This window comes from Arthrobacter sp. H5, assembly GCF_000520595.1.
Classification (GTDB): Bacteria; Actinomycetota; Actinomycetes; order Actinomycetales; family Micrococcaceae; genus Arthrobacter_D.
Genome location: NZ_KI915000.1, coordinates 1,863 through 50,997, shown reverse-complemented (window position 1 = coordinate 50,997; position 49,135 = coordinate 1,863). Strand labels below are relative to the sequence as shown.

At 62.9% G+C, this 49,135-nt stretch carries 47 protein-coding genes, 4 pseudogenes and 1 riboswitch; of the genes and pseudogenes, 25 read left to right on the top strand and 26 right to left on the bottom strand.

Annotated features, from left to right (window positions below; genetic code table 11):
* Positions 1-182 precede the first annotated feature (182 nt).
* The gene (locus tag Y708_RS0112835; protein WP_028280251.1) at positions 183-1,256 is read right to left on the bottom strand and encodes a lipid II:glycine glycyltransferase FemX; all 1,074 of its coding nucleotides are present in this window, start codon (positions 1,254-1,256) and stop codon (positions 183-185) included.
* Between the two features lie 130 nt (positions 1,257-1,386).
* Here Y708_RS0112835 and Y708_RS0112830 point away from each other — a divergent pair, with 130 nt between their 5' ends.
* Together Y708_RS0112830 and Y708_RS0112825 are read left to right on the top strand one after the other, a co-directional pair.
* On the top strand, positions 1,387-2,391 hold the full coding sequence (locus tag Y708_RS0112830) for an aldo/keto reductase family protein (protein ID WP_028280250.1): 1,005 nt from the start codon (positions 1,387-1,389) through the stop codon (positions 2,389-2,391).
* Positions 2,388-3,245: an NAD-dependent epimerase/dehydratase family protein gene (locus Y708_RS0112825; RefSeq protein WP_028280249.1), complete on the top strand. Its 858-nt coding sequence runs from the start codon at positions 2,388-2,390 to the stop codon at positions 3,243-3,245. The genes Y708_RS0112830 and Y708_RS0112825 overlap by 4 nt, the downstream gene beginning before the upstream one ends.
* Before the next feature lie 19 nt (positions 3,246-3,264).
* Here Y708_RS0112825 and Y708_RS0112820 read toward each other — a convergent pair whose 3' ends face one another.
* A complete protein-coding gene (locus tag Y708_RS0112820; protein WP_035776239.1) occupies positions 3,265-4,059 on the bottom strand; it encodes a tryptophan-rich sensory protein in 795 nt (264 codons plus the stop codon).
* 97 nt (positions 4,060-4,156) lie between these two features.
* On the opposite strand from Y708_RS0112820, the gene Y708_RS0112815 reads away from it, so the two are divergent.
* On the top strand, positions 4,157-4,558 hold the full coding sequence (locus Y708_RS0112815) for a hypothetical protein (protein WP_028280247.1): 402 nt from the start codon (positions 4,157-4,159) through the stop codon (positions 4,556-4,558).
* A gap of 29 nt (positions 4,559-4,587) precedes the next feature.
* On the opposite strand, the gene Y708_RS0112810 is transcribed toward Y708_RS0112815, so the two are convergent.
* Entirely contained in the window at positions 4,588-6,171 is a 1,584-nt protein-coding gene (locus Y708_RS0112810; RefSeq protein ID WP_028280246.1) for a DHA2 family efflux MFS transporter permease subunit, read from the bottom strand.
* 187 nt (positions 6,172-6,358) lie between these two features.
* Here Y708_RS0112810 and Y708_RS0112805 point away from each other — a divergent pair, with 187 nt between their 5' ends.
* The 9 genes and pseudogenes from Y708_RS0112805 to Y708_RS0112765 all read left to right on the top strand — a co-directional run bounded on the left by Y708_RS0112805 (position 6,359) and on the right by Y708_RS0112765 (position 11,641).
* Positions 6,359-6,703 carry a hypothetical protein gene (locus Y708_RS0112805; protein ID WP_028280245.1) on the top strand — a complete coding sequence of 115 codons (345 nt, stop codon included), beginning with the start codon at positions 6,359-6,361 and terminating at the stop codon, positions 6,701-6,703.
* A gap of 194 nt (positions 6,704-6,897) precedes the next feature.
* On the top strand, positions 6,898-7,620 hold the full coding sequence (locus tag Y708_RS24850) for a hypothetical protein (protein WP_051478971.1): 723 nt from the start codon (positions 6,898-6,900) through the stop codon (positions 7,618-7,620).
* Positions 7,621-7,628: 8 nt separating this feature from the next.
* Positions 7,629-8,024, top strand: coding sequence for a winged helix-turn-helix transcriptional regulator (locus Y708_RS24845; RefSeq protein ID WP_081746771.1), 396 nt, complete (start codon positions 7,629-7,631; stop codon positions 8,022-8,024).
* Positions 8,002-9,128, top strand: a pseudogene (locus tag Y708_RS24840) (MFS transporter). Before Y708_RS24845 ends, Y708_RS24840 begins: the two are co-directional and overlap by 23 nt.
* A gap of 81 nt (positions 9,129-9,209) precedes the next feature.
* Entirely contained in the window at positions 9,210-9,638 is a 429-nt protein-coding gene (locus Y708_RS0112785) for a hypothetical protein (protein WP_155853848.1), read from the top strand.
* 5 nt (positions 9,639-9,643) lie between these two features.
* A complete protein-coding gene (locus Y708_RS0112780; protein ID WP_155853847.1) occupies positions 9,644-10,261 on the top strand; it encodes a hypothetical protein in 618 nt (205 codons plus the stop codon).
* A gap of 90 nt (positions 10,262-10,351) precedes the next feature.
* Positions 10,352-10,651 carry a hypothetical protein gene (locus tag Y708_RS0112775; RefSeq protein WP_155853846.1) on the top strand — a complete coding sequence of 100 codons (300 nt, stop codon included), beginning with the start codon at positions 10,352-10,354 and terminating at the stop codon, positions 10,649-10,651.
* Positions 10,652-10,712: 61 nt separating this feature from the next.
* Positions 10,713-11,039: a VOC family protein gene (locus tag Y708_RS24835; RefSeq protein ID WP_051478968.1), complete on the top strand. Its 327-nt coding sequence runs from the start codon at positions 10,713-10,715 to the stop codon at positions 11,037-11,039.
* Positions 11,003-11,641, top strand: coding sequence for a response regulator (locus Y708_RS0112765; protein ID WP_028280241.1), 639 nt, complete (start codon positions 11,003-11,005; stop codon positions 11,639-11,641). Before Y708_RS24835 ends, Y708_RS0112765 begins: the two co-directional genes overlap by 37 nt.
* A gap of 430 nt (positions 11,642-12,071) precedes the next feature.
* On the opposite strand, the gene Y708_RS0112760 is transcribed toward Y708_RS0112765, so the two are convergent.
* The 6 genes from Y708_RS0112760 to Y708_RS24820 all read right to left on the bottom strand — a co-directional run bounded on the left by Y708_RS0112760 (position 12,072) and on the right by Y708_RS24820 (position 19,658).
* A complete protein-coding gene (locus Y708_RS0112760) occupies positions 12,072-12,317 on the bottom strand; it encodes a hypothetical protein (RefSeq protein WP_035776237.1) in 246 nt (81 codons plus the stop codon).
* Positions 12,318-12,395: 78 nt separating this feature from the next.
* Positions 12,396-13,085, bottom strand: coding sequence for a hypothetical protein (locus tag Y708_RS24830; RefSeq protein WP_035776236.1), 690 nt, complete (start codon positions 13,083-13,085; stop codon positions 12,396-12,398).
* 690 nt (positions 13,086-13,775) lie between these two features.
* Positions 13,776-14,417 (bottom strand): dimerization/docking domain-containing protein, encoded by a 642-nt coding sequence (locus tag Y708_RS24825; protein WP_051478967.1) that lies wholly within the window; start codon positions 14,415-14,417, stop codon positions 13,776-13,778.
* A gap of 159 nt (positions 14,418-14,576) precedes the next feature.
* Complete coding sequence (locus Y708_RS0112745) at positions 14,577-17,309, bottom strand: winged helix-turn-helix domain-containing protein (protein WP_028280239.1); 2,733 nt, start codon at positions 17,307-17,309, stop codon at positions 14,577-14,579.
* A 63-nt stretch (positions 17,310-17,372) separates the two neighbouring features.
* The gene (locus Y708_RS0112740; RefSeq protein WP_253905804.1) at positions 17,373-18,125 is read right to left on the bottom strand and encodes a DUF2306 domain-containing protein; all 753 of its coding nucleotides are present in this window, start codon (positions 18,123-18,125) and stop codon (positions 17,373-17,375) included.
* A 474-nt stretch (positions 18,126-18,599) separates the two neighbouring features.
* Positions 18,600-19,658, bottom strand: coding sequence for an NAD(P)-dependent alcohol dehydrogenase (locus Y708_RS24820; RefSeq protein ID WP_253905803.1), 1,059 nt, complete (start codon positions 19,656-19,658; stop codon positions 18,600-18,602).
* Between the two features lie 193 nt (positions 19,659-19,851).
* On the opposite strand from Y708_RS24820, the gene Y708_RS0112730 reads away from it, so the two are divergent.
* Positions 19,852-20,577, top strand: coding sequence for a TetR/AcrR family transcriptional regulator (locus Y708_RS0112730; RefSeq protein WP_028280237.1), 726 nt, complete (start codon positions 19,852-19,854; stop codon positions 20,575-20,577).
* A 311-nt stretch (positions 20,578-20,888) separates the two neighbouring features.
* On the opposite strand, the pseudogene Y708_RS24815 reads toward Y708_RS0112730, so the two are convergent.
* Positions 20,889-21,201 (bottom strand): annotated as a pseudogene (locus Y708_RS24815) (metal-sensitive transcriptional regulator).
* Between the two features lie 544 nt (positions 21,202-21,745).
* On the opposite strand from Y708_RS24815, the gene Y708_RS24810 reads away from it, so the two are divergent.
* The 3 genes from Y708_RS24810 to Y708_RS0112705 all read left to right on the top strand — a co-directional run bounded on the left by Y708_RS24810 (position 21,746) and on the right by Y708_RS0112705 (position 24,665).
* Positions 21,746-22,582 carry a hypothetical protein gene (locus tag Y708_RS24810; protein WP_051478966.1) on the top strand — a complete coding sequence of 279 codons (837 nt, stop codon included), beginning with the start codon at positions 21,746-21,748 and terminating at the stop codon, positions 22,580-22,582.
* A gap of 172 nt (positions 22,583-22,754) precedes the next feature.
* Positions 22,755-23,294, top strand: coding sequence for a carboxymuconolactone decarboxylase family protein (locus Y708_RS0112710; RefSeq protein ID WP_028280236.1), 540 nt, complete (start codon positions 22,755-22,757; stop codon positions 23,292-23,294).
* A gap of 54 nt (positions 23,295-23,348) precedes the next feature.
* Positions 23,349-24,665, top strand: coding sequence for an MFS transporter (locus tag Y708_RS0112705; RefSeq protein WP_028280235.1), 1,317 nt, complete (start codon positions 23,349-23,351; stop codon positions 24,663-24,665).
* A gap of 463 nt (positions 24,666-25,128) precedes the next feature.
* On the opposite strand, the gene Y708_RS29205 is transcribed toward Y708_RS0112705, so the two are convergent.
* Positions 25,129-25,290, bottom strand: a complete 162-nt coding sequence (locus Y708_RS29205; RefSeq protein WP_155853845.1) for a hypothetical protein — start codon at positions 25,288-25,290, stop codon at positions 25,129-25,131.
* Between the two features lie 12 nt (positions 25,291-25,302).
* Between Y708_RS29205 and Y708_RS24805 the strand changes: the two genes are divergently transcribed.
* Complete coding sequence (locus Y708_RS24805; RefSeq protein WP_035776233.1) at positions 25,303-25,530, top strand: hypothetical protein; 228 nt, start codon at positions 25,303-25,305, stop codon at positions 25,528-25,530.
* Positions 25,531-25,719: 189 nt separating this feature from the next.
* Here the strand turns inward: Y708_RS24805 and Y708_RS0112690 are convergent, their stop codons facing one another.
* The 4 genes from Y708_RS0112690 to Y708_RS0112675 all read right to left on the bottom strand — a co-directional run bounded on the left by Y708_RS0112690 (position 25,720) and on the right by Y708_RS0112675 (position 29,670).
* The gene (locus Y708_RS0112690; RefSeq protein ID WP_028280232.1) at positions 25,720-25,995 is read right to left on the bottom strand and encodes a hypothetical protein; all 276 of its coding nucleotides are present in this window, start codon (positions 25,993-25,995) and stop codon (positions 25,720-25,722) included.
* Between the two features lie 57 nt (positions 25,996-26,052).
* Positions 26,053-28,368, bottom strand: coding sequence for a heavy metal translocating P-type ATPase (locus Y708_RS0112685; RefSeq protein WP_028280231.1), 2,316 nt, complete (start codon positions 28,366-28,368; stop codon positions 26,053-26,055).
* A gap of 67 nt (positions 28,369-28,435) precedes the next feature.
* A complete protein-coding gene (locus tag Y708_RS0112680) occupies positions 28,436-29,461 on the bottom strand; it encodes a hypothetical protein (RefSeq protein WP_028280230.1) in 1,026 nt (341 codons plus the stop codon).
* Positions 29,458-29,670, bottom strand: coding sequence for a heavy-metal-associated domain-containing protein (locus tag Y708_RS0112675; RefSeq protein WP_028280229.1), 213 nt, complete (start codon positions 29,668-29,670; stop codon positions 29,458-29,460). Before Y708_RS0112675 ends, Y708_RS0112680 begins: the two co-directional genes overlap by 4 nt.
* 100 nt (positions 29,671-29,770) lie before the next feature.
* Here Y708_RS0112675 and Y708_RS0112670 point away from each other — a divergent pair, with 100 nt between their 5' ends.
* Entirely contained in the window at positions 29,771-30,856 is a 1,086-nt protein-coding gene (locus tag Y708_RS0112670) for an FAD-dependent oxidoreductase (RefSeq protein ID WP_028280228.1), read from the top strand.
* A gap of 238 nt (positions 30,857-31,094) precedes the next feature.
* On the opposite strand, the gene Y708_RS0112665 is transcribed toward Y708_RS0112670, so the two are convergent.
* The 9 genes from Y708_RS0112665 to Y708_RS0112625 are packed head-to-tail and all read right to left on the bottom strand — an operon-like array spanning position 31,095 to position 39,823.
* Positions 31,095-32,564 (bottom strand): NADH-quinone oxidoreductase subunit N, encoded by a 1,470-nt coding sequence (locus Y708_RS0112665; protein ID WP_028280227.1) that lies wholly within the window; start codon positions 32,562-32,564, stop codon positions 31,095-31,097.
* Complete coding sequence (locus tag Y708_RS0112660; RefSeq protein WP_081746767.1) at positions 32,561-34,192, bottom strand: complex I subunit 4 family protein; 1,632 nt, start codon at positions 34,190-34,192, stop codon at positions 32,561-32,563. The genes Y708_RS0112665 and Y708_RS0112660 overlap by 4 nt, the downstream gene beginning before the upstream one ends.
* Positions 34,193-34,194: 2 nt before the next feature.
* Entirely contained in the window at positions 34,195-36,057 is a 1,863-nt protein-coding gene (locus Y708_RS0112655) for a proton-conducting transporter transmembrane domain-containing protein (protein ID WP_028280225.1), read from the bottom strand.
* The gene (locus Y708_RS0112650; protein WP_028280224.1) at positions 36,054-36,359 is read right to left on the bottom strand and encodes an NADH-quinone oxidoreductase subunit NuoK; all 306 of its coding nucleotides are present in this window, start codon (positions 36,357-36,359) and stop codon (positions 36,054-36,056) included. Before Y708_RS0112650 ends, Y708_RS0112655 begins: the two co-directional genes overlap by 4 nt.
* A gap of 8 nt (positions 36,360-36,367) precedes the next feature.
* On the bottom strand, positions 36,368-36,940 hold the full coding sequence (locus Y708_RS0112645) for an NADH-quinone oxidoreductase subunit J (RefSeq protein WP_253905802.1): 573 nt from the start codon (positions 36,938-36,940) through the stop codon (positions 36,368-36,370).
* A gap of 34 nt (positions 36,941-36,974) precedes the next feature.
* Positions 36,975-37,937, bottom strand: a complete 963-nt coding sequence (locus Y708_RS0112640) for an NADH-quinone oxidoreductase subunit H (RefSeq protein WP_028280222.1) — start codon at positions 37,935-37,937, stop codon at positions 36,975-36,977.
* On the bottom strand, positions 37,930-39,258 hold the full coding sequence (locus Y708_RS0112635) for a hypothetical protein (protein ID WP_155853844.1): 1,329 nt from the start codon (positions 39,256-39,258) through the stop codon (positions 37,930-37,932). Before Y708_RS0112635 ends, Y708_RS0112640 begins: the two co-directional genes overlap by 8 nt.
* A gap of 23 nt (positions 39,259-39,281) precedes the next feature.
* The gene (locus Y708_RS0112630; protein ID WP_028280220.1) at positions 39,282-39,623 is read right to left on the bottom strand and encodes an NADH-quinone oxidoreductase subunit A; all 342 of its coding nucleotides are present in this window, start codon (positions 39,621-39,623) and stop codon (positions 39,282-39,284) included.
* 59 nt (positions 39,624-39,682) lie between these two features.
* Positions 39,683-39,823, bottom strand: coding sequence for a YHS domain-containing protein (locus Y708_RS0112625; protein WP_343212972.1), 141 nt, complete (start codon positions 39,821-39,823; stop codon positions 39,683-39,685).
* A gap of 297 nt (positions 39,824-40,120) precedes the next feature.
* Here Y708_RS0112625 and Y708_RS0112620 point away from each other — a divergent pair, with 297 nt between their 5' ends.
* On the top strand, positions 40,121-40,453 hold the full coding sequence (locus Y708_RS0112620) for a metal-sensitive transcriptional regulator (RefSeq protein WP_051478965.1): 333 nt from the start codon (positions 40,121-40,123) through the stop codon (positions 40,451-40,453).
* 206 nt (positions 40,454-40,659) lie between these two features.
* Here Y708_RS0112620 and Y708_RS0112615 read toward each other — a convergent pair.
* Positions 40,660-41,096, bottom strand: a pseudogene (locus tag Y708_RS0112615) (heavy metal translocating P-type ATPase); the annotation flags it as partial.
* Positions 41,097-41,686: 590 nt separating this feature from the next.
* On the opposite strand from Y708_RS0112615, the gene Y708_RS0112610 reads away from it, so the two are divergent.
* From Y708_RS0112610 to Y708_RS0112585, 5 genes are all read left to right on the top strand, one after another.
* A complete protein-coding gene (locus tag Y708_RS0112610; RefSeq protein ID WP_028280216.1) occupies positions 41,687-41,908 on the top strand; it encodes a hypothetical protein in 222 nt (73 codons plus the stop codon).
* 59 nt (positions 41,909-41,967) lie between these two features.
* The gene (locus tag Y708_RS0112605; RefSeq protein WP_028280215.1) at positions 41,968-42,273 is read left to right on the top strand and encodes a hypothetical protein; all 306 of its coding nucleotides are present in this window, start codon (positions 41,968-41,970) and stop codon (positions 42,271-42,273) included.
* A 1,667-nt stretch (positions 42,274-43,940) separates the two neighbouring features.
* A complete protein-coding gene (locus tag Y708_RS0112595) occupies positions 43,941-45,386 on the top strand; it encodes an MFS transporter (RefSeq protein WP_028280213.1) in 1,446 nt (481 codons plus the stop codon).
* Positions 45,387-45,436: 50 nt separating this feature from the next.
* The gene (locus Y708_RS0112590; protein ID WP_028280212.1) at positions 45,437-45,934 is read left to right on the top strand and encodes a universal stress protein; all 498 of its coding nucleotides are present in this window, start codon (positions 45,437-45,439) and stop codon (positions 45,932-45,934) included.
* Positions 45,935-46,552: 618 nt separating this feature from the next.
* Complete coding sequence (locus Y708_RS0112585) at positions 46,553-47,080, top strand: hypothetical protein (protein WP_028280211.1); 528 nt, start codon at positions 46,553-46,555, stop codon at positions 47,078-47,080.
* A gap of 171 nt (positions 47,081-47,251) precedes the next feature.
* Here the strand turns inward: Y708_RS0112585 and Y708_RS30205 are convergent.
* A pseudogene (locus tag Y708_RS30205) lies at positions 47,252-47,607 on the bottom strand (metal-sensitive transcriptional regulator).
* A gap of 334 nt (positions 47,608-47,941) precedes the next feature.
* Positions 47,942-48,190, top strand: a riboswitch (cyclic di-AMP (ydaO/yuaA leader).
* Positions 48,191-48,194: 4 nt separating this feature from the next.
* On the opposite strand from Y708_RS30205, the gene Y708_RS0112580 reads away from it, so the two are divergent.
* Complete coding sequence (locus Y708_RS0112580) at positions 48,195-49,064, top strand: LysM peptidoglycan-binding domain-containing protein (protein ID WP_028280210.1); 870 nt, start codon at positions 48,195-48,197, stop codon at positions 49,062-49,064.
* The last annotated feature ends 71 nt before the right edge of the window (positions 49,065-49,135 follow it).

Below are 49,135 nucleotides of genomic sequence, written 5' to 3'. Positions count from 1 at the left end.
TATCCGGCTGGGACTTGGCAATCTTTGACTTGGCTCTGTCCGGGGTTGCGCTACCCTTCACCACCGGCAGCTGGCCAGCCATCGGTGACGGGTTGGTGTCCGGGCTCCGGCCATTGCCCGGGCCGGTTTTGTCTGGCACAGCTTCACCCCTTACATTGCTCTATTGGGCCTTCCGACCCTGGTCAGTAGAACGGCTGGCGATGCCGCCGCCAGTAAATCTGCCGGGCTACCCGCTCCCCCGCAATGTTCCACGCACGATACTTCAACGGACTGACCACCAGGTCATAGCAGCCCACAAAGTCCGTCACTGTCTTGGTGAAGCTCGTCTTGAACAACCCCAGACCGTGATGCTGGTGGGAGGTGTCTTTGAGCTGGTCGCTGGGCGGTGTGCCACATAAATCGTACTCCGCGATTCCGCACTCATCCTTGAGGTCGTTGATCGCGGTCCACTGCAGCAGATGGGAGTCCCCGTACTGCTTGCGCCCCGGTTTGGAGCCGCCGTCCTTGTACGTGCCCTTGCGCCCGTAGTTGATGACAAAAGCGCCCACCGACGGCTCGCCGTCCTCATGAACAAAGTAGAGCCGCCCCTGCCCCGCGTTGACGAAGTTGTTCCAGAAACGCTGGTAGTACTCGTAGGAGCGGAGCCGCGCGGCCGAGCGATCCTCGATGTGGGCCATCAACCTGTACATGGCGCGGAAGTTGTCATCGGTGGGTTCTGCCCGATGAACTTCGACGCCTTCGCGGATGGCCCGGCGGACCGCATTACGGCCCCGCGAATGGAGGTTGCGCAGCAGCTGGTTGGATTCGGGTGTGGTGTCCAGTACCGCCGTGTGGTCATTGGGTTGGAGATTGAAGGTTTTCACCAATCCGGCGTCCGTGAACTGACGGCGGACGTCATGGCTATCGATAATGTCGGGCTCGACCTTCACTGCGAAAACCGGACGGCCGGTGCGCTGAATCAGCTCCCGGCAGGCTTCGAGAACCTGGGGCACATGCGCTGGTTCAGCGACATCCGGCCCTTTGATGAGATACCAGAGGCTTCCCAGTAACGGTAGCTTCTTCTCGATGGCCAGGTTATACGTGGAGTAGTCATCGGATTCGAAGACCAGGAATACCGGATGCCACCCGTGGTGTGATTTCACTTCGGCGAAGGATGCCGATTGAAGAATATTTCCGCCGTTGGGATTGGCAGTCACCAGGTCATCCCAGTTTGCCTGCTCCTCCGCCGTGGCAAAGCGCGCGGTGAACTTACCCAAATTTCCTCGGATTCCTCAGGTTGTTTTCTGGTGGCTGGTCTCATTCAGTCTAGCTGTTTCGACCATAGAGTTTCCTCCCGCCAGGCGGGCTCCACTATGCCCCCGTGTGTGGCGGGCATAGCATCGAAGTATGGAATTCAGATATCTCGGAAACAGCGGACTCAAAATCTCGGAGCTCACCTACGGCAACTGGCTTACGCATGGTTCACAGGTGGAGAACGACGTCGCCACCCAATGCGTGCGCGCAGCGCTCGACGCCGGGATCAGCACCTTTGACACCGCAGACGCCTACGCAAACACTGCCGCGGAGACAGTGCTCGGCGAAGCGCTGAAAGGCGAGCGGCGGCAATCGCTGGAGATCTTCACCAAGGTGTACTGGCCCACCGGCCCCAAGGGCCACAATGACACCGGGCTTTCCCGCAAACACATCATGGAGTCCATCGACGGCTCCCTGGAACGGCTGCAGACCGACTACGTGGACCTCTACCAAGCACACCGCTACGACGTCGAAATGCCGCTGGAAGAGACCATGCAGGCCTTCGCCGACGTGGTCCGTGCGGGCAAAGCGCTCTACATCGGCGTCAGCGAATGGACCGCGGAACAGCTCCGCGACGGCCACGCCCTCGCCAAGGACCTCGGCTTCCAGCTGATCTCCAACCAACCGCAGTACTCCATGCTCTGGCGGGTCATCGAAGACAAGGTGGTCCCGGTGTCCGAGGAACTGGGCGTCTCCCAGATTGTCTGGTCGCCCATCGCGCAGGGAGTCCTCACCGGAAAATATGCTCCGGGCCAGGCCCCGCCGGCCGGCACCCGCGCCACGGATGAGAAGGGCGGCGCCAACATGATCAAACGCTGGATGTCCGACGACGTTCTGACCGGGGTGCAAAAACTCCAGCCAATCGCGGACGGATTGGACCTCACCATGGCCCAACTCGCCATCGCCTGGACGCTGCAGAACCCCAACGTCGCCTCCGCCATCATCGGAGCCTCCCGCCCCGACCAGGTGAAGTCCAACGTCGCTGCAGCCGGCGTGAAACTCGACGCCGACATCATGAAACAGATCGACGACGCCATCGGCACCCTCGCCGAACGCGACCCTGCCAAGACCGTTTCCCCCGAAGAGAGGCCAGCATGAGACTTGCAGTTACTGGAGCCAGCGGAAAGCTGGGTAGAAGCGTTGTCACCGGGCTGACGGAAGCCGGACACGATGTGCTGGCGCTCGATCAGTACGGCGAGCGCACTCCCGGGTTCCTGAAGATCGATCTGACCGACTACGGGCACGTGGCGGATGCGCTGCAGGGGGTGGATGACAGGCACTCGGGGTTTGACGCCGTCGTACATCTTGCCGCCATTCCCGCGCCCGGGCTCCAGCCCGATGCCGCCACTTTCCACAACAACATGCTCTCCACCTACAACGTGTTCCAGGCCTGCAGACGCGCGGGGATCAAACGGATTGTCTACGCGTCCAGCGAGACGGTGCTGGGCCTGCCATTCGACGAGGATCCTCCCTACATTCCGGTGGACGAGAACTATGACGCGCGGCCGGAAAGCACCTACTCACTGGTCAAGCATCTGGAAGAGCAGATGGCCATCCAACTCACGCGGTGGGACCAGACGCTGAGCATCACGGCGCTGCGGTTCTCCAACGTCATGGATCCGGATGATTACGAGGCGTTCCCGTCCTTCGATGACGATCCAATGAAGCGCAAGTGGAACCTGTGGGGCTACATCGACGGCCGCGACGGTGCCCAATCGGTGCTGCGTGCCCTGGAAAATGCGGCGCCCGGCTTTGATCGGTTCATCATTGCCGCCGCGGACACAGTGATGAGCCGCTCCAGCGCGTCACTTGCAGCGGAAGTGTTTCCCGGCGTCGAACTCGTCAAGGACGTGGGCGAGCATGAAACGCTCCTGTCCATCGATAAGGCGCGTGAGATTCTCGGTTTCGATCCCCAGCACAGTTGGCGGGACCATGTGAACGACGCCGGATAGGCGGCCCACGCGCGCAGGCTTACGGGTGCGCGGGCCGGGATAGCGTGCGGACACGGATAACGACGGCGGCAATCACCACCACTGCAGCAGCGGTGAGGGCGGCAGCCGCCGTCGTCGTTGATTCAAGTGGGCCGGCGAAGCGGCCCACCGCAATCCAGGCCAGCCCCCAGGCCACGGCGGCGGCGAACGCCAAACGACCGCGCCCCACCTTGGCCAGGCGGACGCCAACGGCCGCGACAATAAAGAGGACCGCTGTGGCCCACGCGTCCGGGTTGATCCCGAAGCCGTCGAATCCTGCCGCCGTCAGCGCCGCCGTAATGTTGGCGCACACCGCCACACAGACCCAGCCCAGGTAGAGGCCAAGCGTTCCGTCGACTGCGACTGCCTCGGGCCAGGTGCTGGCAGTGTCCCGGGTGTACCGGCGGAAGGCGACGGCAAGGACAACGAGCAGCAGCACGATGATGCCGACACTGAGATTCAGCAGTCCGGCCTGAATGCTGAGGATCCAGGCGGCGTTGAGGAGCATCGACGCGGCAACCAGCCAGCCGAGCGCACGCTGGCGTGGGCTGGTTCTTTGGGACGGCCGCCACTGCCAGATGGTGAAAGCCACGAGTCCCGCGTAGACCACGGTCCAGATGGAGAAGGCCGCACCGGCAGGGGCCAGCCGCGTGGCGCTGGCACTCAGCGCTCCCCCGGCGGCCTCCGCAATCGGGGTACCGCCGAAGACGCCCACTCCGATCATGGAGCCGACGATGCACACCACCACGCTGACGGTGACAGTGATTTGCCTGAGGAGATCTGTCCGGGTTCTCATGGATCCATTCAACCTGTCCTGGTTAGCCGGGGCTACCCCCGTATACAGTTGATCAGTAAGCTTACTTTCATGCGGAACACCATCGAGAGGAAAGATCATGACTGAAAATCTTCCCGACGAAGAACTAAACCCGGTTGGCGACGGAGTGGAGACCGACGCGCTGGACCCGGTTTCCGACGGGCAGCCGGACAGCTACCCGCAAGCTGCTGAGACCAACCCGGACCAGTGGCGGCAGGATCCGCTACTGCAGGACGAGCCCGGAGCCGGCAGTGAACCTGACCCGGAAAGCGACCAGGCCGTCCGTGACCGTTCCGAGGAAGACCGGTACAACGACGGCGAGGAACAGATTCCGCCCGACGAACCGACGATGGGCGAAGCTGCCTCCGACGTGGACTTCGGCGACCCGATGGATGATACCGAAGCGGACGCGAGCGACGACGAAGCAAACTTCGGCGGCTCACCACTCAGCCAGTTTGAACCGGATGATCTGGACCGCTGATCGCCCACCGGTGATCGACCAAACTCGCTCTAGCGAGTGCGCGGAGATCCGCCACCCTCCGCCGCATACGCCTCATGCGCCGCCCCCGTACCGATGGGCGGTCCGTCCACGGCGCAGTGCCGGAGGCTGGCCTCGCCCCGGGCCCGGTGCGCCGCGCCTTCCGGGACCGCTTCGCCTTCCGGCACGCCGCCGTCGTCGTCCGTTGTGAGGTTGACGTTTCGGATGGTGAGCGCGGCCAGGAGCGCCCCGGCAACGAGCGCGACGACGGCAATCAGCACAGCGGTCCTGAACCCTTCCGCAAAAGCCCCGGGGTTGGTATATACCTCGCCGGTGAGACCCGCAGCGGCCGGGATAACGGCGATGGCGATCAGCGCGGCGGCGCGTGCCACGGCGTTGTTGACTCCGGAGGCCAGGCCCGCATGTTCGTCGTCGACGGTGGCCAGGGCGGTCGCGGTCAGCGGCGCCACCAGCAGCGAAAGTCCAAGCCCCAGGACGATCACCCCGGGGAGCACGTCAAACACATAGGACGCGTCCTCGCCGATCCGGAGCATTAAGGCAAGTCCCACAGCGCAGATCGCCGGCCCCACGCTCATGGGAATGCGCGGCCCGATCCGGGCGGCGAGCGCCCCTGCGCGGGCTGATAAAAGCAGCATCAGGATGGTCACCGGGAGCAACGCCGTCCCCGATGCGATCGGGGTGAAGCCCGACACCACTTGCAGATGCACCACCAAGAGGAACAGGATTACGCCAAAGGCACCGTAGATCACAAACGTCACCGCGTTGGTCGCGCTGAACTGTGCCGAGCGGAAGATGCCGAGCGGAAGCATGGGATTCCGGCTTCGCCGCTCCACCACCACAAACGCGACGCTCGCGGCAATCCCGATAGCGGCTGTCACCAGCACGGGCCAGGACGCCAGGCCCATCGCCGGCGCTTCGATCAACGCATATGTGACACCGGCGAGCGCAACAGCACCCAACACGGCTCCGGGGATGTCCAGCCGTCCGCTGTTGGCGCGGCCGCGGGACTCCGGCACATGGCGGTGTGAAATGACGACGACGGCAAGCGCCAACGGCACGTTGATCAGGAACACCCAGCGCCAGGAGGCAAACTGAACCAGCCACCCGCCCAGGAATGGTCCAATCGCGGTGGCCACTCCCCCGAGTCCGGACCAGGCGCCGATGGCCCGGGCACGGTCATCGGGCATAAAGGAGGCCTGGATCATGGCAAGACTGCCCGGCGTCAGCAGCGCTCCGCCGACTCCTTGGAGAGTCCGCGCGGCGATCAGCACCTCGGCGTTTGGCGCGATGCCGCACAGCAATGAGGCCACGGCAAACCAGATGACGCCAATGACGAAGATCCGCCGGCGGCCAAACCGGTCACCCAGCGAGCCGCCCAACAGAATGAAGGATGCCAGGGTCAGAGTGTAGGAGGTGACAGTCCACTGGAGGGTGGCAAAGTCGGCGCCAAGATCCGCCCCGATGGCGGGAAGGGCAACATTGACCACAGTCGCGTCAATGCCCGCTAACCCGGAACCCAGGATTGAAGCAAGCAGGATCCAGCGTCCCGCCGCGGACGAAAACCGTATGCCCGTAGCTGTTGCACCGCTGTCCATCTGGACCTCTTCGGTTGTGCCGATGTGATAAGCGAAACACCGCGCGTACGCCGGCTATTCCACCCGGGCACCTGCGGCCCCAATCCGCAGGTTTGTTGCCTACTCGCAAGGTTCGCGGATAAGCGCCCGCGTACGTTGCGCCAAGGCAACGAACCTGCGGTTTACAAGCGGCACGTAGAATGGCAGAGTGAAATCCCGTTCAGCACTTTTCATGCTCCTGCCCATCGCTGCCCTTCTTGTCGGGTGCAGTCAGATCGAGGATACGGCCGGGCAGGTCGTTGAAGACACCGTCTCCGAGGTGACGAGCGCCGCCGCCAGTGAAGTGCAGGCCCAGATCTGCACCCTGGTCGAGGACGGACTGGCCGGCCTTGAGGACAAGGAGCTCTTGGGCAGCCTGGTATCCGCCGCCGAAACAGCTGGCGTCACAACGGAGATCACCGAGCCGCTCGCCCGGATCGCCGAAGCGGGCGATGAGGTTCCCTCCGAGTCCGTGAACGACCTCCAAGAAGCCTGCGAAGCGCCGTCGTCGTAAGCCTTATCCGGGTGAGCCGTAGGCTGGTAGATTTGTTGCCGGCGCTGTTCCGCGCCTGACCTCTTTGCCGGCGCTCACGCCGCCGGCCGCGCGGGGTAAAGGGAGCCACTATGTTCTCGGAGCGCCGGATCATAGCCCTCCCGGCGGGGCCGTATCAGCGTGGGTGATGCGGCGGATCCGCCGTAGGAGCAGCAATGACCAGGCAGAAATCCCTCAAAGAGCACGTTCGCGCCCGTATGGAGAAAACCGGCGAGAGCTACACTGCCGCCCGGCGGCAGGTTGTACCCGGCGAAAGCAAGCGGCCCGCAACCGCACTGCCGGAAAAGCCGACGATTTCCTCGGCGTCGCTGGCCCAGGCAACCGGACAGGATTGGGCTGCATGGTTTGCGGTCCTCGACGCCTGGGAAGCGCACACCCATAAGCATGCAGAGATTGCCCGGTGGCTCGTACAGGACCGCGGCGTGGATGGCTGGTGGGCGCAGGGCATCACTGTGGAATATGAGCGCTGCACCGGTCAGCGCGCGCTCGGGCAGCGGATGACCGGAGAATTCGAATCCAACGCGAGTAAGTCTGTCCCGGTTTCCCGTGAACGGCTGATCGCGGCCTTCACCGATCCTGCAGCGCGTGAGCGATGGCTGCCCGGAGATCTCCTCCAGCTCAATGACCAAAAGGCTGAAAGCAGCTCCATCAGCGGGCGCTATCTTGGCGGGGACGGCGGCCGTATTGCCCTGTACTTCACCGCCAAAGATGAGAGCCGCTCGCAGGTTGCGTTGAGACATCTCGGGGTCGCGGACGCGGAGGCTCATGCGCGGTTGACGGAGTTCTGGCACGAGCGCCTGGGCGTTCTGCGGGAGCTGCTGGCGGGAGCTGCTGGCGGGAGCATAAAGAAGCTAGCTTTCTTCAAGAGAGTTAGCTAGTTTCCCCTATGCCCTTCCGTTCAGATGGGTCCCAAAAGAACTGTCCCATCGCCCGCGGCCTCGACGTGCTCGGCGACCCGTGGAGCATGATGATCATGCGCGAAGTATTTTTCGGCAACTTCCGCTTCGAGGGGATGTTGCAGCGTCTGGGCGCGGCGGCCAGTGTGCTGAGCAAACGCCTGGGCAGACTGGTGGATGACGGGCTTCTGATCAAGACCCCGTACGACGGCAGCCGCCGGCGTTGGGAGTATCGCCTCACCGACAAGGGCGAAGATCTGCTGCCGGTGCTGAACGCCGTTGTGCAGTGGTCCGAGAAGCACATGAGCGCGCCGAACGAGCGAGCCCACATGTCCGTCCTCCAACCGCCGTCGGGCGCTCAGCGTGAAAGCCGAGCGGGCGCTTAAGACACCGCACGGCGCCAAAGCCCACCGGGTTCACCCGGCATGGATCGTGGCAGCCGTCGCCTTCCTGGCACTTGTTGGGTCGGCCGGTTTCCGGGCCGCTCCAGGAGTGCTGATGGTGCCGCTTGAGGAGGAGTTTGGCTGGTCACGCAGCATTCTGTCCCTGGCCGTGAGCATCAATCTAGTGTTCTTCGGCCTGGCCGCGCCGTTCGCGGCAGCGCTTATGGACCGCTTCGGGATCCGGCGGGTGACCTCCATCGCCCTATTGGTAATCGGTGCTGGAAGCGGGCTGACGGTCTTCGTCGTGAAACCGTGGCAGATTGTGCTGACCTGGGGCGTGCTCATTGGGTTAGGCACCGGATCGATCGCTCTGGTGTTTGCAGCGACCATCGCCAACACCTGGTTCGTTAAACGCCGCGGCCTGGTGGTTGGCATCCTCACCGACGGCAGCGCCGCAGGGCAACTTGTCTTCCTGCCACTCATCGCCGTGATGGTGGAGAGCAGCAGTTGGCGCGGCGCCTCCCTGCTGATCGCAGCCGGCGCGATCGCCGTCGTACCCCTGGTGCTGAGGTGGATCCGCAACTCGCCGCGCGAAGTGGGTGTGCACGCCTACGGTGCGGATCCGGCGTCGTACCTGGATGAGCCGGACGTTCTGGGCGTTGGCGGCCGGCTTTGCAATCTGCGGTGCCACCACCAACGGGCTGATCGGCACCCATTTCATCCCGTCCGCGCATGACCATGGGATGCCCATGGCGACGGCGGCTGGCCTCCTTATGGTGGTGGACCTGTTCGACATTGCGGGCACCATCGCGTCGGGGTGGCTGACTGACCGGTTCAACCCGAAAATCCGCGATCTGCCGGGATGTCTTCGGTGCGGACGGCGGCATCGTTTTTGGTTGGGTGTTCGCGGCTCACCAGATCGGGGCTGCAATTGCTGCGTTTGCCGCGGTTTTCATACGCGATTCGACCGGCAGTTACACGTATGCGTGGCTCGGTGCGGCGGCGCTGTGCACCGTCGCAGCAGTGCTCAGCCTGGTTATCCGCAAGCAGAAAGTGCGGCCTCCGGAAGCCCGCGTGGATGCTTTGGATACGTCTCCATTTTCGTAGCGGTTAAACCCTGAATTCCGTTTCGGTTTCGATCCGGAACTGGCATATCTAAAAGTGCTCCAGAGCAGTACCTTTAGAGCTATGAGAGGCGGCCCAGTCCCTGTCACCTCCGAACGGCCAACCCGGTCGGCCAGAGCGGCGTGCGCACGGTGGGTTGCCATTGAGAACGAGTTCGGATTGCTCACGGGTGGAGAGGTGGATGTGCTCCTCCGTTCCAGCAGTCCTCCCGCGGGATGCCTCGCGGCAGAGCGGCGCATCCTCGGGGTGGCAACGAAGGCGGGCCGTGTCCTTTACCCGGGTTTCCAGTTCGACCGGCAGGTTGGAGTTGTGCATCCGGTCATCGCCGAAGTGGCACAGTTAGGCCTGGAAGCCGGGTGGAAAGACCGTCATCTACTCCAATGGCTTTGTGTACCCAACGGATACCTTGCCGGTGAGCGCCCCGTGGATATCCTGGACAACCGGGAACGCCTGCTCGCCGCGGCCCATACCGACCTTGAAGCGCTCTGGTGACCGGCGTGAATCGAATCATCCGAGCCGTTGTGATGACGACGGCGGCACTCTCCCTTGCGGCGTGCGGTACCGAAGCAGGTGGCAACGCGACACCCAGCGAGCCGCCGTTTGACCCTCCCGCCGAAGGGGAGCTGATTGGGCAGGGAACAGTGCTTCAAAAGGAGAATCTGCCCGCGAAACTATGTCTGGGCATGATCCAGGAGTCCTACCCGCCCAGTTGCAGCGGACCGGAAATAGTGGGTTGGGACTGGGCTTCTGTAGAGCAGTCGGAGACAGCTTCGGGCGTGACGTGGGGCTCTTATGCGGTGCAGGGCACGTGGGACGGCACCGAATTCACGCTCACCCAGAATCCCATTCCACTATCTCTATACGATCCACCGGCGGATCAGCCCGATCCTCGACTGGACGGGAGTAATCCCGGCGCAGGCAGTGAAGATGAATTACTAGCCATCCAGACAGAAATACTGGACCCGACAAATGGGGAGGTGCTCATATCTTCGATCACCAACGGTTATGTGCTGCTGGTGGTATTCCACGACGACGGCACCCTCCAGGAGTATTTCGACCGGCAATATGGTGCGGACATGATCGCCGTGCAGTCGGCCCTGCGGCCGGTGGGGTAGTTCGCGAGCAGGCAGGACAGGAACCTGGCGGTCGACCGCGTGGAGACCTTCGCACAGCAAAATGTCGGAGGCCGCCGCTACCTTGATGGCATGAACACTTCAACATATTCACAGCAGGAAGTCCGGCACCCCGAGCGCGGGCGCCGGTACAGCATAGTAGAACTTCGTTCACTGGCCGACGGCGGGGATGCCTGGGCCATCAGCCGCGTGGACGATTGGGAAATGAACTTCTCGGACGAGTATGCAGGTTCCCTGGCTGAGCGCTGCACGGATCCTGCGTGCGATGGCCACGGCGAGCCGGTGGACCTCTGCTGCGACGAGGCAGGGAACCTCCGGGACGCTGACCACGGAGGCTGGGGGCATGAACTCCGGCACGCCGAAGCCGCCTGATCCCAACGTCGGGTAAGCCGTTCGCGGCCCCCCACCCAACCTCCCGGGCTATCGTGGCGCCATGCCCAGCCAACTAGCTGTTATCGCCGTTGACGCAGTCCGGCCACGAGTGGTGGCCGATTTCTGGTGCGCTGTCCTCGGTTGGCATGTTGTCGATGAGGACGGCGACGTCATCAGCATCGCGCCACCGGATGCAACCCGGCCCTCCATCGATGTGGTCGCCATTCCCGAGGGCAAGACGCTCAAGAACCGACTGCATTTCGACCTGCGGGCTGACTGCGTATCCACTACCGAGGAGCTTGAGCGACTGCTCGCACTCGGCGCGCGGCGCGGGAACGTGGGCCAGGGCTCATCGCCGACGACCAGACCATTATCCGGACAGGACTGACCACCATCCTCAACGCCCAAGTCGGCATTGAGGTTATTGCCCAAGCCGCCGATGGCCACGAGGCCGTGGTGCTCGCCCGCCGGCTGCGTCCAGACGTATGCCTGTTCGACATTCGGATGCCACTGATGGACGGTGTCGAGGCGACCCGCCAGCTCGCCGGACCCGGCGTCGAGGATCCGCTGGCCGTCGTCGTCATCACTACCTTCGACACCAACGAATACATCAGCGGCGCCCTCAGAGCCGGTGCCAAAGGCTTCCTGCTCAAGGACGCCGGACCAGAGCTGTTGGTCCAGGCCATCCACGCCGCCGCCGAGGGAGACGCCCTCATCGCCCCCAGGATCACAGCCCGCCTACTCGCCGGCTTCGCCGACTCCGCCTCCCCTTCGGAGCGGACCCAACCAATCACCGCACTGACCGACCGGGAGGAAGAAGTTGCAGCCGCCGTCGCACGGGGCGGGACCAACGCCGAAATCGCCGTCGAACTTCACATCAGCCTCAGCACCGTCAAGTTCCACCTCGCCAGCCTGATGAACAAGGTCGGTGTCCGCAACCGGGTAGAAATCGTCATCTGGGCCTACGAAACAAAGCGGGTGCGGCCCTAAAACGGCTTCTGGCCAGCAATCTTGCATCTATTGATGTCGACATCGTACCCGTCGGTTCCCGCCTGTTCCCGTTCAAAGCGTGTCGTAAACGTGGCTCATGGCTATAACACACGCGGCGATGTTTCATGTCGCGGCCGCTCGCCACTTTGCCGGGAGAGAGATGGACATCGCTCCTTTCCCGCTACTTCCGCTGGGTCCCACTCCCGAACGGTTGCCTGGCAACTCCGTCGTGGGCATACGTCGTCCGGTCACCACATACGCGGACGGAAGCGTATTGACCCGCAAGCTCGGCATCGCTTTTCAGCGATATTTCGTGCCTCTGGAGATTCAGGGTGAAGGATGGACGGGCAAAGTGGTCGAGGGCAAGGGCATCGTTCAAAATTGCGCATTAGCATTTCAGGGCAGAATCACATCCGCGATGCAGCGTTCCTTACTCCGTTCTCTCACCGTCGATGGCAATAACCGAGATCAATGTCATCCCCAGGTCGCCCACTTTTCTGAGCAGCCCATGTAACCCCGCCTGATCGCTAACCTGACCACACAACATCGTTGTTCCATCACTCTCCCGGGTCAGCGACAGACCTTCGAACCATTCGGTCCAGCAATCATCCAGGTGTCCCTGGATTCGGATCTTGTATCTTCCCGCGTCGTGGTGTTCGACAGGCGTCTCGTTCATCGCGATTCCGTATGCCTGACAGTTGCGATGGGCAAGCCGGGCGCGGACTGCCAATTCATGGAGGTTGTCCTTCCCGGCTCAGACCGCTGGGGTTGGGTCGAGTTGCGGGCTTTGCATACCGGTCAGACGCTCCGCTGCACTCTTTCGCTGTTCAGCCCAGAGCGAGAAGCCCAGCCAGATCAGAGCCAATCCGACCGGTACGGCGGCATAACGGGCGGCGGCATGCGGCAGGAAAGGAACCAACAGGGTCGACGCCGCTCCGAGGGCCAACAAGATAGCGCCCCAACGGGAGAGGACGCCGGCACGAAAAATGGCAATACCGAACAACACAGCGCCAACAAGGTAGAGCGCGAATGACACCAAACCCACAGCTCCGAGGGTTCCCAGGTTGGTCTCGCCAGCGGAGCCGTTGAAGACCCCCAGGACAGTGTCAACAAACTGCGGCGCCTCAGATGCCAACGGCGGCAGGACGAGGGCTTCAACGAAGCTCCAAACAGTCACCAGCACGAACTCGAAACCGAACAGAAGATACCCGATCAGTCCAAGTAGACCTGTTTCCTTCACTTGACGGAGGTAGATTCCGGTCACTCCGACAAGTGCAAAGATGGACATGATCATGGTCAGGTAAGCGACGATCGCCCAGGCGCTGCTGGTGACGGTGGCAACATTCTCCGGTGGATGAATCGGTTGAATGACTATGAAGAGCAGCCCGGCCACGACGGCGGACAAACCGGCCGCTCGGGTCAGGGTGGAAGTTGTAAGATTCATTATCGTTTTTTCCTTGCATCTGGGTTGCCCCACGGCGTGCGCAGAAGGACACCCATAATCTACGGAGCGGCATGGTGACACGTCATCACCATTCGTGGTGATTGATGTGGTGACTGACAAGCGTCTCCTTGTGGGAGTTGCTTTGACCCGCCCACCGAGACATGGTCGGATAGTGATTATCGCCGAACGGGTGCGGACATGAACGTTTTCGAAACTCCCGGCCGGCTCGCGTCCTGGGCAGGGGGTCTGGCCCGGGTCGAACGAATCCGCCGAATGGATCAAGTCCTCACACATCCTGCCCGGCAACAAGGACCTAAAAACCGCTCTCGGCACCGCCGCGATTCCGCTTCCCGCAGCAAAACACCTACCTTGCCGTCAAATACCGGCGCATCGCAGCGGCGACATGCCCACGCTTTCCGCAGGTTTCCAGTCGAGAGCTTCGGCAGCCATACGCCGCGACGCTCGCATGTAGCTCTGTGTGCCTGACGTTCGAGGGTCAGATTACCGGCTAACGTATCGTCCGGGTCAGATCAAAGACACCAGTGCCTGGGAACGCGATTCGTTGCGCTACCTACCTCTACTCAACCGTGGAGCCGGCGTGGGGTATTTGGCTCCGAGACGGTCGAGCAGGGGTGGATCAGCGGGGCTTCGCGGCTATTGCGCAAGGCGATGGGGCTTGCTGAGACTGTCCTAGCCTGCAATTGTCCCTGCTGCCACTCCCTGAAGTGAAGACCCGTGGGCGGTTTCGCGGGGGACGTTTTGAAGCAGCCAGGTGGCAAGCCAGATGATTGCTACGGCAAGGCCGATGAGGCCCAGCTGCAGGACAGTTTCCGGAAACACAGCACGCAGCGCGATGGGAATCGTGCTCGCGGTGTAGAGGACTACCGCGGCCTTGGGTACCCCCGAGGTGCGCCACAGCGCGGACATGAAGACGACGGTGCCGATGAGGAACAACATGGAGACTGCTGTCAGTGCGATACCGAGCGGGCCGCCTCGCAGTGCTGTGATCACAGCCGGATCAACGTAGGGAAAGACAAGGTTGAGGACAAATTCGACGCCGACGAGGCCGGCCAGCGACGTTACCGAGAGCACAGCGCCTGAGGCTCCCAGCACGCCGGCTTTTCGGGAGATCACCATATAGATTCCGATTACCAGGCCAATAGCGGCGAGTTGGGCCACAGGTGCGGCAAGCTGGGTCAAAGGCGACGTGGGGATGATTCCCGCCCGTTTGGCGGCGTTCACCACCAGTATGGCCGCCGAGAGAAATCCGGCAATGGCAAAGATCCTAACGAGTACTGCAGGCAGAAATTTTGGGGTTCCTATTGAACGCATCTGTGGCTCTTGTCTCTTGGGTAGGGCTCGAAAATGCGGGTGCTGTGACCAGCATCGTGACCCGCGGCTGGTGCCGGGAACAACTGGAATCTACGGAAGAGTGTGGTGACGCGTCACCACCATGCGTGGTGATTTAGGTGGTGATAAACAGTCTTCTCGCTAGAGCAGGCCCTGTTCTTCTGCACGGCGGACGGCCGCGGGACGGCTGTTTACCTCGAGCTTTGCGAAGATGTGCTTGGTGTGGGTGCGCAGCGTGTTGATGGAGACGAACAGCCTGCGGGCGATCTCCGGGCCGCCCAACTCAGTCCTGAGGAGCCTGAGCACCTGTAGTTCGCGTTCGCTCAACGGGTCAGTAATCGACTGCGGCCCGCGGGTGTCCCCTGCAACCACCACGAAGGCGCGACGGAGTCGACGAATGTAGTCCGGGACGATTCCCTGTTGCGCGGCATCGTCCAGGAGCGCCGCCATGGGTTCGCCTTCATCCGCAAAAACGTGGACGTAGCCCTCCGGCTCGGCCTGGGTCAAAGCACGTCTCAACGGCACCAGAGCCATCTGCACGTCTCCCTGCACATGGTGAGCGAGAGCCTGCAATATCAGGATTTCGTTGACGCTCCCGATACGTCCCCCTGCCTCCCCTGCTTCCAGCAGACGGCCCAGCAGCCCCAAAGCCCCGCGAATCACGCTTTCCTCCGGGCGGGCCCTGTACTCGGCGATAAGAATCCTGGCCAGTGTGATGTGTTCAAACTCGCGCAGGTAGGTGAGCGGGTCCGTCGAGGACAAGCTCTGCTCCTCCGCCCACTTCAGGGCGTCGGCGAACCTCCCCTGCGCGGCCCAAAACCGTGCCTTCAATGCCCCAATCGGACGCACATCCGGCAGGAAACCCCGCAGATACAGACGCTGCGCCTCGCCGAGCAAGTCAAGCGCAGCGTCGAGCTCTCCCTCCGTCTGCCTGATTCGAGCCATGGAGACGAACCACCGGTACCGGTTTTCCGGCAGCGAAGCTTGGTCCCCCAGCGCTTCACTTTTCTGCAGGTGCTTTGTCGCGGCTTCCAGTTCATGACGCTCGCGGTGCAACTCACTCATGCCCACATGCAGATCGGCCGTCGCCTGCGGGACCGGCTCACCCTGCGCTTCCGCAAACTGCAGGGCATCCTCGTACGCCCGTAGTGCCTCGTGCAGGCGACCCTGTGTGATCAGCAGGTCTGCCCGCACAATCGTCGTACCGAGCACATCAGCCGTGTTGCCGGCCATCCGCAGACTGGTGCTGACCTCCGCAAAGCTCCGCAGGGCAGCCTCAAGGTCCCCGTACGCCCACGACGCCAGCCCAAGGAACCCGGCCGCCGAGGCACGCCCAAGGTGATCATTCGGTTGCGCAAGCTCGAGTGCGCGTTGTGCGTGTTCCGCGGTGCCAGCCACATCGCCCACTGCCTGGGCCAGGGAGGCACGGTAAACAGCTATTGTCACCGGCAGCGTCCGCAGTTCTTCTGCGTTAACGACAGAGATTTCGGCCCCTGGCGCAACCCTTAGCCCGCCCGCTCCGGTCAAGGCGGCAAGCCCCTGCTCGGCGTCCCGCAGCCGGACCGCGACCGCGTCGAGGTCACCGGAGACGAGCATCATATGCGCGCAGAAGACGCTGAGCACGGGCTTGCGGCGGACAACGTCGTCCGGGAGGGTCTTCAGCCAGCCCAGCAACATCGCATCCTGTCTGCGGCGCCGCATGTCTGGCAGGGCGGTTTCGATGAGGATCGCCGCCCGCTCGAAGTCCTCGGCGGCAAGCGCGTGCCGCACCGAGTCCTCCGGCAGATTATTCCTCTCGTACCATTGGCTGGCGAGTCCGTGCAGGCCCGGTATGTGATCGCGTCCTTCCTTCAGGAACCGTGCCCGGAGGACGTCCGCGAAGAGGTGATGGTAGCGATACCACTGACGCCGGTCATCCATCGGAACGACGAACAAATTGCCACGTTCCAGTGCCTCCAGGATCATACTGGCGTCTTCCTGCCCGGTGACTGCTTCGCATAGAGAACCACTGAGCCGATCAAGAATGGCGGTTTGAAACAAGAACCTGCGGACATGCTCAGGCTGGTGCAGCAGCACCTCCTCGACCAGATAATCGATCACGAAACGGTGGCTGCCGGTAAACGCGTGGATGAAACCGGCGACATCGGTGCTGTCCCGCATGGACAGCGCGGCCAACTGCAGGCCGGCAATCCAGCCCTCGGTTCGGGACTCCAGGGCTGCAATGTCTCCGGCCGAGAGCCTCAGGTTCATCACCTGATTGAGGAACACGGCAGCTTCATCAAGGCTGAAGCGAAGGTCAGCGGCACGCAATTCAGTCAGCTCGCCTCTGGCCCGCAACCGGGCCAGCGGAATAAGCGGATCCGAGCGGCTGGCTATCGCCAGATGCAGGTTCGACGGAAGATGGTCAAGCAGAAAGTTGAGGGCGTCACGGATCGGAGCGGCTTCAACCAGGTGGAAGTCATCAAGCACCATGATGATGTGGTGCGGCGACTGAGCCACTTCGTTGATGACGGCTGTAAGCGTCGGTTCGGCCGGCTGCGGCTGAGACGACTGTTGGTTTGGATCGTCCAAACCGATACCGGCGTCGACATTCTGTAAGGCGGCGACCAGATACGTCAGGAAGCGGGACGGGTCGTTATCACGTTCGTCTAGGGACAGCCAACCGACTTGAACCTTCGGTTTACGTCGCTGACACGATGCGATCCACTCGCTGAGCATCGTGGTCTTTCCAAAACCGGCCGGAGCCGAAATGAGGATCAGCTTGCTGCCGGAGCGAAGACCCTCGTTCAACCGTTCAATGAGCCGCGGGCGGACTACGGCCCGGGGCCGGGATGGCGGGATGAAGAGTTTCGTAACCAGCACCGGTGTCGCCATTACCCCATCATATGGAAGGCTAGTGTGGGTGATCTCTGGAGCGCCGTCCGAGAACCGCGCCCGTCATCGCGCAACATCTGGTTTTGGTTCAACGGGTCGGCCGGCAGGTCGGGAGATCCGCCGTGACGCCCGTGCCCGTCGGTGGATGAAGTATTCGGCTACGACCAGGCTGATCACCCATGATGCGCCTATCAGCAGTGCGCGGGTCAGCTCATCCGCCGGGCCAACCAGAAGGACCCAGGGAATCGTCACCACAACAATCGTTCCCTGGGCTATGCCGATGGCGTAGGCACGGGACATCCATGCACTGTGCCGGACAAAGTCCCGTCGGCGGACTGCGAGGAATCCCAGGATGAGGCTTACCACCATGGCCGTTCCAAAGACCAGCCGAAAAACGAGAAGAAGAAACCCGTCCAGGGGCGGCAGGTCGTAGAAAACCGCCATCCACAAACCGGACAGGGCAGCAAGGAGACCCGTTGGCACGAGAATACGTCCCGCAACACGATGCCAGCTGACCCTGCCGCGCTTGCTGCGGCGAAGCGAAGGAACGAACTGGAACGCCCCAAGCAGCAAGTACACGGTGACAGTGGGAATGTGAATCAGCACGGGAATCGGCGAGTCAAAGAACCGGGCGTTATCCGGTGTGATCTCACCTCCCGTTAATTCGGTCAGGCGCACTGACCCGGCGACCACCGGGACGAGGCTGAGGAAGAGCAAGGAGGCGACAACGAGCCACGAGGCCCAAGGTCTTTGACCGGACGGACGACGGGTGGTTTCAGGCATCCCGTCGGACACGGTCTTTCTGATGAAGCTCATTGGAATTCCTTTGTTCGATAGGCTGGCCCGGCGGTACGGGGGTTAGCCACAGGGCAGAGGAGCTGGCTCACCTGCTGGCCGGCCCTTGCTGTTTGGGGCGCGCCCACGGAGGTCAACGGGGATGGATTTCGGTGGGCCGACGGGTCCCGCTCGTCGGCATTCGCTCTGCCTGTGCATGCAGTCCAGCGAATAGGGCCAGGAAATTTTGTGAACGCTGTCGAGACACGAGTCTCGCCTCATTGCAATCGGACAGCGTCGCAGCTCTGCGCTGATAAGGCGGCCGTACCTCCACGAACGGAGGACACGCGGCGCCACCTTTGACGCCGACTAATGCCCATCATCCTCCTCAAGGTCGAGGAACGGCAATGGCCCACGCATCCACCCGGTCAACGATTTCACCACGGATTAGAAGTTCTCCGCAGTTTCTGAAGAGGGTGGTCCGGAGCGCCCTTAGTACAGTGATCCACGGTCCCGTCAAGGGGATGGGGTGTACGGATGGGCGCTGACCGTCGCCAAGTCCGGACCAGGTGAGCCGGCCGCGATCTGCACAACGACGTTGCCCGTCTTGCGTCCCGTCTCGACGTAGCGATGCGCTTCGACTATGTCAGAGAGACGATAGGTACGGTCTGTGACCGCCTTGTACCGGCCCGATTCTGCAAGGCTGACGAGGAACGCCAGGTCTTCAGCCGTGTACTTAATGTTGCCCGCAGTGACCAGTTTTCCGCTTTTTCGGCTGCGGCCGGCCGCCCGGACTATTTCCTTGAGGTCAGCGATGACCAGCAACAGTGTCCCGCCCGGGTTGATCAACGCTTCGACGCGCTCGAAGGGCGCATTGCCCACGCAGTCGATGATGACGTCGTAGGTCCTGCCCTCGGTGGTGAAGTCCTGCTCGGCGTAGTCGATCACCCGGTCTGCACCCAGTGAGCTGACCAGTTCCCTGTTGGCGCTGCTGCACACGCCGGTGACATGCGCACCCATGTGTTGTGCAAGCTGTGTCGCCGCTGTTCCCACCGCACCGGAGGCTCCGTTGACCAGGATGGTGCCACCCGGCTTCAGGGCGGCACGGTTCAGGAAGCCGAGCGCTGTGAGTCCACCGAAGACAAGTGTCACCGCCTCCTCGAAAGACATGTTGCGGGGTTTGACAGTGATCGCACCTTTCTGCGGCACGCACACATACCCGGCGTGACCGCCGAACTTGGCGCCGAGCATCGCGATTACCTCATCTCCGGGCTTGAATGTTGTGACATTCGCGCCGACAGCCTCGACAACGCCGGCGACATCCATCCCGAGAATCGGGTTGTGCGGCCTGAAGATGCCGAGCCCAAAGGCGGCGAGGATCCCCAATCCTTTGGGTACGTTGCGGCTGCGGGCGCGGTAGTCGGCGGCACTCACTGTGCTCGCGTGCACTTTCACGAGCACATGGTCGCGGCCTGGTGATGGTTTGGGTAGCTCCACGAGCGAAACCACCTCCGGGGAGCCGAAATGCCGGTATGCGGCAACTTTCATGATGTTCTTCTTCTCCGATTGGTTCATTCGAAGTCCTCTGTCTGTTGGGTCAATGATGTGTCCGGATCGGCGGAATGGGGTCGGCCATTCAGCTCAATGACCGTCGATTCGCTGGCTGGTGTACGACGTACACCTGAATGGTCCTCAAAGAGTAGGTGTACGTTGTACACTTGTCAAGGGCTGGCAGATTCGAAACGGTTGTCAAGGAAGGATGATGCTGATGACTGAGCGCGTTGAGGCTAAGCGCCGGGCTCCACTTAGCCGCGATCGGGTGCTGGGCGCCGCCGTTGAGCTGGCAGACAACGCCGGAATAGAGTCACTGAGCATGCGCAGTCTCTCCGGGGAACTGGGCGTCGTGCCGATGGCGCTCTACAAGCATGTGTCCAGCAAGGAGGAGTTGCTGGACGGGATGGTGGACGTGGTCATCGGTGAGATCGACACCCAGATCCGCGGAATCGACTGGAAGAACGCGGTCCGGCAGAGGATCCTCTCCGCCCGGCAGGTCCTGCTTCGTCACCCTTGGGCGCGTCAGGTGATTGAGTCTCGAACCAACAAGTCACCGGTGGTGCTGGGGTACATGGACTCGATGATCGGAATATTCCGGGCCGGCGGGTTCACCGTCGATCTGACCCATCACGTGATGCATGCCGTGGGCAGCCGCATGTGGGGGTTCACCCAGGAGGTGTTCGACGACTCGCAAACCGAATCGCAGAGTGTTGATCCGGAATTGCAGGCTGCCATGTTCAGCGAGATGGCGGAAAAATACCCGCACATCGTGGAGATGGCCATGGCCGCTTCCCACCAGGGGGAGTCCGTTGTCGGTCAAGGCTGCGACGATCAGTTCGAGTTCGAGTTCGCGCTGGATCTCCTCCTGGATGGATTCGAAAGGCTCCACCAGCGGCAGTGGACATCGACCGGCCGATCCCGACGGGGCGGCAGTATTTAACTGCTCGTACGCGATGGCATGCTTCCGCGCCACAGGATTCGCTCAATGTGCTCCGAAGCCAGCAAGAGCGCAGGCAGGGCTTAGCTCCTCATTCATACCTCAGCGCCCCCACCGGTCCGACACTGGCATCTGATGCTGACTGTCAGACAGAAAATCAGGAGCTGTTGGCGCTTTTTGGGGATGCCAATTGCGCCGTGACGGCGGACACCCGGCGGAGCGAGGCGTTCGACCTGAGCTGTAGCGGACTTTGTCCGCGCTACCGGGCGCGCGAACAGGGCTGACCAGGACTGGACTGATCTAACACCCACTGGTCAGGAGCGCATGAAACGCGCGATTGCTTCGGATGCTTCCTGCATCGTGGCTTCGGCGGCCCCGGGGGTTGAGCTGAGCGGCGTCCAGCACACAGTGCTTCATGTGGTCATCTTGCAGTCCCAGCGCTACCCCGCGAAGCGCGGCAGTGAGGGCTGAAATCTGGGTGAGGATGTCGATGCAGTACTGCTCCTCATCGACCATTCGCGCAACGCCTCGAGCCTGGCCCTCGATCCGCTTCAGGCGCGCCGGGTAGCGGTCCTTGTCCGTGATGTAGCCGTCGGTCGTGTGGCAGTCCGCGTCAGAGGTTTCCATTTACTGAGGCGGTCATGAGTGTCCTTCTAGCGTCATTGAGGTTTGTACTTCCCCGGCGAAGAGGAAACGTGGTCTGGCACCGAGTAGAGTGCGGCGCGGGCCGCGCATCTCAGGAGACACCCGGCCACCCACCGCAGTGTTGCCGTCACCGGAGCTTCTTGGTGTGGGAGCCTATCGCCATGCAGGCGGGAAGCCGTAGGTGGGATTGTCCAGCGGCCGGAATTGGGAGATGCGCTGCTCACATCGTGCTACTACTCGGGATGCCCGCTTCTTGCGATCGGCCCCGCTATTCCCCAGCAAACCGCCTTCGCGGGTACCCCCTGAGGGGCAGCGCTTATGATTCAAATTCAATCCGACAACCCCGTCATAGCCCGGCAGAGGCAAGAGCGCCGCTACGGTGACGGAATACCCCATGGGGGTATATGGTTCTAGTGGTGGACAGACACTACAAGGGTGCTGATCTAAGGAACGAACAGGAACTTACCGCCTACATCCTGGCGGACTGGTCCTTCAACCAGAGTTGACAACGAAAGATGGGAACGACATGACGAACGAACTCGATCACACAAACCACGACGGCCAGGGGGGCGGCACCGATCACGGCGAGAACAGCTCCCAGGGGCACAGTGCCGGGCACGATGCCGGGCATGGCAGCACCCAGCCTGGCGGAGTGCTCGTTTCCGAGCATGGCTACACTCTCAGGCTGGACTCCCCGATCCTGGGCAGCGGACTGCAGACTGTGAGCTTCAGGATCATCGGACCCGATGGGCAGCCGGTCACTGAGCACCAGGATTCGCATGAGAAGGAACTGCACCTGATCGCCGTCCGTCGCGACATGGCCCACTTCCAGCACGTACATCCGGTGAGAGCCGCTTCCGGAACCTGGAGCATCGACCTGAACCTGAACCCCGGTGTCTGGCGGATCTTCGCCGACTTCCACCCAGTCGGGCACGGTCAGCCGATGACCCTGGGTATCGATGCCTTCGTCGGCGGCACGTATGAGCCGCAGCAGCTGCCCGCCGCGGACCGGACGGTGCAGCTAAGCACTTACACCGTGACGCTTGAGGGCGAGCTCGTGGCGAACGAGGCCACCGAGCTGACCTTTACCGTCAGCAGGAACGGCCAACCCGTAACCGACCTCCAGCCCTATCTGGGAGCTTTCGGTCATCTGGTGGCGCTGCGGGGAGGCGATCTCGCCTACCTCCACGTACACCCGGAAGGCGGCCCGGGCGACGGGCATACGAAGCCGGGACCGAAGGTCTCGTTCTTCGCTGTCGCCCCATCGGCCGGTACCTACCGCCTCCACCTGGACTTCCAGCACGAGGACACCGTCCGGACAGTACAGTTCACTGTCCACGCGACTGCGCCAACTACATCCTGATGTAACCACGACCCGACGGGCGCACCGCACGACCTAGAAAACCGGCGCGCCCGACAGGCATCGACCGGACCGGATACCCCGGGCCGCCGCCGTCGGCCGATGTCCCTCCGCCTCACAACAGGTTCAAGACAGCTTCGTCACCTTGCACATCCCGCCAAAGGATCAGATCATCATGCCTCGCCTCGCTCGACTTACTCCCCAGACAGCAACAGGTGCCTCCCGCGACCTTCTGACCGACCTGGTATCCCGACACGGCCAGATCGGCGACATGGTCGCAACCATGGCGCACTCCCCCGCCGTCCTGACCGGTTACCTGCAGCTCAGCCGTGCCATGAAGCGGGCCAAGCTCAGCCGGAAGGTCAGCGAACTGATCTCGATCGCCGTCCAAACCCGGCAAGGGTGTGGCCTGTGCCTGGAATCGCACATCAGTGCCGCTTTCGCGCTCGGGATCGACGACGCGGAAATCGATCGCGCCCGGGCCGGAACGTCGGCGGACCCTGGTGTCGCGGCGATGATCGCCCTGGGGCTCCAGGTTTATCGGGAACCGACGTCCATCACAGACGAGCAGATCCTCGCCCTGTACGACCACGGCTACAGCGACCGCGAGATCACCGACGTCGTCGGCGTCGTGTCATTGAACATCCTCACGGGAGCATTCAACCTCGTTGCCGGCCTGACCCCGCACCGCCCCTCCTCCGGCCGCAGGCCCTAAACCCCGGTTCGGCTGCGGATACCAGCCGAACCACGCATGGAAAGGAACAGGACTATGCGCTTGTTCGCCATCCGCGACTATCGCCACCTCTTCAGCGCCCAAGTGATCGCCCTCTTCGGGGCCGGCCTGGCGACCGTCGCCCTCGCATTACTCGCGTACGACCTCGCGGGCCCCAACGCCGGCGCCGTTCTCGGCACCGCCCTAACCATCAAGATGGTCCTCTACGTGGTCATCGCCCCACTCGCAGCGGCCTACGCGGACAGGATTCCCCGTCGGGCGTTCCTGGTGACCCTGGACGTCGTACGAGCAGGTGTGGTCCTGGGACTGCCGTTCGGCACCGAAATCTGGCAGATCTACGTCCTCATCGCCTTGCTGCAGGCATCATCGGCCGCTTTCACCCCGACATTCCAGGCCGTGATTCCCGACATTGTGACTGATAAGAACGCGTACACGCGCGCCCTCTCGGCCTCCCAGGTTGCCTACACCATGGAAAGCCTTCTGAGCCCGGTGCTCGCAGCGCTCGCCCTGAGCTTCATGACCTTCAACTGGCTGTTCACCGGGACCTCGGTCGGGTTCATCGTCTCGGCTGGGCTGGTGCTCTCCACCCGCATCCCCAACGCACGTCTCAGCGCCCACACCAAAGCGTGGGACCGGGCCGCCGCAGGGATCAGGACCTTCGTCCGGACGCCAAGGCTACGCGGCATCATGGCACTGAACCTGGTTGTGGCCGCGGCAGGATCCATCGTGATCGTGAACACGGTCAACTATGTGCGCGACGAACTCGGCGGCTCACAAACGGACGTCAGCTGGATGCTCGCCGCCTCTGGCGGCGGGACGCTGTTGACGGCACTCATCCTTCCGCGCGTCCTGGATCGCGTCGCCGAACGTACTGTCATGGTTACCGGCGCAGTAGTGCTCGTTGCCGGGACGGCAGGAGCCGTGGTTCTCACGGCGACTGGCGCGGCGACGTATCTCGGTACCGCGTTGGTCTGGGCAGTGATCGGCGGCGGTATGGCCTTGATCGTCACACCTACGGGCAGGGTCCTACGCGCCTCGGTCGAACCGAACCGCATACCCGAAGTCTTCGCCGCCCAGTTCTCGCTCTCCCACCTCGCGTGGCTCCTGACATATCCCATCGCGGGCTGGATCGGTACGAGCGTGGGCTTCACGACCACCTGGTTCATCCTGGCAGTGCTCGCCGTCCTGGGTGCCGTCACCGCCGTCGCACTCTGGCCACGCACCGACACCGGCGAAGGCGAAGCTGCGGCACGCCGCGACCGTGTGAGTCCCGAACCGCTGGACCTTGCGGTGACAGAGGCAGCCCAAGGAACCCTTGCCGCTTGCCAATGCTCCTCCACACGCACGGCGTAAACACCTCGTGCAGTGAGCTCAGCTCTCTGCACGAGAGCAAACCCACGATGCCAGGGACCCAGGCCCTTGGCATCGTGGGTTTAAACGCACTTTCGGTCCGGCCTCCATGACGCTCATCACAGGCGGCAGAGCACCCCCGAGCCACGTAAGGCCCGTCTGGAGCGGGGTGAAGCCGAGGACCTGCTGCAGGTAGTGGCTGAGCAAGTTGAACATGCTCATGGTGCCAAAGCCCGGGAGGGACATCCCCGATGTACGCTCCGCCGCGGCTGCGATTTTTGAGGATGTGCGGCGGCATCATCGGATGCTTTACGCTCGTCTGGACGATCAGGAACAGCGCCAGCGCGATCAACGCGAAGGTTAGGAGCAAGACGGTTCCCACGTCCCCCATCCATGTTCACCGCTGCGGGTGCCGGCGTAGACAAGAGCCGCCATTTCACCGGTTGCCAGTGATGCGCCGGTGATGTCAATGCGTCCCCTGATCCGGTTCGACCTGAACGTGGGTTCTCGTTCCCAGCAGCGCGAGGATCGCGATCGGGACATTGATGAAGAACGCCGAGTTCCATCCCAGTGTGCCGGTGAGTAGCCCGCCGAGCAGGAACCCGACTGTGGATGATGATTGCGGCATCGGGCGAACCCCGTGACCAGGGCACTGAGGGTGAAGACCACGATGCCGACGGAGGATGCGCGATCGGCGGTAGAGGTCACCGAGGCGTCCACCGAAGAGCGGGAGCGCGCCGAACATGAGGGTGGAGGCGCTCACTACCCAGGGCAGGGTGGCCTGACTGATCTTGAGGTCGGACTGGATGGTGGGAAGAGCGAAGTTGGTGATGGCCTCGTTGAGCACGACGCGGAGTTGCGTTTTTAATCGTGCGCAACGGGATCAGAACGGCGATGACGTCTGCACGGCATCTGCTTTCTCGCTCAGTGGGGCTGCCTTACGCATTATTACTTCTGGGTTCCGAACCCCTTGGCTTTTTCGGCCGTCACTGGACAGCAAGGGATGCGGTGGCCACTATGGTCACCGCCTCCCTTGCCGTCCTGCTGGTGCGCAGGGTTAGCTGGCGTGGGCGTACTCGGCGGGTTCGGCGTCGAAGGCCGGGCCGCAGCCAGCGCAGCAGAGCCAGAACCGCTCTCCGTCGTAGTCGCGGAAGAGACCCTTGGCCTCAGCCTCGGCCTTCACCACGGGCGTGCCGACCATAACGGGGCAGTAGGCGATGGCGTTCTCGCCCTGCTGGGGGCGGGTACCCAGGTGCAGGTCCTGGGCCTGGGTTTCCGTGCTGGGCGTGGTGCTGGGCTTGGGGCTGCAGCAGCTTCCGGTGCTCTGTTCCATGGTGAATGTGTCCTCTCGTAATGATGCTGTGTAGGGGTTGTGCTTTGGTCTTGCGGGTTAGGCGGAGACCTGCTGCGGCACGCTGGAGCGCTTCGCGGCTGGTGACGGGGTTACCGCCTTGCTGGTGAAGGAGCGAAGGCGGAGACTGTTGCCGACGACGAAGACGCTGGAGAACGCCATGGCGGCACCGGCGAGCATCGGGTTGAGCAGGCCCAGGGCGGCCAGCGGGATCGCCGCCACGTTGTAGGCGAATGCCCAGAACAGGTTGGTCTTGATCGTTCCGAGTGTCTTGCGTGCGAGCCGGATGGCGTCTGCGGCGCCTCGGAGGTCGCCACGGACCAGGGTGAGGTCCGCGGCTTCGATTGCCACGTCGGTACCGGTGCCCATGGCGAGCCCAAGGTCGGCCTGTGCCAGTGCTGCGGCATCGTTCACGCCGTCGCCAACCATGGCCACGACCTTGCCTTGAGCCTGCAGGTCCGTGATGACCCGGACCTTGTCCTGAGGCAGGACTTCGGCGATCACCTCGGTGATACCAACTTCGGCTGCGACCTGCTTGGCGACCACCTTGTTGTCACCAGTGAGCAGGATCGGGGTCAGACCGAGGGCCCGGAACTGTTCGATGGCCTGCGCGCTGGTTTCCTTGATGGCGTCGGCGACGGTCAGCACGCCGCGAACGGCGCCATCCCATGCGACGACCACAGCGGTCTGTCCGGCTGATTCCGCAGCGGACTTGGCGTCGGCGAGGTCCTGGGGCATGGTCAGGGACCATTCCGCCAACATCGAATCTCGTCCCACGATCACCAGGTGCCCGTCGACGACTCCCTGCACGCCCAGTCCTTCGATGTTCTTGAAGGATTCCGGGGTGGGTAGTGCACCGACCCGTTGGGTGGCGCCCTTGGCAATCGCCTGGGCGATGGGGTGCTCGGATGCGTCCTCGAGGGCGCCGGCGATGCGGAGCAGTTCCTCATCGTTCGTGCCGGATGCGGTGTGAACGCCCTGCAGAGTCATCTTTCCCGTGGTGACAGTACCTGTCTTGTCCAGGACGATGGTGTCGACCTTGCGGGTCGATTCGAGCACTTCTGGGCCCTTGATGAGGATACCCAGCTGGGCTCCGCGTCCGGTACCGACCAGCAGTGCCGTGGGTGTGGCCAAACCGAGGGCGCAGGGGCAGGCGATGATGAGCACGGCAACGGCGGCGGTGAAGGCGGCCGTGATCGGGAATCCGGCACCGAGCCACGCGGCCAGCGTCGCCACGGCGATGCCGATGACGATCGGTACGAACACACCGGAGATCCGGTCGGCCAGACGCTGGACCTCGGCCTTGCCCGACTGGGCGTTCTCCACCAGCTTGGCCATCTGCGCCAGCTGCGTGTCGGTTCCGATCCGCGTGGCGCGGATGACGAGCCGTCCACCGGAGTTGACGGTCGCCCCGGTGACGGGGTCTCCCTCGCCGACTTCTACCGGTACGGACTCACCGGTCAGCATCGATTCATCGACCGCGCTGCGGCCATTGACGACAATTCCGTCGGTGGCGATCTTCTCACCGGGCCGTACAACGAACTCATCGCCCACAGCCAGCTGCTCGGTCGGGATGCGGGTCTCGACTCCGTCGCGGAGGACTGCAACTTCCTTCGCACCGAGCTGCAGGAGCGCACGCAGTGCTGCTCCTGCCTGGCGCTTGGAACGCTTCTCGAAGTAGCGCCCTCCCAGGATGAACATGATGACGCCGGCGCCGACTTCAAGGTAGATGTTGTTGGCGCCGTCGGTGGGGGCAACGGTCAGTTCGAACGGGTGCGTCATTCCGGGGGTGCCGGCCGTGCCGAAGAACAGTGCGTACAGGGACCACAGGAAGGCTGCGCTGGTGCCCATCGAGATCAGGGTGTCCATGGTGGCTGCACCATGGCGCAGGTTGGTGAAAGCTGCCTTGTGGAACGGCCAACCGGCCCACAGGATGACCGGTGCGGCCATGGCCAGTGAGAGCCACTGCCAGTAGTTGAACTGCAATGCGGGGATCATCGCCATCGCGATGACAGGGATGGCGAGGACGGCACTGCCTATCAGGCGGTGCTTGAGGGCCAGCAGTTCAGTGTCGGGTCGTTCGTCGTCGTTGATTGCCTGCTGCCCACCCTTGGGGGTCGGGAGCGCTGCGGTGTACCCGGTCTTCTCCACTTCGGCGACCAAGGCCTGCGCGTCGTAACCGGCAGGAGCACTGACATGAGCTTTCTCGGTGGCGTAGTTGACCGTAGCCACGACGCCGTCAAGCTTGTTTAGCTTGCGCTCGATCCGGTTGGCGCACGACGCACAGGTCATTCCACCAATTTCGAGATCGATGTCGATAACCGGCGTCTGCGGCTGGGCCGCGGATGCAGACATGGGAACTTCTTTCTCCCGATGGTGGGTCCGCCTGGTCCGGCGGGCCCTTCGGGGTGATAGGGGTCAATCAGTGGTCGCTGTGACTGTCCTCGGACGCACCGTCGTCGGTCGTGCTGCCGTCGGTGGTGTCATGATCAGGTGTCATTGCGTTGGATCCAGTGGTGTTGAGGGTGAACCGTGCGGTGTGCACGGTGCCATCGACCTGGAAATCGAAGTAGAGATAGTACCGACCGGTCGTGGGCGCCGTGGTGGCGAATTCGACCTCCGGCCCGGACGTTTCCTCCCCTACAGGCTCTGCACCCTCAGGGTGCACATGCAGGTAGGCCAGGTCTCCTTCGCGGAGGGCCACCAGGTGCCCGTATGCACCAAGGTAGGGCTGTAGCCCACTCTCCGGCTTCCCGTCACGGCTGACACTGACGGTCAGCGTCGACTCGTCGCCGGCGGACAGCTCGCCGTTCAGCGAGACATCGAAACCGTCAACGGTCGTCGTCGCGGATACCTCAGGTGCGGCCGGCTCGAAGTCGCCGGCCACGTCCACCGTGCTGGTGAGCGTGAGCTTTTCGCCGGACTCTGTGGGAACGATGTCGGCGAAGACACGGTAGGTGCCGGCAGCGTTCCAGGACCAGGGCAAGGACCAGCGTCCAGCCTCGTCCATGACCGGATGCACATGCCGGTAGTGGGTTCCGTCGGAACGCACCACAATCAGGTGCAGATCCTGCTCGTGCTCGACTTCATAACCGGTGACCGGATTACCGTCAGGACCGGCGATGGTGAAGGACAGCTCGCCGTTCTGTCCGATGCCCTCAGGAACGGAGAGCCCTTCGAGCTGGTATCCGTCTTGCGCCACTGTGACACCGCGGACGGAAGGCTCCGTCTGCTGCACATTGGAGGAGGCTGCTTCGGCGGACTCGCCATGACCTCCATCGCTGTGGCCCGCCGCGTCGGACGGCTGATCCATCGTGTGGCCCTCGGCGCTCTGGGCCCAGGCTGAAACCGTCCCTTCAGGAACGAACGCTCCCGCAGCAGCGAAGGCGCCACCAAACGCTACTGCCAAGCCAGCTGCATATGCTCCGAGGCGCCCTGCAGTATTCATGCGGACCGGACCGCCTTGTATCCGGCTTCCTCGACGGCCTCGATGACCGCACTCTCCTCGACGGACTCATTACCGCTCACCACGAGCTTGCCGGTCTGGTGACTGACCTCGATCGAATCAACGCCAAAGACCTCGGCAACTTCCTCGCGGATGGACATCTCGCAGTGACCGCACGTCATGCCGGTGACCTGGAATTCGGTGGTGGACATTGTCGCTCCCTTTCTGTCGTTATACCCCTAGGGGGTAAGTGTATGATTACTTTATACCCGACTGGGGTATGTGTGTCAAACGTCGATCGGAAGGAAAAAAGTGAGCCTTAACCAGCAGGGCATCATCATCGTCGGGGCAGGCGCGGCCGGCCTCAGCGCTGCCGTCACCGTGCGGGCGGAGGGCTATGACGGACCCCTTGGAGTTGTCAATGGCGAGCAGCACCGGCCATATAACCGGACCCTCGTTAACAAGGCCCTTCTGAGCGGACTGATCACGCCGGAACAGATCACACAGCCGGCAGCGCACGCGCTCGAGGTGGATCTGATGCACGGCGTGGTGGTATCTGCGGACACCAGCCGCCGCACCGTAACCCTCTCCGGTGGACGACAGCTGACCTATGGCGCGCTCCTCGCGGCCTCCGGCAGCGCGCCTCGACTATCCCCGCTCGTGCCCGCCGCCTCCGAGCGGGTACTTCAGCTGCATACGATCGATGACGCCGTCCGGCTTCGCGATCAGCTCGGAGACGAGGCGGACAAGCGGACAATCACCGTCGTAGGTGCTGGCTTCGTGGGTGCTGAAACGGCCAGTTTCCTGGCTGACCGTGGTGCGCGCGTCCATCTTGCTTCCAGGCCTACCGTGCCGATGAGCTCTACTCTCGGCCTGCAGATTGCCCAGCGCGTCGCGGAGTTCCATCACGCTCACGTCGACACCCACTTCGGCCAGGATGTCCTCAGCGTTGAAGAGGGCTCCGCGTCGGTCGTGACCACGCTCAGCGGTGGGCATGTACTCGAATCCGACCTGGTTGTCGTGGCACTGGGCACCGTCCCCGACTCGGCCTGGCTCACCGGGGACACCGGGGGCATCGCGGTAGATCCGCACCTGCGCGCGGTCCAGCACCCGCATGTATACGCGGCCGGCAGCATCGCTTTCCACTCCACGGACAGCGGGCATCAGTATCGCATTGACCACTGGGATGATGCGATCACACAAGGCACACATGCCGCCAAAGCGCTCCTACATGACCTCGATGGCGCACCCGACCCCGGCCCCTACAAACCGGTTACCGGATTCACACTCTCCCTATACCAACAAGTCATCGCCGCCTATGGGCGGTACTCCCCGGCTCTAGGGAGCGCCACCACGAGATGGACACGTCGGAGGCACTGCTCACCAGTTTCCACCTAGCTGGCGAAGCAATGACTGCCGTCGCTGCTGTCAACGCCTTTCCTCAGCTACTGTCGGCCCGTACACACCTCACCCACTCCCTAGAGTGAGGCCGGAATAACGCGAATAACCTCCTGAAACCGGGACAGACGACTTCACAAGCGAGCAGCACTGCGCGTGTGATGTTCACATCGTAACCTTGCCGAGTAGGGCGAAGCTTAGACTCCGGCGCCACCTCACCCAGCGGGGCAGGCTGCACCTACGCAATGAAAGTGAGCCACACTCCGGCACCGATCCCGAGCAAAACGGAGAGCACCGCGGCTGCATGGACCATCATCGCAGGTCCGCGCAGCACCTGTACTTTGGTTGAGACCATCACCGCCCGGGCTTGCGTGCCAGCGAGCATGTGGTCCGGCTGCTTCGAATCGGCGAAGACGGTACGGGCGGCGGGTGCTATCCACCGGAGGTAGTAAAAGAGGCTTGCAATGGTATTGACGGCGCCGAGCACCAGTAGCCAGACGAGGTTTCCGTCGGCGGTGGCGGTGAAGATGGTCAGCTTTCCGATGAAGACCGCTGTCGGGGGTGTCCCCACCAGTCCCAGAAGGAGCACCGCCAGGCTGAGCACCAGCCGCGGACGCCCTCGCACAGCATCCGCCCACTCCCCTATCGACGCTGCTTTGGGAAGTGCCGCTGCGGCGGCGAACGCGCCGAGGTTGGTCACGGCGTACCCGGCCAGGTAGATGGCTAGTGCGGGCACGGCGAAATCACTCTGTCCGGCGACGGCTACCACCATGAACATGTACCCGACCTGGCTCACAGTGGAGTAGGCCAGCAGCCGCAGCACCTCGGTCTGCTGGAAGGCGGCCAGATTGCCCAGCGTCATGCTCGCGGCGGCAATCACCGCGACCAGGAGCGGAACGTCGAGCGGGATCGCGGCGAACGGTTCAGCTACCAGCCGGAAGGCCGCAGCCACTGCCCCAAGTTTCGGGATGGTGGTGATAAACGCAGCCATGGCCGGTGTGGTTCCGGCGGTCACATCGGGAACCCAGAAATGCACGGGTACCGCACCGGCTTTGAATGCCATACCCGCGAGCACGCCAATGACCCCGAGGGCCACCAGCGGCATGGAGGCCTGCGGCAGTGACCCGGATAGTTCGACGTAATTACCGCTTCCCGTGGCAAGGATCAGACCGGCGATGCCCACGAGCATGAGAACGCCCACCAAGGCTCCCATGAGGTAGTACTTCAGCGCAGCCTCAACACCCCTGGCGTCCTTCGCGAACCCGGCGAGGGCATACAGCGGAACGCTGGCGAGCAGGTACGCGGCGGCGAGCATCAGCAGGTCGTTGCTGGCGGCCAGTGCGATGGCGCCCAACGCGGCGAGCACCATCAGGACGTAAGCTTCGGTTTCGCGGGGATGGCCAGCCAGCGACGTGGAACTGAGGAGCACTGCGGCGGCCGTGGCCAGGGCAACGGTGATGCGCACGATGCCTGTGGTGGTGTCGATCATCCAGCTATCGTCAAACACGCCCTTGTCCGGTTCGGTGAGGTCGACGGTGGCCGCGACGGCGCTGGCGAGGGCCGCCACGACAATCAGGATGCGGACTCTTGACTGTTTATGCTGCGGCGTCCACAGGCCCAGCAGCAGTCCACCAACCGCACCCAGGAGCAGCAGGATTTCCGGCAGCAGATCCAGTGGGTTGGCCGACATGCCTTCCATGCCTGTCATCGGCCCACCAGCGAGGTCAGCGCGGCAGCGGCGGGTTCAATAATGTCCAGCAGTGCACGCGGGAACAGTCCGATCGCAAGGGAGAGGATCAGCAGCGGAAGAATTGCCGTCAGCTCGCGTCCATTGAGGTCCTTGAATACGGCAGGCGCACGGCCGTCGTCGTTCCCAGTTATTGTCTTGACGCCGCGCGGGCCGCCGCCCTCGGCTGAGCGCTTGCCCTCCCCACCGTGGGAACGCGCAGACGCAATACCGCCGGCTTCGGGGACCTTCATCTCGCCTGAGAACAGGCGCTGCAGTGCCACCAGGAACAGGCCGGCCGTCACAACGATGCCCGTGACGGCGATAACGGTGGCAATCGGTGCGGCCTGGAGTGCGCCGGTGAAGATCTGGAATTCCGCGATGAACGCGGACAGGCCGGGCAGGCCGAGGGATCCGAAGGCCGCGACGCCGAGGGCGGCGGCGAAGATCGGCGCCGGCCGGGCAAGCCCACTCCACCGGTCGAAGGCGTAGGTGCCACCACGGGAGAAGAGGACGCCGGTGAGCAGGAAGAGTGCTCCGGTGAGCAGTCCGTGGCTGACCATCTGGACCATCGCCCCGGTGACGGCGATGGTCCGCGCCTGTTCATCAGCCTGCGCCACGAGTCCGGCAGCCCCCAGTCCGAGCAGGATATACCCCATGTGATTGACCGAGGTGTAGGCGATCATCCGCTTCAGATCGGTTTGTGCCAGGGCGGTGAAGGCTCCCCAGATCACGCTGACCACGCCTGCGATGACGATGACCATCGCCCAGCGCTGCCACGCGTCGGGCAGGATCGGCATGGCGATCCGCACAAAACCGTAGGTGCCCAGTTTCAGCAGCACACCGGCGAGGATCGCGGAGCCGGCGGCCGGCGCGTCGGTGTGGGCGTCGGGCAGCCAGGTGTGGAAAGGAAACAGCGGGGTCTTGACCGCCAACCCAATGCTGATGGCGAGCAGGACCAGGCCTGCGGCGACCGGTGAGTCGGTCAGTGGCGGATCGGCGGCGAGGGCCACCATGTCGAAGGTGCGGGTTTCGCTGCCGAGGAAGAGCCCGATGAATCCGACTAGCAGCGCCAGGGAGCCCACGAAGGTGTAGATGAAGAATTTCAGTGCGCTGCGGCGCCGGTTACCGTGGCCCCAGCCGGCGATGACGAAGTACATGCCCACGATGGTCAGGTCGAAGAAGACGAAGAAGAGGATCAGGTCCAGCGAGGCGAAGGTTCCCATCGAGGCTGTCTGCAGGAAGAGGAACAGTGCCGCGTACGTCCGTGGACGCTGCTTCTCGCGCAGGGACCAGATTGCGGCGGCCAGGAACAGCACGCCGGTCATGGCGATCAGCGGCAGCGACAGCCCGTCGACACCGACGTGGTAGGAGGCGTCCACGGTGGGGATCCACTGGATTTTCTGCTCGTAGGCAATGCCGTCGACAACTCCGGACGGCCCTTCCGATGCCGCGGATGCGAAGCCGATCCACATCCACCCGATCAGGGCAAGGTCGAGCGCGGCGATGGCGACCCAGAACCACGACGCCGCGCGGTCAGGCAGGCCGGGCACCGCGAGCAGCACGCCCGCGGCAACCACGGGTAGCAGGATGACAACAGAGAGCAGCATGGTTACCTCACGACGATCAGTAGGAGAAACAGCGCACCGAGCCCAACCACGGCCTGGAAGTAGTACTGGTGTACCAGCCCGGTCTGTGGGCGTCGCATCTCGGAGCCGGCGCGGCGGGTCAGGGACCCGATTCCGCGCACCGCGCCGTCCACCAGCTGGTGATCTGCCCTGCCAATGAGCGCCGCCCCACGTCGAACGGCTGCGGCCAATCCGAGGACTCCACGGTCGATCACCCGTTCATCGACCACTGCGGCGGCCCGGCCGAGGGCCAACCACGGCCGCGGGGAGAGAAGGCTTCCCAGGCCGAGCCAGCGCGCCAGCGGCGTGCGCTCCAAGCGGTCGAGGCGGGAGCGCAGCGCAACGGTGGCCAGCAACACGAGCACGGCGAGGACGCCGGAAATGAGGAAATCGACGAGTCCGGGTGAGGCTTCGCCTTCAGCTCCCAATATACCCTTGAAAGCTTCCGCCACCGGCTCCAGGGCAAGGGCTCCGAGAACGACGGCGGCAACCGCCAGTAGCGCCGCAACCACAGCTGCAGCGCGCGGCACGTTCCGGGTGCCGGGTTCCTCGGTGTCCATCCGGTGAGCTCCCTTTACGGGTCCCAGGATCACAATGAGGATCTTTCCCGCGTAGACCGCCGCGAGTGCGGCCGCGGCCAGCGCGACAATCCGCAGGACGCCGCCGTCGACCCCTGCCAGGACCTCGTCCTTGGTGGCCCAGAGGGACAGGGGCGGAACCCCTGCCAAGGCAATGGCCGCGGCGACGGCGGCGACTCCCATCCCCGGATACCTGCGTGCGGCACCGTGGAGTCCAGCGAGCTGTTTGGTGCCCAGTGCGCTCAACCAGGCTCCGGCGGCGATGAACAGGCCGGCTTTGACGCCGGCGTGCGCCACCAGCTGGGCCGTTCCACCGGCGGTGGTTCCCACTCCGGCGGCGAGGATCACGAATCCGATTTGCGCTCCGGTGCTGGCGGCGAGCAGTTGCTTCAGGTCTTTCTGCGCGGCAGCAACAGCGCCGAGCAGCAGGGCTGTGACCGCGCCTATCCAGGCCGCAGTTGTGGCCGCCCATCCGGTGGACTCCAGCAGCGGCTGCATCCGCAATAAGAGATACCCGCCGGCGGCAACCATGGTCGCCGAGTGCAGGAGGGCGCTGACCGGGCTGGGGCCTTCCATCGCGGCAGAGAGCCAGGCGGAGAAGGGAAGCTGCGCGGACTTACCCAGTGCGGCGAGGAGGATTCCGGCTGCGGCGATGTCCCGCCAGGCGCCGTCGGCCGCTGCCAGATCATCCAGCACCAGCGTTCCGGTCCCGGCGAACGCGGCGCCGGCGGCCACGTACAGGCCCACGTCGCCCGCCCGTGTGGTCACAAAGGCCTTGGTCCCGGCGGCCATCTTGCCCGGTACCTGCCACCAGTACGCGATCAGGGCGTAGGAGGTGGCGCCCATCAACTCCCACGCCACCAGAAGCGCCGGGACCGTGGTCGCAGTGACGGTCACCAGCATCGCGGCGGTGAAGAGCAGCAGGTATCCGAGGAACCGCGCCCTCGGAACGTCTGGTGCGAGGTCGACGACGGCGAAGATCGTCACCGCGGCGGCCACCAGCGCTACAGTGATGACGAGTACGGCGGAGAGCCCGTCCACCGCTACAGCAAAATCGCCGCCTTCCACGATGCCGATAAACGGCAGGGACAGGGCTGGCCGTGCTGCTGCGGTGGTGACGGCCAGGGCCGCGACGATCACCATTGCACCCACGGCAACGGGTCCGGCTGCGCGGTCGGCGCGCCGTCCGGTCAGGAGCAAAAAGACCCCAAGGACAGCGGGCACAAAGACCACTGCGGCAAGCGCTGCTGCAGAGAATCCGGGCGTCATCCGCGCAGCTCCGTGGCGTCGTCGACCATGTCCACCTGGCGGGCGCGGTAGATTGCCAACGTAGCGCCGAAGCCCATGGCCATTTCCACGGCCATTACTACCAGAGCGACCACCACCAGCATCTGCGCATCGGGCAGCTCTGGAGTCAGGAAATACCAGGCGGCGCCGCCGGCGAGCATCACACCGTTGACAATCAGCTCCAGGCCCATCATCACCATCACGATTGACTGCTGGGACAGAGCGCCGAAGAGACCCACGCCAATCAGCGCGGCGGCAACGCTCAGGATTAACTGAAGTGTCACGGTGTCGCTCACCGGAGACCCCCGCTCACCGGGTCATTCGGTTTGGCGGTCCGGAGGTCCGGGCCGAAGCGGTCGTACCGTCCACGATGCGTGGCGAGGACGGTGCCGGAGATGATGGTCGCGAAAAGGCCGATTCCGATCACGAGCATGACCAGCATGTGGCTGCTCATGATCGCCTCGCCCAACTGTCGGGTGCTGTCAGCGGGCAGGCTGCCAACACGTGCCGGCCAGTCGATCGTCCAGATTCCCAGGACCAGCACGGCAAAGACGACGACGCCGGCCACGGCTGAAGTGCGGGCGTTGTGGACCATGGTCATCGGCATCAAACCCGCGGGGTTCATCATGAACATGATCATGAACACGGCCATGATGGCCATCTCGATCGTCATCATCAACGCGGTGACCACCGCAAGGTACGTCAGTTCCAAGGCCAGCAGGATCCCAGCGACAGCCAAAAACGAGACCAGCAGCGCAAAGGTCGCCTTCGCCATGGAGTCCACCACGAACACGGCGACGCCGGCCGCCACAGAGATCAGTCCCAGCAGGATCACAGCCACAATAGCCAAACTAGTCAGCATCATGGGGACACCGTTCCTTCCGTCGTCCACAGCGCGCTCATGGGTAGAACCCGGAGAGAACCAACAGTGCAACCCACAGTGCCTGGAGCAGCGTTGCCGGTATCAGAATCATCCAGGAGAATTCGACAAACCGGTCCGGACGCGTCACCGGAATGCGCCGTCCAACGGAAACGATCACCGCAATCACCAGCAGGGTTTTGAGTAGATACCACACCGGTTCCGGCAGCCCCGGCCCGGACCCGCCGCCGAGGAACAAGGCAACCGACATCGCCGCCGCAGCGCCCAGAACAACTGCCCGTCCCGCCTGCACCAGCAACCGGTCCACCCCGGATAGCTCCGACATCACCCCGGAGGCGATGTCAGCTCCGGCCGGCGACGCGAATGGACCCCAGAAGGCGAACGCCGCGGCGCTGGCCAGGAACACCACAAAAGCCACCGGCATGCTCACCACAAACCACAGGTTTTCCTGGGTGGCGACGATGTCCATTGTGCGAAGTGAGCCTGCACCCAGTCCGGCGGTGATCAGAGCGAACATCAACGGCAGCTCGTACGCCAGGCCCTGCGCCAGGAACCTATAGGCGCCGACCAGTGAGTGGACGGCGTTGGGACCCCAGCCCACCAGCCAGACTGCCGCCCACAGAAGGGCTTCCATCGCGTTGAACCACACCAGATCGGCACTGGTGGACAACAAGGTCCGTCCGCCGATCGGCACCACGGCCAGAGACAGCACGGCCAGAACCGGGACGGCGATGACGCCCGAACGCCATAGCAGCCGGTCCGGGGCAAGAGTTGTGCGGCGCTGCTGCGCCAGCCAATGCAGCGACGAACGAAGCGGTTCCACCGCGCTGCGCAACCGGCCACCGCTGACGACGACGCTGTCAACAGCCGCGAACGCCACACCCAGAACTAAAGCAGTCAACCCGACGGCCAGCACGGCAGGCAGCAGCCCCCACGCGGCAGCGAGGGTCATGCCGGTCCCGCCCATGTCCGGATCAGTCATGTACAGCCCCGTTCGGAAGCAACGCCGGCGATGGCTTAAACACGAAACTGGCGACAATCAATCGGGTAGCCGCGAGCTCCGCTCCCTCAAGGAGAAACTCGATACGCTCCGGCCCGACTCTGGCCAACGGCGACTTATCCCCTGCCGCGGCGGCCGCCAGCGCGCGAACCCGGTCCAGGACGTCAGCGGTCCTGCTCTCGTAGGTGGCGGCGTCGCCCGCCGGAAGCCGTGCGCTATTGACCGGTCCGGCGTCGCCGATGCCGCGGACCGACCAGGCCAGGAACCTGGACCTGCTTACCCGGCGCGCCACCGCGGCGGCCGCGCGCTGGCCGCGCTCCCTTTCCGCGTCATTGCCGGAAGACAGCGCCGAGCGGGCGATGCGTGCCTGGCGCGCCAGAACAGGCCATCCGGCGACAAGAAGGAAGGTTGCCAGCGCATCCAGAGCGGCAACAGCCGAACCCGGTTCGGAACGCTGAGCCACGGAATCCGGGACAAAGCCGTCAATCCAGGACAGGGACACGTTGGTCAGCACATCACCCTGCATGGAAGCCTTCAACACCAGACCGGTCGGCCAGCCCGGCAGCACAGGACCCAGGGTCACTTTCAACTCATCCAGCTCCAGACCGTCCCGGTCCGCCGCTGTACCCGCCATCTCCAGGCCCGCAACCTCGCCGCCATGATGCATATGGCCACCCATGTCGTGCCCGGAGTGAGCGCTGTGGTCCATCCCATGGTCGTCGTGGTCCATTCCGTGATCTGCATCCGAGCCGGTGGAGTGCCCGACGTGGTCCATCCCCTGGCCGTCGTGGCCGCCCATGTCATCACCGCTGTGACTGTCCGTCGTGTGATTACTGTGGCCATTCACGTTGTGGGCATTCGTACTGTGGCCGCCCATATCGTGAGAGCTCATCCCGTGGACACCCGGGTCACCATGATCCATCCCGTGCCCCGGACCCTGACGCCCGGAATCCGAGCCGTTCGCCGTGTTCTGGGCCTGCACCTGGGAAAGTTGGGTTGCTGGATCGGAGGGATTCGCTTCGTAGGCGGACGGTGTGGTGAGGGCGGCGACAGCGGCGTCGAGCTGCCAGGCGACATCGCTCCGGGCGATGGCCTGCCGATGTCTTGGCTGGGGTATTTGGGACCACAGAACCTCTGTTGCCTGCGAAAGGGCCGGTGGCAATGTTCCGATGGTCAGCATCAGACCTGCATCCGCCGGGGACAGCGCCACATGCCATCCGCGGCGGTCCATCTCAGCTTCGACCTGCCACCGCAACCGGTCATTGCCGGGCGCATCAACGATGAGCACTCCTGGTTGGGCCAAGACCCACTTCCGGAGCCCGTTCATCATGACCATCGCAGCGCGCCCTCCCGCCAGACGTAGACCACGCCCACGAAGAGCACAGCCAGGAAGGCAAACATCTCGATGACGGCTGAGGCACCCATATCCGCGACCACCACGGCCCACGGGTACATGAATATCATTTCCATATCGAAGGCCAGAAACAGCAGGGTCACGGCATACCAACGGACGTGGTAGCGGGAGAAGGCATGTTGCTGCGGGAAAGAGCCGGACTCATAGGGCAGCGTCTCGACGGGCTGGCGCGCGATTCTGAAGGCCATCGAAGCCCCAACCACACCCAGAATTACCGCCAGAACCACGGCAAGCAGTGAAACAACGGCGAACATGTGACGCTCCTTCCCCTGGTGCGATGGGCGGTAGTTCGTGGGATGTTCCCGCGCCCGGGTCAGGCGGTCGCGTACCTATCCGGGTCGGCATCGAACATCGGGGAGCAGGCATCACAGCAGAGGTAATAGCGGGTGCCCTTGTAATCGCGTCCCAGACCCTCCTCCTCAGCATCGGCCCTGAGCACTGTTGAGCCCTTCATGACCGGGCGATGAGCGATCTCGTCTTTGTCGTGCTGTTGACGGCCACTAGGGCCGTGATGATGATGTCCCATCAATACCTCCAAATACCAGTAGGAGGTATATCGAACAATGCTTGAGGATACGCCGCGGGGGTATCCTATGGCAAGGGGCTTGGGGAGAGCAGGGCCGAGCATACCTGCTCTCCATGAATACACATTCTCTTCGCGCTTTGGTACCATAGGGGGGTACCCTGTATAGTCCGGCCGTTCCAGCAGTCGGCAGTACCATCATTAACACCGCGAGCAGAGGATTCACCCATGACAACAGCAACGACGGCAGCTGCATCCGGCGTGGACGGGCACAGCGGAGCCCACGGCTACATCTCCAACAAGGAGGACTACCAGCGGCGGCTCAAGCGTATCGAAGGCCAGGCCCGCGGACTACAGGGAATGGTCCAGGACGAGAAGTACTGCATCGACATCCTGACGCAGGTTTCGGCCATGACCCGGGCGCTGGAATCAGTGGCTCTCGGACTGCTCAACGACCACATGAGCCACTGCGTACTCGAAGCCGCGGCTACCGGCGGCGACGAAGCGAAAGCCAAACTGAAGGAAGCCTCCGACGCCATTGCGCGCCTCGTCAAATCCTGACACCCAATCACTGCGCGTTACTAGATGTACTGAGTCAGGATGGTGTAGCCAAGGAGCTTGGCGTCTCGCGGCCAGCGGGCCCGATCCCAGCAGCCAGCGCCATTATCTGCCGCACACCACTGCATTGAAGCACCGGCAGACACGCGAGGGCCGGTGGACCCCAGGCTGGAGTCCACCGGCCTTCACCTTAAGTTCACGAAGTGGTATTAGCGTGCCGTTCCGGCACGGGTCAACCGCTTCGGGTCAACGGCCGCACCATCTAGCGTGGTCTCTGCCTTGTCCCGCCTGTTGCTTCGCAGTAATTTGAACCCACGCAGCCTAAGGCTGGAAGACCGAGGAGAACGCCATTGTGGCGCCGGCGAGCATGAGATCAAGCAGACCACCAGCTGCCAGCACTAGCGCGGCGACGTTGTAGGCGAAGGCCCAGAACAAGTTTCCCCTGATACCCCACCCCCCCCTGCCCCCAGGGTAGGCCGGGAGATGCGGATCGCATCGGCGGCATGAAGGTCACGCGGACAGGGGTGAGATCGGAGGCCTCAATGGCGACTTCCGTTCCGGTTCCCATAGCCAGTCCGAGGTCGGCCTCGGCCAGGGCTGCGGCATCGTTGACGCCGTCGCCGACCATTGCCACCACTTTCCCTTCGCCTGAAGCCGCTTGATGCAAGGTAGGGTTCCAGGTCTGTCACGGGTTCACCGCCGCGGCTAAACCATCAACCCCGCCGGGCAGTGCCTCAGCGGCAGGCTGAGCGGTTTCGGAATCATGGGTATCGCCTGATCCTCAGCCGGAGCTCCGGCCTACATCTGCTCGGCCCGGTGCATGTCATCAGCGGGAGGCCCCGGGCTGCCGACGACACTACGCCATTCCCCGCGCTCCCGCGAAGGCCACGGCAAGAACTTCACCGTAAGCGGCCAGCTTAACTGGAGTGCGCATCGCGTTTCTGCCATTCATCGTGGCGGCCTCACGGCGATGGTTCACCTGATAGAAAACGGCCGGGCCGGCAGGAGACATCCACAGAAATATCGCTGACGCCCGGGGCCTTGGCCACCTCTGCAGTGACCGATCCGACACACCGTTCACAGGGTCATGCCTTTCACGGTGTAAGTGTTGCTCGCCAGGGCGAGGGCTCCTTTCATTTGGATGTTTTCCCGGTACCCCAGGGGTGTACTAAAGATACCCCCATGAGGTATATTTTAAATACCCTCTAGGGGTACCTAAATAGGGAAGGAGTGATCATGGCGCGCAAGCCAACACTCATCGTCGGCGGCGGTGCGGCGAGAAGCTCGGCTGCACAGGCCATTCATCAGACTGGCGATAACGTCGAGGTAATAGTGGTGGGCGCCGAGGACCGGCCCCCCTACAACCGGACCACAGTGAATAAGGGACTACTCTCCGGAGCGGTGAACGTGGAAGACATTGGCCTGCCCGGCATGGAATTGCCCGGGGCGCGGCTGTGAGCCAGGGACGAACGGCCGCAGCGGTGATGCTATATGGCCCCATGAAAGGTCGACCAGGAGTGCAAGCACCGGAGCCGGCACCTCAACCGCTGGCCGCCGGTTACGGCACCTACGTGCACGGCACCAAACTCACCATCGTCTGCAATCCTTCAGCAGGTGTACGCCAACAGATCATTTTCGGAGAAAGCACCGGTGCTGCCCGGTTCGTGTTCGCCTTCTTCAGCGCGGAAGACCGGATCACTGGGGCCGTCGGGGTAGGCGGTGCCCGGGCTGTCAACCAATTGCGATCCGCAACTGAACGCAGAAGCCCATCCACAGAACTGGAACTTGAAAACCGTCACGAGTCGGCAGGACGGGCACAGTGAACACCACGGTGAAAGCAGTCCTAAGCAAGCAAGTTGGGCGCTGGTCGATCGTCCTGACTACCGTCACGGAACTTTCCCGAGCGTACAGCGGGACCTGCCGGGGAAGGAGCCGATCATGATGCGCTTCAGACGCAGCGCACTGACATCGGTGGGAGCGATAGCCTTGGCCCTGGGGACCATTCACCTATTCGTTGATGGACTCGCTAGCAGCGTCATCTCGCTTCAGGCCGTGATCCGCGACCAGACCGGCGCTGAGCCTGCAATGCTGAGCATCCTCGTTGCCGTTGCCTTCTCCTCGTCGTCGCTACTCCAGCCTTTGGGCGCCCGCGCCGCCTTGAGGTTGGGCGACGGACGCGTGGCCCTCACCGGAGCGGTTCTTGCAGCAGCCGGTTACGGCCTGCTCCCCGCTGTGACCCAGCCTGGCCATGCCATCGCGGCAGTAGCCGTGGGCGGTCTCGGGTCCGCGCTGTTCCACCCGGCGGCCGGAGCGCTGGCCGCGCGTTCGGCCCCAGAAGGTCAGGAATCACTGCCACTCGCCGTATTCTCGGCCGTGGGACTGGCCGGCTCAGCTCTCGTGCCTGTCGCTGTGCTCGGTGGAATTGATACGTTTGGTGGGGCTGCTGCTGTTCCGTTCACCGTGCCCTTGCTAGCAGTCACTGCCGCACTTTTGTTATCACGGTTAATGCGGACTAAGCCACCACGCGTCCGCCATACCGACAGGACGATTGAACGTCGTGATCAAACATCATCGGCTGTCGTGCCGGTGCTTGCCGCAGCGCTGCTCTCATTAGTTGGAATCACCGCCCTGGCCAGTGCGCCGCTATTGCTGGCAGACAGGGTAGGTTCAACGAACCCGTTACTTGGTTACTCCCTCGCCGCCTACAGCACGGGCGCGGCGCTAGGAGGAATCCTCCTCGCCCTGTGGGTACGACGCACCACACTACGCCCGGTGATGCTGTCCGCGTCCGCTGCGGGAATATTGGCTTCGCTGGTCGTTCCACACTTGCCCCCGGCCCTGGTGCCGGCAGCAATGGCAGTGGCCGGAGTAGGACTATCCGGCACCCTTCCCCTCTTGGTCACAACCGCACGCAGGAACGACGAAACTTCAACCGGCCCGGCCGTAGCCCGGATTGGGGCTGGCTTCAGGCTTGGGTGGCGCCGGATATGCCGGAGTGGGGTTGCTGCACAGCACGCTGGGATACGGACCAGTGCTGACCTTGATCACCGCAACGGCCGGCGCTGCGGCCCTCATCGTCCTCGCGCGCCTCAAAGGATCGGCCTCGAAGGTCTCCGCCCAAACAGCACTCAGCATATGCCCCTGCGGCGGATGCGCTTGCAGCACCCTGGAAAACGAACCCAAAATCGGCGCCCGCCTCACATGACGTCAGAACCCGCAAAACAGTTTCGAGCCTGGGAATTTAATTCCACCTTCACTGCTTATACTATACCCCCGTCGGGTATATACTGGTAGTGACTGCACCACCGATGAGCAGCACTCGAACGGAGCAACCGATGTGCGACTACTGGTTGCACTGAAAATATTGACGCATCCCTACTCGCGTCATCATCCAAATCCAATCTCAACTTAACAACTTCATTCGCGGTTTCCCGGCTTCCTTAAGGTAAAGCTCGATGCTGTGAATACCCCAACCCCGTAGGAGTACAAAATGTCTACTCTGCAGCAGCCATCTGCTACGCGCAGATGGTTCGCACTCGCACTGATCGCAACCGCACAGTTCATGGTCATCATGGATACATCAATCATCGGCGTGGCCCTGCCCCGGATGCAGGAGGACCTCGGTTTTTCCCAGGAGAACCTGTCCTGGGTCTTCAACGCGTACGTCGTCGCCCTCGGTGGCCTGCTGCTGCTCGGCGGTCGGCTCTCAGATCTATTCGGTGCACGGCGGATCTTCGCCGTGGGGTGGATCATCCTACTCATTGGTTCACTGGTCGCCGGTGCCGCCGGCACTGTTTCGATTGAACTCACGGGCCGTGCTATCCAAGGCCTCGGATCGGCCTTAATCGCACCTTCCGCGCTAACCCTGCTGATGATGCTCTTCGGCGGGGAGCCAAAACAGCTGACGAAAGCATTAGCCATCTACGGCGCCGCCGCACCGGCGGGCGGAACGGCAGGAGTTTTCCTTGGCGGACTCATCACTGAATACCTCTCCTGGCCCTGGGTCTTCTACATCAATATCCCCATCGCGATCCTGGCACTGGCACTGACACCGGCCCTGATGCCTGCGGGCAAGGCCGGTAAAGGTTCCGTGGACTTCCTGGGAGCGATCACCGTTACGGCGGGAATCGGAGCCGCGGTCTTCGCGATCGTTCGCGCACCCGAAGTGGGTTGGGGATCAGCCGAGACTTGGCTCATCCTGGCGGGCGCCGTCGTACTGCTCGGTATTTTCCTGGGCCTCCAAGCGAGGCTGAAAGACCCCCTGATGCGGCTCGGAATTTTTCGTACCTCGAACCTCGGCGCAGCCAATATAGCCCAGCTGCTCCTCGGTGCAGCGTGGATCCCCATGTGGTTCTTCCTCAACCTGTACCTGCAGCAGGTTCTTGGCTACAGCGCCTTCCCCAGCGGCGCAGCGCTGGTGCCGATGACCATCGTGATCATGATCGGAATGATCGTCTTCGCACCGCGGTTGATGAACCGCTTCGGACCGAAAAACATGATTGTGACTGGCCTCGCCGTCCTGGCCGTGGGAATGGGATGGCTCTCCCTGATCCGTCCCGACGGGTCCTTCTGGGTTGATGTGCTGCCAGCCTCACTGGTTGCCGCCCTAGGCATGTCTCTCGCGTTCATACCATCGCTGGGAACGGCAATCTCCAGCGCGCGGCCTGAAGAAGGCGGGCTGGCTGCGGGCATCGTGAACACCAGTTATCAGGTGGGCTCGGCTCTTGGACTGGCGGCCATGACCGCGGTCGCGGCGGCTTTCGGCGCGGACCAGCTCGATAACACCGAGGCCCTGACCAATGGATTCTCCTCAGCATTCATCGGTGCGGCCGCCATTGCCTTGGCTGGCTCCATCCTCGCCGCGCTGACGCTGCGCACCCCGGGCAACCGGACAATCAGCGAATCCGCCTCCACCACCAAATCAGCCCGGGGTTAGCTGTAGCAGCAAACCCCACCAGCCCAATACTTACCAACAAGGAGAAGAAGATGTTTACTCTACAGCTTTTGATCGCTTACGACGGCTCAATCGACGCCCAGAGCGCCGTCCAATCCGCGGCCACCATGTTCCCGGAGGCTTCCGTAGTTGTGCTCTATGCACGCCAGCCACTAGAAGGCTTCGCAGCCCATCTTGAAGGACACCCGGCCCTGGAGGAACTGGCCGGGCTGGATGCCGCCACGCTCGACGTTTCTGAACGGATAGCAGACGAAGGCGCGCAGCTGGCCCGCAGGCTTGGCTTTGACGCAGAACCAAGAGTGTCATCGACGATGGCTACAGCCTCAGAAGCCATTATCGACACAGCCGAAGAAGTTAATGCCGATCTGATCATTGTCGGCTCCAGAGGACGCCGCGGCTTCAAGGCCACACTTCTGGGGAGCACCTCAGCTAGCGTCCTGCACCACGCGACACGGCCAACCCTGGTGATTCCCTCCGACTCGGTGGCATCAGCCCGCCGTGCCGGACGTGCAGGAACGACCAACCATTAGGTCTAGTCAATCCGCGTTAGGGCAGCAACAGCACGCGGGACTTTGCTGGTCTGAGGACAATACGTTTCTTCGTATGAAAAGTGGGGCCGGAAATCGCACCGCACAGTTTCCGGCCCCACTTTTCATCGGGCGTAGTGATTCTCTAGCTTCGCTACAACAAAACAGTCTTGAGCACTCAAGGTAGTCCTGTCGTGCCCCTCCCCTACTCGCTGTAGCCCTGGCGAGAAAATTGCATTCTGGGCGTGGGTCGGTCCGGCCTAGCAAGGCGTTGGGGCAACCAGACGGTATGGGAGAAATTGGCCCTTTGGACCCCACAGAAGATTATTTGTCGCTCGCGAGAATCAGGCGCTTTCATACAGCACCGGAGACCAACAGTGCTTTCAAGGCGCCTGCCAAACACCAACGCGTTCGGATTAGGAAAGGCACCGCATGACGCAGGACAAAAATGATGACCAGTACCTAGGCATTTTTCTATCAGTAGCTGAATGCCTCGATGATTCTAGTGGCAATTCTCGCTGTCCTGACGCTCCTCGGTGGGGAACACGGACCCGGCATGCACTCATCCGCCCCTGGGAGCCTAAGTAATGCGACGCCTATTTTTTCGCAAAGCATCCTGACGTGATCATGCTGCCCCGGCTACGCAAGGCGACACTGGTTGCTCACATCGCTTCCTCCGTAGGGTGGCTCGGTGCCGTAGCAGCATGCCTCGCCCTGGCAATCACCGCGTACAACGCCGCGGATGAATGGACCATGCGCGCCGCCTACACGACCATGGAAATCATCGGCTGGACCACACTCATCCCCTTGAGTGTTCTGACACTCCTTACCGGGGTCATCCAAGCAATCGGAACACCGTGGGGCCTTATCAGGCACTACTGGGTGCTCATCAAACTGCTGATCACCGTCGTAGCCACGGCAGTGCTCCTGCTGTATATGGAACCCCTCTCCGTCCTCGCTGGCGCAGCGGCACAGCAGGCACCGGGCGGCATTGCTTCCGACATCCTGCCGAACTTTTCACCCATCCTTCATTCCGCCGCCGCTTTGATTGTCCTTTTCGTCGCGCTGGGACTCTCGATCTATAAACCGCGTGGGCTCACCGGACTGGGCGCCATCAGGCGCAAGCCTGCAGACCGCACAAGAAATTAGAACCGTGCAACGCGTAAGTTCCTTACCGTCTCCACAGGCTGGGACTTAAGGACCTTCAGCAATTCCATGACGCTGACGACGGCCTGCTCTGGTCGGTTTCGTGCAGTAGCCAGCGCACGACCCTTCTCAAGTACGCGAGGCCGCATAGAGAAACGAGGCGATGGGTAGGATCTAGCGCAGGAGCCGGCTGATGGCCTGGGTCGCTTCCTTAACCTTCGCATCGACGGCTTCAGGGGAGCCGTTTGATCCAGCTTCCTTGGCCGCGTCGACGACGCAATGTTACAAATGGTTTTCCAACCATCCCAGACTCACGGCATGCATAGCACTGTTCACCGCCGCAACCTGAGTGAGTATGTCAATGCAGTATCTGTCCTCTTCGACCATCCGCGCAATTCCGCGAACTGTCCTTCGACGCGCTTTAAGCGCTGCAAGTAGGCATCCTTGACCGTGGAATAACCGTGCGCTGGCGGGATGATCTCTGGTCGATTAATCAGTGTGGAATCTGCTGGCGTTCCGGCGGGCTGCATTAGGAGCTACCTGGGAGTCGCTTCAGCGTTGTTTCGAGTTCCAACTCCGGCGCTCACGGATGTTTCCCTTCATTACCAACTGACGTTCTCTGGTCGTATCTGGAGGAGCCGCTGGCGCGTTTCTGACTACGCTCCGCGCAGCCACCTTCAGTATTATCGAAGTTGCGCCCCCGTAAGGGCGCAGGGACGGCAAAGTGGTTTCATTTGTTGTTCTTGGTTGCTAAATGCGCGGTGTATTGGGCGAAGCTGCCGCGGAACGTTACCTTAACGTGACTTAAATACCACGGTGGGGTATTCTCGTCGAGTGGTCACGGCACCCGCCGAGATCATCTTCCCGAGCAGAATGCCGAGCCCTGCCGCTGCACCGGGATCCGTTCGCACAATCCAGGTGGCAGGGACGGGGGAACCATGTTTCCACCGGGCCACCGCACGCGGTGACCCTCGGGGTTAAGTCGATCCGATCATCCAATGCATTACCTGCAGCTTCGTCCACGATTGCAGGGACAGCGCATGGGTGGAGGACGGCCGGGTGACTCCCATCCGAACCCGACAGCTCACCCCGCAGGCATGGGAGAGGCAATAGAACCATGTCACGCACATTCATTTCAGCGCGCCACCGCGCCACCCCCACCCACTCAATCGCCTTGGCGGGACTGGCTTACACGGCCAAGACCAACGCGGCAAATGCTGGCAAGCCTGCCATCATCGTCGCCACCGCAGGCGGTCTTATGTTCGCTGCAGGAGCACCTGCCCAGGCCGGTACCTACGCAGAGAGCACTGCCGCCGTTCAAGCCCCGGCTCCCGCAGCAGCAGCCCCGTCCGCCGGAGCGGGCGTCCACACCGTCGTCTCTGGTGACACCTTGGGCGCTATCTCGGCCCGCTACGGCGTGTCACTGGACACGGTGCTGACACAGAACGGTCTGTCCTACGCCTCGGTGATCTACCCCGGACAGCAGATCAAGGTTTCCGGGGGCGCCTCCGTTGCCGCTCCGGCAGCAGTGAGCCCCGCGGCAGTTCCCCCAGCAGCACCGGCCACCCAGGCGTCCTTCATCGCGCCCGTTCCTTCCCAGTCTGATATTTCCTTCGCCTCCAGTGCCATCACCCCCGCCGCGTCCCCAGCTCCGGCATCTGCCGTTGCTACCAGCGGCGCCGGTGGGGCAATCGTCGCCTCGGCCTACGCCCAGCTGGGCTCCATTCAGGACTGCACCATCCTGGTCGAAAAGGCACTGCGCTCTATTGGGAAGAACGTTGGTGACCTCGGTCCCCTACAGTTTGACCAGTACGGCACCCGTGTTGCGTCCCCCGCTGCCGGAGACCTCGTTGTCCGCCCCGGCCACATCGGCATCTACGTCGGCAACGGCAAGGTCATCAGCAGCGGCATGAACGGTGCAAACCTGACCATCGAGCACAACCTCACTGATCTTCCCGGATCATACTTCGTGCGCGTCAACGGCTAGCACCAGAGTTTGCGGACGTCGTCCGTAACTAAAACTAAACAAAAGTGGCAGGTGCCCTGGACGGAGGGGGG

Excerpts from the sequence above, each read along its gene's own strand:
- Y708_RS0112775 (WP_155853846.1), top strand. The coding sequence starts at position 10,352 with ATGAACACTTCAACATATTCACAGCAGGAAGTCCGGCACCCCGAGCGC.
- Y708_RS0112830 (WP_028280250.1), top strand. The coding sequence starts at position 1,387 with ATGGAATTCAGATATCTCGGAAACAGCGGACTCAAAATCTCGGAGCTC.
- Y708_RS0112680 (WP_028280230.1), bottom strand. The coding sequence starts at position 29,461 with ATGAATACTGCAGGGCGCCTCGGAGCATATGCAGCTGGCTTGGCAGTA.
- Y708_RS0112820 (WP_035776239.1), bottom strand. The coding sequence starts at position 4,059 with ATGAGAACCCGGACAGATCTCCTCAGGCAAATCACTGTCACCGTCAGC.
- Y708_RS24810 (WP_051478966.1), top strand. The coding sequence starts at position 21,746 with ATGACGAACGAACTCGATCACACAAACCACGACGGCCAGGGGGGCGGC.
- Y708_RS0112660 (WP_081746767.1), bottom strand. The coding sequence starts at position 34,192 with ATGCTGCTCTCTGTTGTCATCCTGCTACCCGTGGTTGCCGCGGGCGTG.
- Y708_RS0112760 (WP_035776237.1), bottom strand. The coding sequence starts at position 12,317 with ATGAACGAGACGCCTGTCGAACACCACGACGCGGGAAGATACAAGATC.
- Y708_RS0112625 (WP_343212972.1), bottom strand. The coding sequence starts at position 39,823 with ATGAAGGGCTCAACAGTGCTCAGGGCCGATGCTGAGGAGGAGGGTCTG.
- Y708_RS0112785 (WP_155853848.1), top strand. The coding sequence starts at position 9,210 with ATGAGAGGCGGCCCAGTCCCTGTCACCTCCGAACGGCCAACCCGGTCG.
- Y708_RS29205 (WP_155853845.1), bottom strand. The coding sequence starts at position 25,290 with ATGCCGCAATCATCATCCACAGTCGGGTTCCTGCTCGGCGGGCTACTC.
- Y708_RS0112645 (WP_253905802.1), bottom strand. The coding sequence starts at position 36,940 with ATGATGCTGACTAGTTTGGCTATTGTGGCTGTGATCCTGCTGGGACTG.
- Y708_RS0112710 (WP_028280236.1), top strand. The coding sequence starts at position 22,755 with ATGCCTCGCCTCGCTCGACTTACTCCCCAGACAGCAACAGGTGCCTCC.
- Y708_RS0112745 (WP_028280239.1), bottom strand. The coding sequence starts at position 17,309 with ATGGCGACACCGGTGCTGGTTACGAAACTCTTCATCCCGCCATCCCGG.
- Y708_RS0112630 (WP_028280220.1), bottom strand. The coding sequence starts at position 39,623 with ATGTTCGCCGTTGTTTCACTGCTTGCCGTGGTTCTGGCGGTAATTCTG.
- Y708_RS0112580 (WP_028280210.1), top strand. The coding sequence starts at position 48,195 with ATGTCACGCACATTCATTTCAGCGCGCCACCGCGCCACCCCCACCCAC.
- Y708_RS0112590 (WP_028280212.1), top strand. The coding sequence starts at position 45,437 with ATGTTTACTCTACAGCTTTTGATCGCTTACGACGGCTCAATCGACGCC.
- Y708_RS0112810 (WP_028280246.1), bottom strand. The coding sequence starts at position 6,171 with ATGGACAGCGGTGCAACAGCTACGGGCATACGGTTTTCGTCCGCGGCG.
- Y708_RS0112675 (WP_028280229.1), bottom strand. The coding sequence starts at position 29,670 with ATGTCCACCACCGAATTCCAGGTCACCGGCATGACGTGCGGTCACTGC.
- Y708_RS24845 (WP_081746771.1), top strand. The coding sequence starts at position 7,629 with ATGCCCTTCCGTTCAGATGGGTCCCAAAAGAACTGTCCCATCGCCCGC.
- Y708_RS0112730 (WP_028280237.1), top strand. The coding sequence starts at position 19,852 with ATGACTGAGCGCGTTGAGGCTAAGCGCCGGGCTCCACTTAGCCGCGAT.
- Y708_RS0112620 (WP_051478965.1), top strand. The coding sequence starts at position 40,121 with ATGACAACAGCAACGACGGCAGCTGCATCCGGCGTGGACGGGCACAGC.
- Y708_RS0112610 (WP_028280216.1), top strand. The coding sequence starts at position 41,687 with ATGGCGCGCAAGCCAACACTCATCGTCGGCGGCGGTGCGGCGAGAAGC.
- Y708_RS24850 (WP_051478971.1), top strand. The coding sequence starts at position 6,898 with ATGACCAGGCAGAAATCCCTCAAAGAGCACGTTCGCGCCCGTATGGAG.
- Y708_RS0112740 (WP_253905804.1), bottom strand. The coding sequence starts at position 18,125 with ATGAGCTTCATCAGAAAGACCGTGTCCGACGGGATGCCTGAAACCACC.
- Y708_RS24835 (WP_051478968.1), top strand. The coding sequence starts at position 10,713 with ATGCCCAGCCAACTAGCTGTTATCGCCGTTGACGCAGTCCGGCCACGA.
- Y708_RS0112825 (WP_028280249.1), top strand. The coding sequence starts at position 2,388 with ATGAGACTTGCAGTTACTGGAGCCAGCGGAAAGCTGGGTAGAAGCGTT.
- Y708_RS0112595 (WP_028280213.1), top strand. The coding sequence starts at position 43,941 with ATGTCTACTCTGCAGCAGCCATCTGCTACGCGCAGATGGTTCGCACTC.
- Y708_RS0112640 (WP_028280222.1), bottom strand. The coding sequence starts at position 37,937 with ATGACTGATCCGGACATGGGCGGGACCGGCATGACCCTCGCTGCCGCG.
- Y708_RS0112685 (WP_028280231.1), bottom strand. The coding sequence starts at position 28,368 with ATGTCTGCATCCGCGGCCCAGCCGCAGACGCCGGTTATCGACATCGAT.
- Y708_RS24820 (WP_253905803.1), bottom strand. The coding sequence starts at position 19,658 with ATGAACCAATCGGAGAAGAAGAACATCATGAAAGTTGCCGCATACCGG.
- Y708_RS0112815 (WP_028280247.1), top strand. The coding sequence starts at position 4,157 with ATGACTGAAAATCTTCCCGACGAAGAACTAAACCCGGTTGGCGACGGA.
- Y708_RS0112705 (WP_028280235.1), top strand. The coding sequence starts at position 23,349 with ATGCGCTTGTTCGCCATCCGCGACTATCGCCACCTCTTCAGCGCCCAA.
- Y708_RS24825 (WP_051478967.1), bottom strand. The coding sequence starts at position 14,417 with ATGCGTTCAATAGGAACCCCAAAATTTCTGCCTGCAGTACTCGTTAGG.
- Y708_RS24830 (WP_035776236.1), bottom strand. The coding sequence starts at position 13,085 with ATGAATCTTACAACTTCCACCCTGACCCGAGCGGCCGGTTTGTCCGCC.
- Y708_RS0112690 (WP_028280232.1), bottom strand. The coding sequence starts at position 25,995 with ATGGAACAGAGCACCGGAAGCTGCTGCAGCCCCAAGCCCAGCACCACG.
- Y708_RS0112665 (WP_028280227.1), bottom strand. The coding sequence starts at position 32,564 with ATGACAGGCATGGAAGGCATGTCGGCCAACCCACTGGATCTGCTGCCG.
- Y708_RS0112655 (WP_028280225.1), bottom strand. The coding sequence starts at position 36,057 with ATGACGCCCGGATTCTCTGCAGCAGCGCTTGCCGCAGTGGTCTTTGTG.